The sequence below is a fragment of the Pseudomonas sp. NPDC007930 genome, assembly GCF_042958985.1.
In the GTDB taxonomy this organism is placed as follows: domain Bacteria; phylum Pseudomonadota; class Gammaproteobacteria; order Pseudomonadales; family Pseudomonadaceae; genus Aquipseudomonas.
In genome coordinates this window covers 278,048-333,909 of sequence record NZ_JBIBKC010000006.1, presented here as the reverse complement: position 1 = coordinate 333,909, position 55,862 = coordinate 278,048, and the positions used below count along the sequence as shown (strand labels likewise).

52 protein-coding genes and 1 tRNA gene (2 of these 53 running past the window's edge) are annotated in these 55,862 nt (G+C 65.2%); 23 read left to right on the top strand and 30 right to left on the bottom strand.

Features of this window, described 5'->3' with window-relative positions; translation table 11 throughout:
* Both ACFZCE_RS15835 and ACFZCE_RS15830 read right to left on the bottom strand, forming a co-directional pair.
* Positions 1–542, bottom strand: partial view of an enolase C-terminal domain-like protein gene (locus ACFZCE_RS15835; RefSeq protein WP_390940645.1) — the 5' end (the start) only. The gene continues 598 nt to the left of window position 1, outside the view; the window shows 542 of its 1,140 coding nt (coding positions 1–542); its start codon is at positions 540–542; its stop codon lies beyond the left edge, outside the window.
* 55 nt (positions 543–597) lie between these two features.
* On the bottom strand, positions 598–1,968 hold the full coding sequence (locus ACFZCE_RS15830; protein WP_390940578.1) for a D-galactonate transporter: 1,371 nt from the start codon (positions 1,966–1,968) through the stop codon (positions 598–600).
* Between the two features lie 218 nt (positions 1,969–2,186).
* Between ACFZCE_RS15830 and ACFZCE_RS15825 the strand changes: the two genes are divergently transcribed.
* A complete protein-coding gene (locus ACFZCE_RS15825) occupies positions 2,187–3,209 on the top strand; it encodes a substrate-binding domain-containing protein (protein ID WP_390940575.1) in 1,023 nt (340 codons plus the stop codon).
* A 122-nt stretch (positions 3,210–3,331) separates the two neighbouring features.
* Here the strand turns inward: ACFZCE_RS15825 and ACFZCE_RS15820 are convergent.
* The 9 genes from ACFZCE_RS15820 to thrS form a co-directional block, all read right to left on the bottom strand.
* Positions 3,332–3,408 (bottom strand) — tRNA-Pro (locus ACFZCE_RS15820).
* Positions 3,409–3,540: 132 nt separating this feature from the next.
* The gene (locus ACFZCE_RS15815; protein WP_190424294.1) at positions 3,541–3,897 is read right to left on the bottom strand and encodes a MerR family transcriptional regulator; all 357 of its coding nucleotides are present in this window, start codon (positions 3,895–3,897) and stop codon (positions 3,541–3,543) included.
* Complete coding sequence (gene ihfA, locus ACFZCE_RS15810; protein WP_002553164.1) at positions 3,878–4,180, bottom strand: integration host factor subunit alpha; 303 nt, start codon at positions 4,178–4,180, stop codon at positions 3,878–3,880. The genes ACFZCE_RS15815 and ihfA overlap by 20 nt, the downstream gene beginning before the upstream one ends.
* Before the next feature lie 3 nt (positions 4,181–4,183).
* Positions 4,184–6,562 (bottom strand): phenylalanine--tRNA ligase subunit beta, encoded by a 2,379-nt coding sequence (gene pheT, locus ACFZCE_RS15805; RefSeq protein WP_390940572.1) that lies wholly within the window; start codon positions 6,560–6,562, stop codon positions 4,184–4,186.
* A 19-nt stretch (positions 6,563–6,581) separates the two neighbouring features.
* Entirely contained in the window at positions 6,582–7,598 is a 1,017-nt protein-coding gene (pheS, locus tag ACFZCE_RS15800; RefSeq protein ID WP_390940570.1) for a phenylalanine--tRNA ligase subunit alpha, read from the bottom strand.
* A gap of 109 nt (positions 7,599–7,707) precedes the next feature.
* Positions 7,708–8,064 (bottom strand): 50S ribosomal protein L20, encoded by a 357-nt coding sequence (gene rplT, locus ACFZCE_RS15795; protein ID WP_097083861.1) that lies wholly within the window; start codon positions 8,062–8,064, stop codon positions 7,708–7,710.
* Between the two features lie 30 nt (positions 8,065–8,094).
* Positions 8,095–8,289: a 50S ribosomal protein L35 gene (gene rpmI / locus ACFZCE_RS15790; protein ID WP_390940567.1), complete on the bottom strand. Its 195-nt coding sequence runs from the start codon at positions 8,287–8,289 to the stop codon at positions 8,095–8,097.
* Positions 8,290–8,349: 60 nt separating this feature from the next.
* Positions 8,350–8,901, bottom strand: coding sequence for a translation initiation factor IF-3 (infC, locus tag ACFZCE_RS15785; protein ID WP_390940644.1), 552 nt, complete (start codon positions 8,899–8,901; stop codon positions 8,350–8,352).
* On the bottom strand, positions 8,901–10,823 hold the full coding sequence (gene thrS, locus ACFZCE_RS15780; RefSeq protein WP_390940562.1) for a threonine--tRNA ligase: 1,923 nt from the start codon (positions 10,821–10,823) through the stop codon (positions 8,901–8,903). The genes infC and thrS overlap by 1 nt, the downstream gene beginning before the upstream one ends.
* A gap of 264 nt (positions 10,824–11,087) precedes the next feature.
* Between thrS and ACFZCE_RS15775 the strand changes: the two genes are divergently transcribed.
* Together ACFZCE_RS15775 and ACFZCE_RS15770 are read left to right on the top strand one after the other, a co-directional pair.
* Entirely contained in the window at positions 11,088–11,378 is a 291-nt protein-coding gene (locus ACFZCE_RS15775; RefSeq protein ID WP_390940560.1) for a hypothetical protein, read from the top strand.
* Between the two features lie 139 nt (positions 11,379–11,517).
* Entirely contained in the window at positions 11,518–11,730 is a 213-nt protein-coding gene (locus ACFZCE_RS15770; RefSeq protein WP_390940558.1) for a cold shock domain-containing protein, read from the top strand.
* A gap of 89 nt (positions 11,731–11,819) precedes the next feature.
* Here ACFZCE_RS15770 and ACFZCE_RS15765 read toward each other — a convergent pair whose 3' ends face one another.
* Both ACFZCE_RS15765 and ACFZCE_RS15760 read right to left on the bottom strand, forming a co-directional pair.
* Complete coding sequence (locus ACFZCE_RS15765) at positions 11,820–13,427, bottom strand: FAD-dependent protein (RefSeq protein WP_390940556.1); 1,608 nt, start codon at positions 13,425–13,427, stop codon at positions 11,820–11,822.
* A 62-nt stretch (positions 13,428–13,489) separates the two neighbouring features.
* Positions 13,490–14,167: a hypothetical protein gene (locus ACFZCE_RS15760; protein WP_390940554.1), complete on the bottom strand. Its 678-nt coding sequence runs from the start codon at positions 14,165–14,167 to the stop codon at positions 13,490–13,492.
* A 155-nt stretch (positions 14,168–14,322) separates the two neighbouring features.
* Between ACFZCE_RS15760 and ACFZCE_RS15755 the strand changes: the two genes are divergently transcribed.
* The gene (locus tag ACFZCE_RS15755; RefSeq protein WP_390940552.1) at positions 14,323–15,756 is read left to right on the top strand and encodes a diguanylate cyclase domain-containing protein; all 1,434 of its coding nucleotides are present in this window, start codon (positions 14,323–14,325) and stop codon (positions 15,754–15,756) included.
* 1 nt (position 15,757) lies between these two features.
* Here ACFZCE_RS15755 and ACFZCE_RS15750 read toward each other — a convergent pair whose 3' ends face one another.
* The gene (locus ACFZCE_RS15750) at positions 15,758–16,057 is read right to left on the bottom strand and encodes a DUF2288 family protein (protein WP_390940550.1); all 300 of its coding nucleotides are present in this window, start codon (positions 16,055–16,057) and stop codon (positions 15,758–15,760) included.
* 362 nt (positions 16,058–16,419) lie between these two features.
* Here ACFZCE_RS15750 and ACFZCE_RS15745 point away from each other — a divergent pair, with 362 nt between their 5' ends.
* From ACFZCE_RS15745 to ACFZCE_RS15725, 5 genes are all read left to right on the top strand, one after another.
* Positions 16,420–17,538, top strand: coding sequence for a high-affinity branched-chain amino acid ABC transporter substrate-binding protein (locus ACFZCE_RS15745; RefSeq protein WP_390940548.1), 1,119 nt, complete (start codon positions 16,420–16,422; stop codon positions 17,536–17,538).
* Positions 17,539–17,728: 190 nt separating this feature from the next.
* On the top strand, positions 17,729–18,652 hold the full coding sequence (gene livH / locus ACFZCE_RS15740; RefSeq protein WP_390940546.1) for a high-affinity branched-chain amino acid ABC transporter permease LivH: 924 nt from the start codon (positions 17,729–17,731) through the stop codon (positions 18,650–18,652).
* Positions 18,649–19,902 carry a high-affinity branched-chain amino acid ABC transporter permease LivM gene (locus ACFZCE_RS15735; RefSeq protein ID WP_390940544.1) on the top strand — a complete coding sequence of 418 codons (1,254 nt, stop codon included), beginning with the start codon at positions 18,649–18,651 and terminating at the stop codon, positions 19,900–19,902. The genes livH and ACFZCE_RS15735 overlap by 4 nt, the downstream gene beginning before the upstream one ends.
* Positions 19,899–20,669 carry a high-affinity branched-chain amino acid ABC transporter ATP-binding protein LivG gene (gene livG, locus ACFZCE_RS15730; protein WP_390940542.1) on the top strand — a complete coding sequence of 257 codons (771 nt, stop codon included), beginning with the start codon at positions 19,899–19,901 and terminating at the stop codon, positions 20,667–20,669. The genes ACFZCE_RS15735 and livG overlap by 4 nt, the downstream gene beginning before the upstream one ends.
* A complete protein-coding gene (locus tag ACFZCE_RS15725) occupies positions 20,669–21,370 on the top strand; it encodes an ATP-binding cassette domain-containing protein (RefSeq protein ID WP_390940540.1) in 702 nt (233 codons plus the stop codon). Before livG ends, ACFZCE_RS15725 begins: the two co-directional genes overlap by 1 nt.
* Before the next feature lie 136 nt (positions 21,371–21,506).
* On the opposite strand, the gene mtnA is transcribed toward ACFZCE_RS15725, so the two are convergent.
* On the bottom strand, positions 21,507–22,568 hold the full coding sequence (mtnA, locus tag ACFZCE_RS15720; RefSeq protein ID WP_390940538.1) for an S-methyl-5-thioribose-1-phosphate isomerase: 1,062 nt from the start codon (positions 22,566–22,568) through the stop codon (positions 21,507–21,509).
* 98 nt (positions 22,569–22,666) lie between these two features.
* Between mtnA and ACFZCE_RS15715 the strand changes: the two genes are divergently transcribed.
* Genes ACFZCE_RS15715 through ACFZCE_RS15700 form a run of 4 tightly spaced genes read left to right on the top strand, consistent with a single transcriptional unit; the run spans position 22,667 to position 26,161 of the window.
* Positions 22,667–23,995 carry a TRZ/ATZ family hydrolase gene (locus ACFZCE_RS15715; protein ID WP_390940536.1) on the top strand — a complete coding sequence of 443 codons (1,329 nt, stop codon included), beginning with the start codon at positions 22,667–22,669 and terminating at the stop codon, positions 23,993–23,995.
* Positions 23,996–24,054: 59 nt separating this feature from the next.
* Entirely contained in the window at positions 24,055–24,753 is a 699-nt protein-coding gene (gene ubiG, locus ACFZCE_RS15710; protein WP_390940534.1) for a bifunctional 2-polyprenyl-6-hydroxyphenol methylase/3-demethylubiquinol 3-O-methyltransferase UbiG, read from the top strand.
* 2 nt (positions 24,754–24,755) lie between these two features.
* On the top strand, positions 24,756–25,427 hold the full coding sequence (gene mupP, locus ACFZCE_RS15705; protein WP_390940532.1) for an N-acetylmuramic acid 6-phosphate phosphatase MupP: 672 nt from the start codon (positions 24,756–24,758) through the stop codon (positions 25,425–25,427).
* Between the two features lie 2 nt (positions 25,428–25,429).
* Positions 25,430–26,161: a YciK family oxidoreductase gene (locus ACFZCE_RS15700; protein ID WP_390940530.1), complete on the top strand. Its 732-nt coding sequence runs from the start codon at positions 25,430–25,432 to the stop codon at positions 26,159–26,161.
* Positions 26,162–26,164: 3 nt separating this feature from the next.
* Here ACFZCE_RS15700 and ACFZCE_RS15695 read toward each other — a convergent pair whose 3' ends face one another.
* The 6 genes from ACFZCE_RS15695 to ACFZCE_RS15670 all read right to left on the bottom strand — a co-directional run bounded on the left by ACFZCE_RS15695 (position 26,165) and on the right by ACFZCE_RS15670 (position 32,470).
* Positions 26,165–26,959, bottom strand: coding sequence for an iron-containing redox enzyme family protein (locus ACFZCE_RS15695; protein WP_390940528.1), 795 nt, complete (start codon positions 26,957–26,959; stop codon positions 26,165–26,167).
* Between the two features lie 52 nt (positions 26,960–27,011).
* A complete protein-coding gene (locus tag ACFZCE_RS15690; RefSeq protein ID WP_390940526.1) occupies positions 27,012–29,483 on the bottom strand; it encodes an EAL domain-containing protein in 2,472 nt (823 codons plus the stop codon).
* 397 nt (positions 29,484–29,880) lie between these two features.
* Complete coding sequence (locus ACFZCE_RS15685) at positions 29,881–30,504, bottom strand: DsbA family protein (RefSeq protein ID WP_390940524.1); 624 nt, start codon at positions 30,502–30,504, stop codon at positions 29,881–29,883.
* Positions 30,505–30,507: 3 nt separating this feature from the next.
* Entirely contained in the window at positions 30,508–31,443 is a 936-nt protein-coding gene (locus tag ACFZCE_RS15680) for a rhodanese-related sulfurtransferase (protein ID WP_390940522.1), read from the bottom strand.
* A gap of 170 nt (positions 31,444–31,613) precedes the next feature.
* Positions 31,614–31,910, bottom strand: a complete 297-nt coding sequence (locus ACFZCE_RS15675; RefSeq protein ID WP_390940520.1) for a BolA/IbaG family iron-sulfur metabolism protein — start codon at positions 31,908–31,910, stop codon at positions 31,614–31,616.
* 20 nt (positions 31,911–31,930) lie between these two features.
* On the bottom strand, positions 31,931–32,470 hold the full coding sequence (locus tag ACFZCE_RS15670; RefSeq protein WP_390940519.1) for a DUF2059 domain-containing protein: 540 nt from the start codon (positions 32,468–32,470) through the stop codon (positions 31,931–31,933).
* Positions 32,471–32,640: 170 nt separating this feature from the next.
* Between ACFZCE_RS15670 and ACFZCE_RS15665 the strand changes: the two genes are divergently transcribed.
* Together ACFZCE_RS15665 and ACFZCE_RS15660 are read left to right on the top strand one after the other, a co-directional pair.
* The gene (locus ACFZCE_RS15665; RefSeq protein WP_390940517.1) at positions 32,641–34,035 is read left to right on the top strand and encodes a class II fumarate hydratase; all 1,395 of its coding nucleotides are present in this window, start codon (positions 32,641–32,643) and stop codon (positions 34,033–34,035) included.
* 40 nt (positions 34,036–34,075) lie between these two features.
* A complete protein-coding gene (locus tag ACFZCE_RS15660) occupies positions 34,076–34,258 on the top strand; it encodes a DUF6316 family protein (RefSeq protein WP_390940515.1) in 183 nt (60 codons plus the stop codon).
* Here the strand turns inward: ACFZCE_RS15660 and ACFZCE_RS15655 are convergent.
* Both ACFZCE_RS15655 and pap read right to left on the bottom strand, forming a co-directional pair.
* On the bottom strand, positions 34,255–35,223 hold the full coding sequence (locus ACFZCE_RS15655; protein WP_390940513.1) for an MBL fold metallo-hydrolase: 969 nt from the start codon (positions 35,221–35,223) through the stop codon (positions 34,255–34,257). The two genes, ACFZCE_RS15660 and ACFZCE_RS15655, sit on opposite strands and share 4 nt — an antisense overlap.
* A 141-nt stretch (positions 35,224–35,364) precedes the next feature.
* Positions 35,365–36,852, bottom strand: coding sequence for a polyphosphate:AMP phosphotransferase (gene pap / locus ACFZCE_RS15650; RefSeq protein WP_390940511.1), 1,488 nt, complete (start codon positions 36,850–36,852; stop codon positions 35,365–35,367).
* An 82-nt stretch (positions 36,853–36,934) separates the two neighbouring features.
* Between pap and mnmC the strand changes: the two genes are divergently transcribed.
* The gene (mnmC, locus tag ACFZCE_RS15645; RefSeq protein ID WP_390940509.1) at positions 36,935–38,872 is read left to right on the top strand and encodes a bifunctional tRNA (5-methylaminomethyl-2-thiouridine)(34)-methyltransferase MnmD/FAD-dependent 5-carboxymethylaminomethyl-2-thiouridine(34) oxidoreductase MnmC; all 1,938 of its coding nucleotides are present in this window, start codon (positions 36,935–36,937) and stop codon (positions 38,870–38,872) included.
* Here the strand turns inward: mnmC and ACFZCE_RS15640 are convergent.
* A complete protein-coding gene (locus ACFZCE_RS15640) occupies positions 38,845–39,474 on the bottom strand; it encodes a LuxR C-terminal-related transcriptional regulator (protein ID WP_390940507.1) in 630 nt (209 codons plus the stop codon). The two genes, mnmC and ACFZCE_RS15640, sit on opposite strands and share 28 nt — an antisense overlap.
* A 370-nt stretch (positions 39,475–39,844) precedes the next feature.
* Between ACFZCE_RS15640 and ACFZCE_RS15635 the strand changes: the two genes are divergently transcribed.
* From ACFZCE_RS15635 to ACFZCE_RS15625, 3 genes are read left to right on the top strand one after another with little or no spacing between them, the layout of a single operon-like run.
* On the top strand, positions 39,845–41,617 hold the full coding sequence (locus ACFZCE_RS15635) for an N-acetylglutaminylglutamine amidotransferase (RefSeq protein WP_390940505.1): 1,773 nt from the start codon (positions 39,845–39,847) through the stop codon (positions 41,615–41,617).
* A gap of 4 nt (positions 41,618–41,621) precedes the next feature.
* Positions 41,622–43,367: an N-acetylglutaminylglutamine synthetase gene (gene ngg, locus ACFZCE_RS15630; RefSeq protein WP_390940503.1), complete on the top strand. Its 1,746-nt coding sequence runs from the start codon at positions 41,622–41,624 to the stop codon at positions 43,365–43,367.
* A gap of 28 nt (positions 43,368–43,395) precedes the next feature.
* Entirely contained in the window at positions 43,396–44,574 is a 1,179-nt protein-coding gene (locus tag ACFZCE_RS15625; protein ID WP_390940501.1) for an osmoprotectant NAGGN system M42 family peptidase, read from the top strand.
* Positions 44,575–44,694: 120 nt separating this feature from the next.
* Here the strand turns inward: ACFZCE_RS15625 and ACFZCE_RS15620 are convergent, their stop codons facing one another.
* Positions 44,695–45,366, bottom strand: a complete 672-nt coding sequence (locus ACFZCE_RS15620) for a polysaccharide lyase family 7 protein (RefSeq protein WP_390940499.1) — start codon at positions 45,364–45,366, stop codon at positions 44,695–44,697.
* A 356-nt stretch (positions 45,367–45,722) separates the two neighbouring features.
* On the opposite strand from ACFZCE_RS15620, the gene ACFZCE_RS15615 reads away from it, so the two are divergent.
* The gene (locus ACFZCE_RS15615; RefSeq protein ID WP_390940497.1) at positions 45,723–46,628 is read left to right on the top strand and encodes an AEC family transporter; all 906 of its coding nucleotides are present in this window, start codon (positions 45,723–45,725) and stop codon (positions 46,626–46,628) included.
* 4 nt (positions 46,629–46,632) lie between these two features.
* Here ACFZCE_RS15615 and ACFZCE_RS15610 read toward each other — a convergent pair whose 3' ends face one another.
* From ACFZCE_RS15610 to ACFZCE_RS15590, 5 genes are read right to left on the bottom strand one after another with little or no spacing between them, the layout of a single operon-like run.
* A complete protein-coding gene (locus ACFZCE_RS15610; protein WP_390940495.1) occupies positions 46,633–47,010 on the bottom strand; it encodes a response regulator in 378 nt (125 codons plus the stop codon).
* 51 nt (positions 47,011–47,061) lie between these two features.
* Positions 47,062–48,255 carry an ATP-binding protein gene (locus tag ACFZCE_RS15605; protein ID WP_390940493.1) on the bottom strand — a complete coding sequence of 398 codons (1,194 nt, stop codon included), beginning with the start codon at positions 48,253–48,255 and terminating at the stop codon, positions 47,062–47,064.
* 5 nt (positions 48,256–48,260) lie between these two features.
* Positions 48,261–48,824, bottom strand: coding sequence for a chemotaxis protein CheB (locus ACFZCE_RS15600; RefSeq protein WP_390940491.1), 564 nt, complete (start codon positions 48,822–48,824; stop codon positions 48,261–48,263).
* Entirely contained in the window at positions 48,821–49,642 is an 822-nt protein-coding gene (locus tag ACFZCE_RS15595) for a CheR family methyltransferase (RefSeq protein ID WP_390940642.1), read from the bottom strand. The genes ACFZCE_RS15600 and ACFZCE_RS15595 overlap by 4 nt, the downstream gene beginning before the upstream one ends.
* Before the next feature lie 35 nt (positions 49,643–49,677).
* Complete coding sequence (locus tag ACFZCE_RS15590; protein WP_390940489.1) at positions 49,678–53,190, bottom strand: response regulator; 3,513 nt, start codon at positions 53,188–53,190, stop codon at positions 49,678–49,680.
* 268 nt (positions 53,191–53,458) lie between these two features.
* On the opposite strand from ACFZCE_RS15590, the gene ACFZCE_RS15585 reads away from it, so the two are divergent.
* The 3 genes from ACFZCE_RS15585 to ACFZCE_RS15575 all read left to right on the top strand — a co-directional run.
* On the top strand, positions 53,459–53,824 hold the full coding sequence (locus ACFZCE_RS15585; RefSeq protein WP_390940487.1) for a response regulator: 366 nt from the start codon (positions 53,459–53,461) through the stop codon (positions 53,822–53,824).
* A complete protein-coding gene (locus ACFZCE_RS15580) occupies positions 53,821–55,095 on the top strand; it encodes a glycosyltransferase (protein WP_390940640.1) in 1,275 nt (424 codons plus the stop codon). The genes ACFZCE_RS15585 and ACFZCE_RS15580 overlap by 4 nt, the downstream gene beginning before the upstream one ends.
* A 99-nt stretch (positions 55,096–55,194) precedes the next feature.
* On the top strand, positions 55,195–55,862 hold the 5' portion of the coding sequence (locus tag ACFZCE_RS15575) for an SIS domain-containing protein (protein ID WP_390940485.1). The gene runs 229 nt beyond the window's last position; 668 of the gene's 897 nt are visible here — the first part of the coding sequence; its start codon is at positions 55,195–55,197; the stop codon falls past the right edge of the window.

Sequence of the window (55,862 nt, the reverse complement as noted above, 5' to 3'; positions counted from 1 at the left end):
ACCTTGATCTTGATCCCGCCGATGCCGCGCTCGCGGGATATATCAACGTTCTCCAGCACCTTCTCGATGGGCGTCGAGAGGTAGCCACCGGAGGTGTTGTAGCACTGCACCGAATCGCGTTGGGCGCCGAGCAGCTTGGCCAGCGGCAGGTTGGCGCGCTTGGCCTTGAGGTCCCACAAGGCGATGTCGAACGGCGCGATGGCTTGGGTGGTCAGGCCGCTGCGGCCCATGGAGGCACCGGCCCACAGCAGCTTGTTGAAGATCCGGGCGATGTCGTTGGGGTCTTCACCCAGCAGCACCGGGGCGATTTCCTTGGCGTGGGCGTACATGCCGGGGCCACCGGCGCGCTTGGAGTAACCGAAACCGATCCCGCGGTGGCCCTCGCGGCTTTGGATTTCAGCAAAGACAAAGGCGATTTCAGTCAGGGGTTTCTGCCGGCCAGTAAGCACCTTGGCATCGCTGATCGGCGCGCCAAGGGGCAGCACGGTGTAAGACACCTTGACCCACTCGATGCTGTCGCGCGAGGCCTCACCCCGTTGCATGGCGGCAATTTTCGGGTCGATGTACACGTTACTTTCGATCATGGCAGTACCCTTCTCATGGTGTGGAAACATACGCCAGGCGCTGAATGCGGCCGACGATGAACAGGTAGGAAAACGCAGCGATCAAGCCGTGGGCGCCCACATACAGCAGCGCGGTCTCGAACGAACCACTGGTGCTGAGCAGGTAGCCAATGACCACCGGGGTGACGATCCCGGCGGTGTTGCCCAGGGCGTTGAACACCCCGCCGGTGAGGCCGATCATCGAGCGTGGCGCGGTGTCGGCGACCACGCTGAACCCCAGGTTGCCAAAGCCCTTGCCGAAGAACGCCAGGCTCATCACGGCGATCACCAGCACCTGGCTGTCCACGTAGTTGCAGGCCATCATGGTCGAGCTGAGCAACACCCCGGTGATGATCGGGGTTTTGCGCGCCACGCTCAGCGAGCCGCTTTTTCTCAGCAGCCAGTCGGAGAAGAACCCGGAGGCGATCGCGCCAATCAGCCCGCACACGGCAGGGATTGAGGCCACCAACCCGGCCTGGAGAATGTCGAAACCGCGCTGCTTGACCAGGTAAATGGGGAACCAGGTCACGTAGAACCAGGTAATGGCACTCACGCAGTACTGGCTGAGGAACATGCCCAAGAGCATCCGCGAGCGAAACAGAAAGCCCAGGCTGGCGAGGGTCGAAGGCGCGTGCGGGTCGCGTGCCTTGTTCAGCGCTTCGAGGTCGACCAGCCCTTCGCCACGGCGGATATAGTCGAGCTCTTCGGGATTGACTTTCGGGTGGCGGATGGGCAGGTAGTAGTTTTTCCACCATACCGTGGCAATCACGAAGCCCAGCAGCCCCATGCTGATGAACACCCACTGCCAGCCAAAGGTGAAGCACAACCACCCCATGAACGGGGTGAACAGCGCCAGCGACACATACTGGGCGCTGTTGAAGATCGCCCCGGCCATACCGCGCTCCGAACTCGGAAACCACGACGCAATCACCCGGGTGGCGCCAGGCCCCACCGGTGTTTCGGTCATGCCAAGGAGGAACCTCAGGCCCAACAGCAGCGGGACCACCATGGCGACGAAATGCACCAAGCCCATGCACAGGGTGAAAAACGACCAGGTGGCGATTGCCAGGGTCATCATGGGTTTGGAGCCGAAGCGGTCAGTCAACCAGCCGGAGGGGATGAGAAAGCACACATAGGCCCAGCTGAAAATCGAGAACAGGTAGCCCATCTCGATGGCGCTGATACCCAGCTCCTTGCCCATGTCGGAACCGGCCACCGAGAGTGCCGCGCGGTCGCCGGAGCTCAGGGCCAACACCAGGGTGATCAAGGCCAGCATCCCGTAGCGATAACGGGTGGCCTTCAAGGCGGATGCGACGGGCGCGGCCTGCCCCATCACCGCCGGCGTGGAAACCGTGGGATCGTTCATTCTGATGCCTCTTTTGTAATTGTAGGCCCCGGTTACAGGGGGCTTTCGGCGGATGACAACGCTGTCAAATGCTAGCGCTGTCAAATAGACTAAGAGGGCCTGATCGCTCAGGGCAAGCGCTGCCCCGCGGGCCAATCCCACAGAGTGGGAAACGGCCGCCGGAGGCTTCGGAAGGCGCCGCCAAGGTGCTGTATCGTCTGGTTTTTCGGAGAGCCTCAATGACCACCCTGGTACCGCCCCACGCCGCGCCCGCCCGCGGCGTTACCCTCGATGACGTTGCCCGCCTGGCGAAGGTGTCGCCGATTACGGTGTCGCGGGTGCTCAATTACCCCGACAAGGTGTCGGCCAAGACCGCCAAGCGCGTGCGCACCGCCATTGCCAAGACCGGCTATGTGCCGAACCTGCTGGCGGGCAGCCTGGTGTCTCGGCGTAGCCGCCTGGTGGTGGTGGTCATCCCTAGCCTGGCCAACCGCGCATTCGTCGAAACCGTCAGGCAACTGGCCTTGGTGTTGGGCGAGGCGGGCTACCAGTTGATGATGTGCCAGATCGAAGGCGGCGCGAAAACCGAAGCGCAACTGCTCGACGGCATCCTCGCCCGCCGCCCCGACGGCTTGGTGCTGACCACCGCCCTGCGCACCGACGCTGCTCGGCAGCGCCTGCTAGGGCTGAGCCTGCCGGTGGTGGAAACCTGGGAACTGCCCGCCGAACCGATCGACTGCGTGGTCGGGCTCTCCCACTTCGATGCCGGCGCGGCCATGGCCGGCTACCTGCTGGGCAAAGGCCACCGGCGTTTTGCGCTGTTGTGCTCCAGCGATGCGCGGGCGGCGCAACGGGTGCTGGGCTGCGAGCAGGCGGTGCAACGCTGCGGCGGTGAGATCGTGGCGCGGTTTCAAGCGGCTTCGCCGGTCAGCGTCGCCGATGGCCGCAATGCACTGGCCGGGCTGCTGGCCTGTGGCAAGCCGTTCGACGCGGTGATCTGTACCATCGACCTGCTCGCCCAAGGGGCCCTGTACGAAGCGCAAGCCCGTGGCCTGCGGGTGCCTGGCGACTTCGCGCTGCTGGGCTTCGGCGACCTGGACTTTGCCGCGCAGATGTATCCCGCGCTTTCAAGCGTGAGCGTCGACGCTGGCAAGATCGGCCAACTGGCGGCCACCATCCTGCTGCAGCGCTTCGAAGGGGCGGCGCGCGGCAGTTGCATTGAGGATGTGGGGTACACGATTGTCGGCAGGGCGAGTGCTTGAGGGTATGAACCGCTGGCGCCGTGGAGGCGTTGGCGTTGCTAGGCCCTGCTGTGAATAAACGCGGGCACAAAAAAGCCGATCGTCTCGATCGGCTTAACTGTCTGAGTGGCCTCAGTAAAATATGGTCGGGACGGAGTGATTCGAACACTCGACCCCTTGCACCCCATGCAAGTGCGCTACCGGGCTGCGCTACGCCCCGACTAGGCGTTTACCACCTGTTCCCGTTAGCAGCGGGAACGGGGTGTAATCTACCCTAACCTTTTGAAATTTGGAAGCTTTCTTTCGGTTTTTTCCCGCAATAAAAAAAGCGCCGCAATTGCGGCGCTTTTTTTCACTTCTTCAGCACGACCAGTACGTCTTCCAGTTCGCTGATCATCTGGCGGATGAGCTGGCGGTACTGGGTGGTGTCGTCTTTGGCCTCATCGCCGGACAAACGCAAGCGCGCGCCGCCGATGGTGAAGCCCTGGTCGTACAGCAGCGCGCGGATCTGGCGGATCATCAGCACGTCTTGCCGCTGATAATAACGCCGGTTCCCGCGCCGCTTGACGGGGTTGAGCTGTGGGAATTCCTGTTCCCAATAGCGCAGCACGTGGGGCTTGACTGCGCACAAGTCGCTGACTTCACCAATGGTGAAGTAGCGCTTGCCAGGTATGGGCGGAAGCTCGTCGTTATGACTTGGTTCCAGCATAGGCTTCTACTCGTGCCTTCAGTTTTTGCCCTGGACGAAACGTGACGACCCGGCGGGCGGTAATCGGGATTTCTTCACCCGTTTTCGGGTTCCGGCCTGGCCGCTGCCGTTTGTCACGCAGGTCGAAATTGCCGAAACCCGACAATTTGACCTGCTCGTTGTCCTCGAGTGCGTGCCTGATCTCTTCAAAGAAGAGCTCGACCAATTCCTTGGCCTCGCGCTTGTTCAGGCCCAGCTCCTCGTAGAGACGTTCTGCCATTTCAGCTTTCGTCAGAGCCCCCATACGTCACTTCCTTAGCGTGGCGTTCAACCTGTGTTCAAGCGAGGTGAGGATGCCTTGGGTGGTACTGTTCACCTCATCGTCATTAAGAGTGCGCGAAGGATGCTGCCAGGTCAAGCCAACGGCGAGGCTTTTTCTATGCGGATCAATGCCTTTACCCTGGTAAACATCAAACAGCTTCAGGTCTGTGAGCCATTCACCGGCATTTTCGCGAATCACCTGCAGTACCGCCTCGGCCGAGGTGGCCTCGTCGCACACCAGGGCGTAGTCGCGGCGCACTTCGGGGAAGCGCGACAATTCGCTGAACACCGGCAGCTTGCCAGGCACCACTTCGCCGAGCAGCAGCTCGAACACGTACACCTGGCGGTCCAGGCCGAGGGCCTTGGTCAGCTCGGGGTGCAGCGCGCCGAGGTAGCCCACCTCGATGCCGTCGCGCTCGATCAGGGCGGTCTGGCCAGGGTGCAGCGCGGGGTGGCTGCCGGGCTTGAAGCTGAACGCGGCGAGCGCGCCAGCGTGGCCCAGTACAGCCTCCACATCGGCTTTGACGTCGAAGAAGTCGAGCTTGTCGCTGCCGTTGGCCCAGGCTTCCGGCAGGCGGCTGCCGCAGGCGACGCCGGCGAGCATCGGCTGTTGCTTGAGCTCATCGAGCTGGCCGACGAAGCGCAGGCCGCTTTCGAACAGGCGCACGCGGGTTTGCTGGCGGTTGAGGTTGTGCTGCAGCGCGCTGACCAGCCCTGGCCACAGCGAGACGCGCATGGCGGCCATGTCCGAGGAGATCGGGTTGGCCAGCAGCAGCGGCTTCACGCCGGGGTTGAATTGCTCGAACAGCTTCGGGTCGATGAAGCTGTAGGTGATCGCTTCCTGATAGCCGCGGGCCACCAGCAGGCGCCGCAACGCCGGCAGTTCGGCTTTGGCCTCGGTGCGCAGCTGTGGCGCCAGGCGCGCTTGCGGGTAACGCACCGGCAGGCGGTTGTAGCCGTACAGGCGCGCCAGCTCTTCGATCAGGTCGACTTCCAGGCTGATGTCGAAGCGGTGGCTTGGCACCTGCACGGTCCACTGCCCTGCCCCGCTGGCGGTCACGCCCAGGCCCAGGCCGGTGAGCAGTTGCTCCACGTCGGCGGCGGGCATCTGCAGGCCGAGCATCTGGTCGATGCGTTCGGCACGCAGGGTGACCGGCTCGACCTTCGGCAGGTGCTCGGCGCTCAGCGCTTCGGTGACCGGGCCGGCTTGGCCGCCGGTGATCTCCAGCAGCAGCGCGGTGGCGCGTTCGATGGCCTCACGGGCGAGGTTGAAGTCGACGCCGCGCTCGAAACGGTGCGAGGCATCGGTGTGCAGGCCATAGGAGCGGGCCTTGCCGGCCACGGACACCGGCTCGAAGAAGGCGCTTTCAAGGAACAGGTCGCGAGTGCCCGCAGCCACGCCGCTGTGCTCGCCGCCCATCACCCCGGCGATGGCCAGCGGCCGCTCGTGGTCGGCGATCACCAGCACGTCGGGGCGCAGGGTGACTTCCTGGCCGTCGAGCAGCACCAGCTTCTCGCCGGCTTCGGCCATGCGTACGCGCACGCCGCCGCGGATTTCACCGAGGTCGAAGGCGTGCATCGGCTGGCCGAGTTCGAGCATCACGTAGTTGGTGATGTCGACCGCGGCGTCGATGCTGCGGATGTCGCTGCGGCGCAGGCGCTCGACCATCCACAACGGGGTGGGGCGCGACAGGTCGACGCCCTTGACCACGCGGCCCAGGTAACGCGGGCAGGCCGCTGGGGCCAGCAACTCGACCGGGCGGGTGTCTTCGAGGGTCGGGGCGACCGGCAGCACTTCGGGGCGGGTCACCGGCACGTTGTACAGCGCGCCCACTTCACGGGCCAAACCAGCCAGCGACAGGCAGTCGCCGCGGTTCGGGGTCAGGCCCAGCTCGATACTGGCGTCGTCGAGGCTCAGGTACTCACGGATGCTCTGGCCCACCGGCGCGTCGGCCGGCAGTTCCATCAGGCCGTCGTTCTCTTCGCTGATCTGCAGCTCGGCGGCCGAGCAGAGCATGCCGTTGGATTCAACGCCGCGCAGCTTGGCCTTCTTGATCTTGAAGTCGCCCGGCAGCTCGGCGCCGATCATCGCGAAGGGGATTTTCAGCCCTGGGCGCACGTTCGGCGCGCCGCACACCACTTGCAGGGTTTCGCTGCCGTTGCTCACCTGGCACACGCGCAGCTTGTCGGCGTCGGGGTGCTGTTCGGTGGCCAGGACTTCGCCCACCACCACGCCGGAGAAGGCGCCAGCGGCCGGGATCACCGCGTCGACTTCCAGGCCGGCCATGGACAGGCGCGCCACCAGTTCTTCGCGGTTCGCTTGCGGGCTTACCCAGCCGCGCAGCCAGTGTTCACTGAATTTCATGCTGTTCTCCTAAAACCTGTTAGCGAAATTGCGCGAGGAAGCGCAAGTCGTTGTCGAAGAACAGGCGTAAGTCGTTCACGCCATAACGCAGCATGGCCAGGCGCTCGGCGCCCATGCCAAAGGCGAAGCCAGAGAATTTCTCCGGGTCGATGCCGCTCATGCGCAGCACGTTCGGGTGCACCATGCCGCAGCCCATCACTTCCAGCCAGCCGGTTTGCTTGCACACGCGGCAGCCCTTGGCGTTGCAGATCACGCAACCGATGTCGACTTCAGCCGACGGCTCGGTGAATGGGAAGAACGATGGGCGGAAGCGCACCGCGAGCTCTTTCTCGAAGAACACCCGCAGGAATTCTTCGATCGTGCCCTTCAGGTCGGCGAAGTTGATGCCTTCGTCGATCAACAGGCCTTCGACCTGGTGGAACATCGGCGAGTGGGTGATATCGGAGTCGCAACGGTACACGCGGCCCGGGCAGACGATACGGATCGGCGGCTGGGTGGTTTCCATGGTGCGCGCCTGCACCGGCGAGGTGTGGGTGCGCAGCAGCATGTTGGCGTTGAAGTAGAAGGTGTCGTGCATCGCCCGCGCCGGGTGGTGGCCGGGGATGTTGAGCGCTTCGAAGTTGTGGTAGTCGTCTTCCACCTCGGGGCCTTCGGCGATGCCGTAGCCGATGTGGGTGAAGAACGATTCGATGCGTTCGAGGGTTCGGGTGATCGGGTGCAGGCCGCCAGTGGTCTGGCCACGGCCCGGCAGGGTCACGTCAATGCGCTCGGCCGCGAGCCGGGCGTTCAGCTCGGCCTGCTCGAAAGCGGTCTTACGAGCGTTGAGGGCGTCTGTGACACGCTCCTTGGCGGCATTGACCAGCGCGCCAACTTTCGGGCGTTCCTCGGCGGGAATGTCGCCCAGGGTTTTCATGACCGAAGTCAGTTCGCCTTTCTTGCCCAGGAATTGAACCCGGATTTGCTCCAGGGTGGCGATGTCTTCAGCACGTTGCACGGCCTCCAAAGCTTGGGAGGCGAGCGCATCCAGGTTTTCCATGTACAGACTCCAGATACGAAAAGGGGAAGAGCTTGAAGGCCCTTCCCCTATTCCAGACGTTCATCAACTGGCACCACCGGTATTGGTGATGCCAGTGATTGCCGGGGACTCAAGCCAGAGCGGCTTTCGCTTTCTCGACAATCGCAGCAAACGCCGCTTTTTCGGTCACTGCCAGGTCGGCCAGAACCTTGCGGTCGATTTCGATGGACGCTTTTTTCAGGCCAGCGATCAGACGGCTGTAAGACAGGCCGTTGGTACGAGCACCAGCGTTGATACGAGCGATCCACAGGGCGCGGAACTGACGCTTCTTCTGGCGACGGTCGCGGTAGGCGTATTGGCCTGCCTTGATGACCGCTTGCTTGGCAACACGGAACACACGCGAACGCGCGCCGTAGTAGCCTTTAGCCAGCTTCAGGATTTTCTTGTGACGCTTACGGGCAATGACGCCACGCTTAACACGAGCCATGAGTTATTTCCTCTATCTTTGACCGAAGGTTCAACGAACGCGCAGCATGCGCTCTACTTTTGCGACGTCAGATGGGTTCATCAGGCTGGACCCACGCAGTTGACGCTTACGCTTGGTAGACATCTTGGTCAGGATGTGGCTCTTGAAAGCGTGCTTGTGCTTGAAGCCGGAAGCGGTTTTCAGGAAACGCTTCGCGGCCCCACTTTTGGTTTTCATCTTTGGCATGTTCGGAACTCCGCATTCATATGGATAAATATAACCGCAAGGCCTGCCGTGCCCTGGAGGTTATTTCTTGCGTTTGGGTGCGATGACCATCAACAGTTGACGCCCTTCCATTTTGGGCTGCTGTTCGACGGAGCCGTATTCGGCGAGGTCGGCTTCGACCCGCTTCAACAGCTCCATGCCCAGCTCCTGGTGAGCCATTTCGCGGCCACGGAACCTCAGAGAGATCTTGGCCTTGTCCCCGCTACTCAGGAAACGTACCAGGTTGCGCAGTTTTACCTGGTAATCCCCTTCTTCCGTCCCTGGACGAAACTTGATTTCTTTGATTTCGATCTGTTTCTGGTTCTTCTTCGCGGCGTTCTGCTGCTTCTTCTTCTCGAAGAGGTGCTTGCCGTAGTCCATCACCCGGCACACGGGCGGGACCGCTTCCGCGGAGATCTCTACCAGGTCCAGCTTCGCTTCTTCAGCGATACGAAGCGCTTCATCAATAGAGACGATGCCAATCTGCTCGCCGTCAGCGCCAATTAACCGAACCTCACGGGCCGAGATATTCTCGTTGATCGGGGCCTTCGGGGCAGTTCGTTTATCCTGTCTCATTTCACGCTTAATAATGATTACTCCAACTCTTGGCGACCACGCCGGGAAACCGCCTGTGCCAGCAGCTCGTGGAATTGCGCGACCGGCAGGGTGCCCAGGTCTTTGCCTTCACGGGTGCGCACGGCGACCGTTTTCGTCTCAACCTCCCGATCCCCTATCACCAGCAGGTACGGAACCTTGAGCAAAGTATGCTCGCGGATTTTAAAGCCAATTTTCTCGTTTCTCAAGTCAGACTTGGCACGGAAGCCGCTTGCGTTCAACGAAGCCTCGACTTCACGGGCAAAATCGGCCTGCGCGTCGGTGATGTTCATCACCACCGCCTGGGTCGGCGCCAGCCACGCCGGGAATGCGCCCTCGTAGTGCTCGATGAGGATCCCGATAAAACGCTCGAACGACCCGAGGATGGCGCGGTGCAGCATCACCGGGTGGCGGCGGTCGTTGTCTTCAGACACATATTCAGCGCCCAGGCGGACCGGGAGGTTGAAGTCGAGCTGGAAGGTACCGCACTGCCACACGCGGCCGAGGCAGTCTTTCAACGAGAATTCGATCTTCGGCCCGTAGAACGCGCCTTCGCCGGGTTGCAGGTCATACGCCAGGCCCGCGGCCTCCAGCGAGGCGGCCAGCGCGGCCTCGGCACGGTCCCACAGTTCGTCGGCGCCGACGCGTTTTTCCGGACGAGTGGACAGCTTCATCTGCACTTCGTCGAAGCCGAAGTCACGGTACACGTCGAGGGTGAGCTTGATGAAGGCCTCAGCCTCGGCCTGCATCTGCTCTTCGGTGCAGAAGATATGGCCGTCGTCTTGCACGAAGCCGCGCACGCGCATGATGCCGTGCAGCGCGCCGGACGGCTCGTTGCGGTGGCAGGCGCCGAATTCGGCCAGGCGCAGCGGCAGCTCGCGGTAGCTCTTCAGGCCCTGGTTGAACACCTGCACGTGGCACGGGCAGTTCATCGGCTTGATGGCGTAGTCGCGGCTTTCGGACTCGGTGGTGAACATGTTGTCGGCGTAGTTGGCCCAGTGGCCAGACTTTTCCCACAGGCTGCGGTCGACGATCTGCGGGGTTTTCACCTCTTGATAGCCGTTCTCGCGCTGCAGTTTACGCATGTACTGCTCGAGCACCTGGTACACCGTCCAGCCGTTGGGGTGCCAGAACACCATGCCCGGGGCTTCTTCCTGGGTGTGGAACAGGCCCAGGCGCTTGCCCAGCTTGCGGTGGTCGCGTTTTTCGGCTTCTTCGATGCGCTGGATGTAGGCAGCCAGCTGCTTTTTATCCGCCCAGGCGGTGCCGTAGACCCGCTGCAGCTGCTCGTTCTTCGAGTCGCCGCGCCAGTAGGCGCCGGACAGCTTGGTCAGCTTGAAGGCCTTGAGAAAGCGCGTGTTCGGCACGTGCGGGCCGCGGCACATGTCTACGTATTCTTCGTGGAAGTACAGGCCCATGGCGGTTTCATCGGGCATGTCTTCGACCAGGCGCAGCTTGTAGTCTTCGCCGCGGCGGCTGAACAGGTCGATGACCTCGGCGCGCGGGGTGACCTTCTTGATGACGTCGTAGTCTTTGTCGATCAGCTCGCGCATGCGCGCTTCGATCGCGGCCATGTCGTCTGGGGTGAAGGGGCGCTCGTAGGCGATGTCGTAATAAAAGCCTTCGTCGATCACCGGGCCGATGACCATCTTCGCCGTGGGGTACAGCTGCTTGACCGCGTGGCCGACCAGGTGCGCGCACGAGTGGCGGATGATCTCTACGCCTTCGGCATCCTTGGGGGTGATGATCTGCAGGCTGGCGTCCTGGGCAATGACGTCGCAGGCGTCGACCAGGTGGCCGTCTACCTTGCCGGCCACGGTGGCCTTGGCCAGGCCCGCGCCGATGCTGGCGGCGACCTCCGCCACGCTGACAGGATGATCGAACGAACGGACGCTGCCGTCCGGAAGGGTAATGTTGGGCATGGCGCTTCCTCTGCCTAGTGGTGACCCCTACCAAAGGTCACGTGGGTTGGGATGAGCCAGTACGCGATCCGGGGGTCGCCCGCCTCACAGTGGCGGGGGCCGCTAGGCCAACCCAGGCCGAACCGATGAACTGGAACAAAAATAAAAGCCCCGGTAACCGCCGGGGCCGAAGATGCTAGCACAGTTATCCGCCAGTGGCCTGTGAACTTGAGCGCCCGCCGCCTTTCGAATGAAGCGAGCCCGCCACCCATCAAGGAGAACACCATGCGCCTGCTCACCCTCGCGGCCGCGTCACTGGCCCTGCTCGTTCCACTGGCCGCCCAGGCGGCCTGGCCACCCAGGGCCAAGGCCCAGTACATGAGCGATTGCGTGGCCACCGCCAAGCAGGACGTCGACTCGACCAAGGCGACCAAGCACTGCACCTGTGGCGCCGACGTGATCGAGAAACAGTTCAGCACCGCTGAGATCCAACAACTGATGAGCACCACCCCGCCACCGACGGTGGAGCTGCGCGACCGCCTCACGGCCGCGGTGCAGGTGTGCAAAGCGTCGTAAACAGATAATTTACGCCCCTGAACATGCTTTTTTCCGCCCAGGCGGTTCCCAAGCACCGTTTTACGTCTATGATGGCCTAGCGCGCTCAGCGGAGCTGAGGCGGCACCACCGAATTTCATGTTTTCTGGAGATACACCCCATGTCCAATCGCCAACAAGGCACCGTTAAATGGTTCAACGATGAGAAGGGCTACGGCTTCATCACCCCGCAAGGCGGCGGCGATGATCTGTTCGTGCACTTCAAGGCGATCGAATCCGACGGTTTCAAAAGCCTGAAAGAAGGCCAGACTGTTTCTTTCGTGGCTGAGAAAGGCCAGAAAGGCATGCAAGCCGCCCAGGTTCGCCCTGAGTAAGGTCTAAAAGCCTTACAAAAAACCCCGCTTCGGCGGGGTTTTTTGTGGGTGGTGGTTGCGTGGCCATATAAAAGGAAAGGCCCTGGCGGTCACACCCCCAGCATCGAGCGCCCCACCGCCTCGGCCACGCGAATGCCATCGACCCCGGCGGAGAGAATCCCCCCGGCATAGCCCGCGCCCTCGCCCGCCGGGTACAACCCCTTCAGGTTCAGGCTTTGCAGGGTTTCATCGCGGGTGATGCGCACCGGCGAGGAGGTACGGGTTTCGATCCCGGTCAGCACTGCGTCGTGCATCGAGTAGCCGCGCAACTGCCGCTCGAACGCCGGCAGCGCCTCGCGGATCGCGTCGATGGCGAAGGCCGGCAGCGAGACCGCCAGGTCAATCAGCTTGACCCCCGGCTTGTAGGACGGCTGCACACTGCCCAGTTCGCTCGACGCCTTGCCGGCGAGGAAGTCGCCCACCAACTGCGCCGGCGCTTCGTAGTTGCTGCCGCCAAGCACGTAGGCGGCCGATTCCAGCTGCTCCTGAAACTCGATACCCGCCAGCGGGTGGCCGGGGTAGTCGCGCTCCGGGTCGATGCCGACCACCAGGCCCGAGTTGGCATTGCGCTCGTTGCGCGAATACTGGCTCATGCCGTTGGTGACCACCCGGTTCGGCTCGCTGGTGGCCGCTACCACGGTGCCGCCGGGGCACATGCAGAAGCTGTAGACCGAACGGCCGTTGCTGGCGTGGTAGACCAGTTTGTAGTCCGCCGCGCCGAGTTTCGGGTGGCCGGCGTACTTGCCCAGGCGGGCCTTGTCGATCACCGTTTGCGGGTGTTCGATACGGAAGCCCACCGAGAACGGCTTGGCCTCCATGAACACGCCGCGGCCGTGGAGCATGCGGAAGGTGTCGCGGGCGCTGTGCCCCAGGGCCAGCACCACGTGGCGCGAACGCAGCTGCTCGCCGTTCTCCAGCACCACGCCTTCGAGTTGCTCGCCTTCGGTCAGCAGGTCGGTGACCTTGTGCTGAAAGCGAATCTCGCCGCCCAGGGCGATGATGTCGGCGCGCATGTGCTCGACCATGCTGGTCAGGCGGAAGGTGCCGATGTGCGGCTTGTTGACGTAGAGGATTTCGTCCGGCGCGCCGGCCTTGACGAACTCTTCGAGAACCTTGCGCCCGTGGTGGTGCGGGTCTTTGATCTGGCTGTAGAGCTTGCCGTCGGAAAAGGTGCCCGCGCCGCCCTCGCCGAACTGCACGTTCGATTCGGGGTTGAGCACGCTTTTGCGCCACAGGCCCCAGGTGTCCTGGGTGCGCTGGCGCACTTCCTTGCCGCGCTCGAGCACGATCGGGCGCAGGCCCATTTGCGCCAGCACCAGCGCGGCGAAAATACCGCAAGGGCCAAAGCCCACCACCAACGGCCGTTCGGCCAGGGGCTGGGCGGCATGGCCGACGAACCTGTAGGTTACATCCGGCGCCGGGCCGACTTTTGCGTCGTCGCCCAGGCGCGCCAGCAACGCGGCTTCGTCGCGCACGGAAAAATCCAGCGTGTAGATGAACAGCATCTCGCTGTTCTTCTTGCGCGCGTCGTAGCTGCGCTTGAACACGGTGAAACCGGTGAGCTCACTGTCGGCCAGCCCCAGGCGCGCCAGCAGCGCGCCGCGCAGGGCGGCTTCGGGGTGATCCAGGGGCAGTTTGAGTTCGGTGATTCGTAGCATGAAAACGTCCAGGGGCCGCCGCGCGGCGAAAGCGAGGGCGCGATTATACGCGCCCGCGCCGGTTACTGCTCGCGCGCGCCGCCCGGGTAACCACAACCGCGCAGTACCTGGTCGCCAATGCGCAGTTCGGCGGAGAGGAAGCTCACCCGCGGCCCGCTCTCGCAGCGCTGTGGCGCCAGCCACAGCTGGATGTGCTGGTGGTTGGCATCACTGGCCAGGCTGACGCCGCCGCCGGGCGCTTGCTCTTCGACATAGGGCACCGCCAGCGGCGGCTGGCCTTCGCGCTCGATCAGCAAGCCCTGGGCATTGGCCCGGGCCACCCAATTCGGGCCGTGGCCATCGGCGTAGAACTGCATCAGCTTGTAGTTTTTGTTCTGGCATTCCTGGCTGGCGCTCTCTACCCGGTTAAGCCCCTGCAGGGCCAACTGGCCGGGCTGGCCCTCCACGCTGTTGCCGTCGAAGCGCCCACGCACGTCGGCGTACAGCGGCTTGCCCAGGCTGGCCAGGGTGGTGGCTTCCTGCAACACGCCAGTGCCGCCCGCGTCGGTAACGATAAACGTGCGCGGCGATTCGCACGGGGTGAACAGCAGGTGCCCGCCCTCAGCGGTGAGGCTGCCTTGCATGCGGCTTTGCCCGCTCAGCGCCTGCGGCGCGGCATCGCCATGGGAAACATCAAGCCATTGGCAACCGCCAAACAACGGCAGCACAGCCGCCAGCAACAGGGGGCGAACGAGGGTCATGCAGCGGCCTCCAGGGAAAAGTGGCGGCCACGGTAGCACAGCGCAAGGTTGTGAACACCCTCACAGCCCACTCGTCAGAATTGGCTCCAATGTGCCATCACGAGGGATATATTCAGGGCTGTTACATCTTCGAATCTTGTCGTATCGAGGTCGCTATGGCTATGGACTGGCTTGGCATTCAATGGGGCGCGGCCCTCCCCGCGCCGGGCTTTGTGTTTCTCGACGCCCAGCACCAACCGGCGCTGGTGGCGTTGGCGTACCTGGTGGCCTGCGCCGGCAGTTACGCCACCCTGGACATCAACGAACGCCTGCACCAGGCCGAGCGCCGCCGTTCGCGCCGGCAGTGGAGCGCCTTGGGCGCCGGGTGCCTGGGCGGCGGCATCTGGGCGATGCACTTCATCAGCATGCTGGCGTTCGAACCGGCGATGGGCGCCCATTACGACCTCGGCATTACCCTGGTGTCGCTGCTGATCGCCGCCATCGCCGGCAGCGCGCTGATGGCCGCGCTGGCGCGCCCGCAATTATCCGCCCTGGCCTACGCCCTGTGCGCGCTGGGCATCGGTGGCGCCATCGCGGCCATGCATTACGTGGGCATGGCCGCGATGCACGCCCACGCCCAGCAACATTACCGGCTTGGGCCGTTCGCCCTGAGCCTGGCCCTGGCGGTGGCCGCCAGCCTGGCCGCGCTGCTGCTGGGCCGCGGCCTGCGCCAGGAGCACGGCCGCTATGGCCGCTGGCTGAAACTGGGCGCCGGCCTGGCGATGGGCGCCGGCATCGTTGGCACCCACTTCACCGGCATGTGGGCGCTGCAACTGGTGGCCCCGGCCCATGCCAGCAGCCAGGCGCACCCCAACGGCAACAGCCTGCAACTGGCCCTGACGGTGGCCTGCATCACCTTGTTGCTATTTATTTGCTGCCTGACCGCCACCCTCTCGGCCAAGCAACTGCAACGCAAAGAGCGCGACCTGCGGAAAATGAACGCCCTGGTCGATGAACTGAACCAGGCCCGCGCCGCGCTGGAATACGCCGCCAGCCACGACACCCTGACCGACCTGCTCAACCGCCGCGGCTTCAACCAGGCCTTCGAGGCAAAACTGGCGCAGCGCAACGGCAAGCACAAGCTGGCGCTGATGTGCCTGGACATCGACCACTTCAAGGCGGTCAACGACCAGCACGGCCATGATGCCGGCGACGCCGCCCTGCGCGCGCTGGCCGATGCCTTGCGCGCCGTGGTGCGCCAGCCAGGCGACCTCGCCGCGCGCCTGGGCGGCGATGAATTCTGCGTGGTGCTGGAGCTGTACACCCGCGAAGAAGCCCTGGCGGTGGCCGAGCGGATCCGCCGCTGCCTGGCCGCGCCACTGGCGCTGGCCGGGTGCACCCTGCAAGTGACCACCAGCATCGGTATCTGCCTGTGCCCAGACCAAGGCAGCACGGCCAGCGAACTGCTCAAACGCGCCGATGTAGCGCTGTACCGCTGCAAAGCCCTGGGGCGGGACACCGCGGTGGTCTATGACGCCACCCCGCCGGCCGCGGCGGTGGCACCGGTGAGCTTTTTGCGGCCAACGCACCAGAACGATGCAAGGCGCTAGCTCACGCCCGGTCCTGGACCAACACCCACGGCGACACCACCACCGCCCACAGTGCCGGCGCGGCTTCGACAAAGCCTTGGGCCCGCGCGCTTGACAGCTTCTCGACGGTGCCGGCGGCCAACCAGGCGGCGACCTTGTCGCGCTGGTCTTCGGCCACCGCCACGGCCACCTCGATCAGATCGAGGCTGGGCGCGACCCACAACAGTGCGCCACGGGCGAAGAACGGTTGCAATGCCTCCCACTCGATGCGCGCGGTTTCGCCGAGCAATTTGGCATAGAGGGTGCTTGTCTGTTCGGTCATCGTGTTCACCGGGCATGAAAAAGGCGCCGATCATACCGGTTGGCGGGCCCCGGAAAAACCCGGTAGCAAAAACCCAAGGGCAGATGGAAACACTGAAAATCCGGGCCCAGGCGCCGGATGAAAGGGCCTGACTGGCACCATTCTATAAGTAACTTTCATCCAGGCGACACCGCTACACCCCTGGCAAGGCACCCTGCTTTCAAGGTAGCAACGCGCACTCTACACTGCGCGATACTCCGAGGGGGTGCCGGGTTTGGTTCGATGGGTAACGCCATCCCCACAAGGGCTGGTGAGGCCCTGTTACCCGGTCCAGCGGCCACCGCCGCACGGACTATAAAAAAATACAACGAGAGTGGAGCACTATGCATAACGCAACCAGGATGACCAAGCTGTTCGCCGCCATGGTACTGGCCGGCGCCGCGAGCTATTCGTTCGCCGCCGACACCATCAAGATCGGCATCGCCGGCCCGAAAACCGGCCCGGTCGCCGAATACGGCACCATGCAGTTCAACGGCGCGAAAATGGCCATCGAGCAGATCAACGCCAAGGGCGGCGTTGCCGGCAAGAAGCTGGAAGCCGTCGAGTACGACGACGCCTGCGACCCGAAACAGGCCGTCGCCGTGGCGAACAAGGTCGTCAATGACGGCGTCAAGTTCGTGGTCGGCCACCTGTGCTCCAGCTCCACCCAGCCTGCGTCCGACGTGTACGAAGACGAAGGCATCATCATGGTCACCCCGGCGGCCACCAGCCCCGACATCACCACCCGTGGCTACAAGCTGGTGTTCCGCACCATCGGCCTGGACAGCGCCCAGGGCCCGGTCGCCGGCAACTGGATCGCCGACCACATCAAGCCCAAGGTCGTGGCGGTGATCCACGACAAACAGCAATACGGCGAAGGCATCGCCACCTCGGTGAAGAAAACCCTCGACGCCAAGGGCGTGAAGGTTGCCGTGTTCGAAGGCATCAACGCCGGCGACAAGGACTTCTCCTCGCTGATCGCCAAGCTCAAGCAGAACAACGTCGACTTCGTCTACTACGGTGGCTACCACCCGGAGCTGGGGCAAATCCTGCGCCAGTCGAAGGAAAAAGGCCTGAACGCCAAGTTCATGGGCCCTGAGGGCGTGGGCAACGACTCGATCTCGCAGATCGCCGGCGAAGCCTCCGAAGGCCTGCTGGTCACCCTGCCGAAGTCGTTTGACTCGGACCCGAAAAACCAGGCCCTGACCGCCGCCTTCAAGGACAAGAAACAAGACCCGAGCGGCCCGTTCGTGTTCCCGTCCTACTCGGCCGTGCAGGTCATCGCCGACGGCATCACCGCGGCCAAGAGCGAAGACACCGCCAAGGTGGCCGATGCCATCCGCGCCGGCAGCTTCGACACCCCGATCGGCAAGCTGGCCTACGACGACAAGGGCGACCTGAAAGACTTCCAGTTCGTCGTTTACGAATGGCACTACGGTAAACCGAAGACCGAGGCGAAGTAATTCGCCGCCAGCCGCCTCCTTGTGGGGCGGCCCACCGTGGGAGGGCAGCGGCGCTGCTCTCCCACGGCTTTTTATAATTACCTGAAAATCTCAAAAAAACCGTTACCCGCGGTTCGCTGGTGGCGTCTACCCGTGGCAACGCGCCAGGGAGGCCGCTAAAGAACGCCCCCGGTTTTTAGGAGCGCGGCACATGCCCGACTTGTTTCACTACCTACAACAGCTGATCAACGGCCTGACCGTTGGCAGCACCTATGCGCTGATCGCCATCGGCTACACGATGGTGTACGGCATTATCGGCATGATCAACTTCGCCCACGGCGAGGTGTACATGATCGGCTCCTACGTGGCCTTCATCGTCCTCGCGGGCCTGGCCATGATGGGCATCCACAGCCTGCCGGTGCTGATGATCGCCGGCTTCGCTGGCGCCATCATCGTCACCAGCGCCTACGGCTACAGCATCGAGCGGGTGGCCTACCGCCCGCTGCGCGGCAGCAACCGGTTGATCCCACTGATCTCGGCGATCGGCATGTCGATCTTCCTGCAGAACGCCGTGCAGTTGTCCCAGGGCTCGGGTAACTGGGCGATCCCCAACCTGCTGCCCGGCAACTTCAGCTTCGGCCCCGGCGGCAACCAGGAAGTACTGGTGTCTTACATGCAGGTGCTGGTGTTCCTGGTCACCCTGGCAACCATGTTCGGCCTGACCCTGTTCATCTCCCGCTCGCGCATGGGCCGCGCCTGCCGCGCCTGCGCCGAAGACATGAAAATGGCCAACCTGCTGGGCATCAACACCAACAGCGTGATCGCCCTGACCTTCGTGATCGGCGCGGCGCTGGCGGCGGTAGCGGCCATGCTGCTGTCGATGCAATACGGCGTGATCAACCCCTATGCGGGGTTCTTGGTGGGCCTGAAGGCCTTTACCTCGGCAGTGCTCGGCGGCATCGGCAGCATCCCCGGCGCCATGCTCGGTGGCCTGGTGCTGGGCGTGGCCGAAGCCTTCGGCGCCGACGTGTTCGGCGACCAGTACAAAGACGTGGTCGCCTTTGGCCTGCTGGTGTTGGTGCTGCTGTTCCGCCCCACCGGCATCCTCGGCCGCCCGGAGGTTGAAAAAGTATGAGCAAGCTGTTTAAACAGGCACTGTTCAGTGCCGCGCTGGTCTGGGCCGTGGCCTACCCGGTGTTTGGCCTGAAGCTGGCCTTCGAAGGCGTGACCCTGCAGGTGCAGGGCGCCGATGCCTCTACCCTGTGGCTGATCGCCGGCTGCTCGCTGCTGCTGTTCCTGCGCGTGCTGTTCGCCGAGCCCATCGCCCGCCTGCGCAAGGGTTCGGGCAAGCCGCTGGTGCCCGCCCAGGTGAGCAACTACCTGACCCTCCCCAGCACCCAGCGCTGGGGCCTGGCGGCGTTGATCGTGGTGGCGTTCATCTGGCCGTTCTTCGGCTCGCGCGGGGCGGTCGACACCGCCACGCTGATCCTCATCTACGTGATGCTCGGCCTGGGCCTGAACATCGTGGTCGGCCTGGCCGGCCTGCTCGACCTCGGCTATGTGGGCTTCTACGCGGTGGGCGCCTACGGTTACGCGCTGCTGTCGCATTACTTCGGCCTGAGCTTCTGGGAGTGCCTGCCGCTGGCCGGCCTGCTCGCCGCGCTGTTCGGCTTCGTGCTGGGCTTCCCGGTGCTACGTTTGCGCGGGGATTACCTGGCCATCGTGACCCTCGGCTTCGGTGAGATCATCCGCATCTTCCTGCGTAACCTTACCGGCATCACCGGCGGCCCCAACGGCATCAGCAACATCGAGAAACCGACCTTCTTCGGCCTCACCCTGGAACGCCGCGCGCCGGATGGCGGGCAAACCTTCCACCAGTTCTTCAACCTCGACTACAACTCCGCCGACAAGGTGGTGTACCTGTACCTGATCGCCCTGCTGCTGGCGCTGGTCGCGCTGTTCGTGATCAACCGCCTGCTGCGCATGCCGATCGGCCGCGCCTGGGAAGCGCTGCGCGAGGATGAAATCGCCTGCCGCGCGCTGGGCCTGAACCCCACCGTGATCAAACTTTCGGCCTTTACTCTGGGCGCCGCCTTCGCCGGTTTCGCCGGCAGCTTCTTCGCCGCCCGCCAGGGGCTGATCACCCCCGAGTCGTTCACCTTCATCGAGTCGGCGATCATCCTCGCCATCGTGGTGCTCGGCGGCATGGGCTCGCAGTTGGGCGTGATCCTGGCGGCGATCGTGATGATCCTGCTGCCCGAGCTGATGCGTGAATTCAGCGACTACCGCATGTTGATGTTCGGCGCCCTGATGGTGCTGATGATGGTCTGGCGCCCACAAGGCTTCTTGCCGATGCAGCGCCCTCACCTGGAGCTGCGCCGATGAGCCAGAAGAATATTCTTGAAGTTTCTGGCCTGGCGATGCGCTTTGGCGGCCTGCTGGCCGTGAACGGCGTGGGGATGGTGGTCAAGGAAAAACAGGTGGTGTCGATGATCGGCCCCAACGGCGCCGGCAAGACCACCGTGTTCAACTGCCTGACCGGCTTCTACCGCCCCACCGCCGGCACCATCGTGCTCGACGGCGAGCAGATCCAGGGCCTGCCCGGCCACGCCATCGCCCGCAAGGGCGTGGTGCGCACCTTCCAGAACGTGCGGCTGTTCAAAGACATGACCGCGGTGGAAAACCTGCTGATCGCCCAGCACCGGCACCTGAACACCAACTTCTTCTCGGGCCTGTTCAAAACCCCGGGCTTTCGCCGCAGCGAGCGCGAGGCGATGGAGTACGCCGAGCATTGGCTGGAGCGGGTTGACCTGAAAGACATGGCCAACCGCCCCGCCGGCACCCTGGCCTATGGCCAGCAGCGCCGGCTGGAAATCGCCCGCTGCATGATGACCCGCCCACGCATCCTGATGCTCGACGAACCCGCCGCCGGCCTCAACCCACGGGAAACCGACGACCTCAAGGCGTTGATCGGCGTGCTGCGCGAGGAATACAACGCCACGGTGTTGTTGATCGAGCACGACATGAAGCTGGTGATGAGCATTTCCGACCACATCGTGGTGATCAACCAGGGCATGCCCCTGGCCGACGGTACGCCCGAACAGGTGCGCGACAACCCCGACGTGATCAAAGCCTACCTGGGGGAAGCCTGATGCTTCAGTTTGAAAATGTTTCCACCTTCTACGGCAAGATCCAGGCGCTGCACAGCGTTAACGTCGAGATCAACCAAGGCGAAATCGTCACCCTGATCGGCGCCAACGGCGCCGGCAAGTCGACCCTGCTGATGACCCTCTGCGGCGCCCCGCGCGCCCATGCCGGCAGCATCCGCTACCTCGGCGAAGAGCTGGTGGGCCAGGAATCGGCGCAGATCATGCGCAAGAGCATCGCCGTGGTGCCCGAAGGCCGCCGGGTGTTCGCCCGCCTGACGGTCGAGGAAAACCTCGCCATGGGTGGGTTCTTCACCGCCAAGGGCGATTACCAGGAGCAGATGGACAAGGTGCTGGCGCTGTTCCCGCGGCTGAAGGAGCGCTTCAACCAGCGTGGCGGCACCATGTCGGGCGGCGAGCAGCAGATGCTCGCCATCGGCCGCGCGCTGATGAGCAAACCCAAGCTACTGCTGCTCGACGAGCCCTCGCTGGGGCTGGCGCCGATCATCATCCAGCAGATCTTCGACATCATCGAGCAACTGCGCCGCGACGGCGTGACGGTGTTCCTGGTCGAGCAGAACGCCAACCAGGCGCTGAAAGTCGCCGACCGCGCCTATGTGCTGGAGAACGGCCGGGTGGTGATGCAAGGGACGGGCGAAGCCTTGCTGACCGACCCCGCGGTGCGGGAGGCATACTTGGGGGGGTGATTCCCCCCCCAGGGCAAGTTTGAAGTGGCAAGCTGCAAGTAAAAGCAACAGCAAAAGCAAAAGCAAAAGCACCAAACGCTCTTGCTCTTGCCTTAACTTGCAGCTTGCAGCTGCCCCCTTGCCCCTGGAAACGGCTTCAATGAAGCCGTTTCCTACACATCAAAGCCGACATCTTCGCCGCATTCGGCCGCTCGACCACGCCTTTCTCGGTCACGATCACGTCGATCAGGTCCGCTGGGGTCACGTCGAACACCGGGTTGAACGCCGCCACCGGCGCGCCCTCCCCCACCAGCTCAGCGCCGTCGCGCGCTTCGAGGACGATGTCTTCGCCGTTTTCGAGGCTCATGTCCAGCGTTGAACTAGGCGCCACCACCATGAAGCGCACGTCGTGGTGCATGGCATTGACCGCCAGCCCGTAGGTGCCAATCTTGTTGGCGACATCACCATTGGCGGCGATGCGGTCGGCGCCGACGATCACCCAGGTCACGCCCTTGGTGCGCATGATGTGCGCCGCCGCCGAGTCGGCGTTGACGGTCACCGGGATGCCGTCTTCGGCCAGTTCCCAGGCGGTCAGCCGCGAGCCCTGCAGCCAGGGCCGGGTTTCATCGGCGTACACCTGTTCCACCAACCCCTCGAGCCAGGCGCCGCGGATCACCCCCAGCGCCGTGCCGAAGCCACCGGTGGCCAGCGCCCCGGCGTTGCAATGGGTGAGCAGCACCTGCGGGTGGCCCTGGCGCTTGCGGATCAAGTCGACCCCCAGTTGGGCCATGGTCAGGTTGGCTTCGCGGTCGCTTTCGTGGATCAACTGCGCTTCGGCGTCGAGCGCGGCGATCACGCCGGCATCGTCGGCCAGGCGTTCGAGGCGCTCGCGCATGCGGTTCAGCGCCCAGAACAGGTTGACCGCGGTGGGCCGGGCAGCGGCGAGCAGGGCGATGTCGGCCGCCACCCCGGCGCGCCACTGGCCGCCAGCGGCCAGCCGCTCACGGGCGGCCAGGGCCACGCCGTAACCGGCGGCAATGCCAATGGCCGGGGCACCGCGGACTACCATGGTGCGGATCGCTTCGGCCACGGCCGCGGCAGAGTCGTAACGCAGCCAGGTTTGCACCTTTGGCAACACGCGCTGATCGAGCAGGAACAACGCGCCGTCGCGCCAATCGATGGCCTTTATCTTTTCGGCAGCCAATAAACGATCGCGCATGCCACACTCCCCGGATACGTACTTCAAAAGCGCCCGATTATACCTGACGCTCGGGTATACTGCGCCCTTGCCCTATTGACTGTAGACGGAAGCACCCCATGCCCGCCCGCCCCGCCCCCCTGGACCTGCTCCTGCTGCCGACCTGGTTGGTGCCGGTGGAGCCTGCCGGGGTGGTGCTGCGGGGCCACGGGCTGGGCGTGAGCGAGGGCCGCATCGCCTGGCTTGGCCCACGCGAGCAAGCGCCCGCGGCCGTCGAGGTGCGTGAGCTGCCTGGCTGCCTGCTCACCCCCGGGCTGGTCAACGCCCACGGCCACGCGGCGATGACCCTGTTCCGCGGCCTGGCCGACGACCTGCCACTGATGACCTGGCTCGAACAGCACATCTGGCCGGCCGAGGCGCGCTGGGTCGACGAAGCGTTCGTTCGCGATGGCACTGACCTGGCCATCGCCGAGCAGCTCAAGGGCGGCATCAGCTGCTTCTCCGACATGTACTTCTACCCCCAGGCCGCCTGCGAGCGCATTCATGCCAGCGGCATTCGCGCCCAGGTGGCGGCGCCGATCATCGACTTCCCGATCCCTGGCGCGGCCACCGCGGACCACGCCCTGAGCCAGGCGGTGGAGCTGTTCGACGCCTACCGCGAGCACCCGCGGCTGAGCATCGCCTTTGGCCCCCACGCGCCTTATACGGTGGGCGACGAAAGCCTCGAAAAGGTCTGCATGCTGGCCAACCAGCTCGACGCCCCGGTGCAGATGCACGTGCACGAAACCGCCGTGGAGGTGCAGCAGGCCCTCGCCGAGCACCAGGAGCGCCCGCTCGCCCGGCTGGCCCGCCTTGGCCTGCTGGGCCCGCGCCTGCAGGCGGTGCACATGACCCAGATCAACGACGACGACCTCGCCCTGTTGGTCGAATACAACGCCAGCGTGGTGCACTGCCCGGAGTCCAACCTCAAGCTCGCCAGTGGCTTTTGCCCGGTCGAGCGGCTATGGCAGGCCGGGGTGAACGTGGCCGTGGGCACCGACGGCGCCGCCAGCAACAACGACCTCGACCTGCTCGGCGAAACCCGTACCGCGGCGCTGCTGGCCAAGGCCGTGGCAGGCTCGGCCACCGCGCTGAATGCCCACCAGGCATTGCGCATGGCCACCTTGAACGGCGCCCGCGCGCTGGGCCTGGCCGAGCACATTGGCTCGCTGGAAGTGGGCAAGGCGGCCGACATCACCGCCTTCGACCTCTCCGGGCTGGCCCAGCAGCCGCTGTACTGCCCGGTGTCGCAACTGATCTACGCCAGCAGCCGCGACTGCGTGCGCCATGTGTGGGTCGAGGGCCGCGCGCTGCTCGAAGAGCGCCAACTGCGCACCCTCGATGAGCCCGCCCTGCTTGCCCGCGCCCAGGCCTGGGACGAGCGTATCGGCGGCGCCGGAAGCCTCTAGTACCACCCGGGCCGAGCCGGGGTGGCTTTACCGTTTTTCACGTTTTTTGAGGAGTTTCAATGAGCAACGTCGACCACGCGGAAATCGCCAAATTCGAAGCCCTGGCCCATCGCTGGTGGGACCGTGAAAGCGAATTCAAGCCGCTGCACGAAATCAACCCGCTGCGGGTCAACTGGATCGACGAGCGCGCCAGCCTGGCCGGCAAACGCGTACTCGACGTAGGCTGCGGCGGCGGCATCCTCAGCGAGGCAATGGCCCAGCGCGGTGCCGAAGTGATGGGCATCGACATGGGCGAAGCACCACTGGCGGTGGCCCAGCTGCACCAGTTGGAGTCCGGCGTGCAGGTGACCTACCGGCAGGTGACCGCCGAAGCCCTGGCCGAAGAAATGCCCGGCCAGTTCGACGTGGTCACCTGCCTCGAAATGCTCGAGCACGTGCCAGACCCTGCCTCGGTGATCCGCGCCTGCTACACGATGGTCAAGCCCGGCGGCCAGGTGTTTTTTTCCACCATCAACCGCAACCCCAAGGCCTACCTGTTCGCCATCATCGGCGCCGAGTACGTGCTGAAGATGCTCCCGCGCGGTACCCATGACTTCAAGAAATTCATCCGCCCTTCCGAGCTGGGCAACTGGAGCCGCGGCGCCGGGCTGGCGGTGAAAGACATGATCGGCCTGACCTACAACCCGCTGACCAAGCACTACAAGCTGGCCAACGACGTCGACGTGAACTACATGATCCAGACCGTGCGCGAGGCCTGACCATGAAACTGCGCGCCGTGCTGTTCGACATGGATGGGACGCTGCTCGACACCGCCCCGGACTTCATCGCCATCTGCCAGGCCATGCTGCAAGCCCGGCAACTGCCAGCGGTTGACCCACAGTGGGTGCGCGATGTGATTTCCGGCGGCGCCCGGGCGATGGTCAGCGCCACCTTTGCGCTGTCACCGGAAGCCGAGGAATTCGAGGCGCTGCGCCTGGAGTTTCTCGAGCGTTACCTCGAAGGCTGCGCGGTGCACACCCGGCCCTTCGACGGCATGGAGCAACTGCTGGCCGACCTCGACCACGCGCGCCTGCCCTGGGGCGTGGTGACCAACAAACCGCTGCGCTTCGCCGAGCCGATCATGCAGCGCCTGGGCCTGGCCGAGCGCTCGAAGGTACTGGTGTGCCCCGACCACGTGGCGCGGGCCAAGCCTGACCCGGAAATGCTCGAACTGGCCTGCCGCCAGCTCGGCCTGCCGCCGGAAAGCGTGCTGTTCGTGGGCGACGACCTGCGCGACATCGAAGCCGGCCTGGCGGCGGGCACCCGCACTGCGGCGGTCAGCTTTGGCTACATTCACCCCCACGACAACCCCAGCCACTGGGGCGCCGACGTGGTGGTGAGCAGCCCCCACGAGCTGCGCCGGGTGCTCGACCACGCCTTGTGCGGGTGCTGAGCATGTTCGCCTACCACGCCCCACCCGGCCTGCTTCAGGGCCGGCGCATTCTGGTCACCGGCGCCAGCCGCGGGATTGGCGCGGCAGCCGCGCTGGCCTACGCCGCCCACGGCGCCCAATTGGTGCTGCTCGGCCGCGACCGCGAAAGCCTGGCGCACACCGCCCAGGCCCTCGCCGCGGCCGGGCATGCCCCGGCCCAGTTGGTCGCGCTGGACCTCGAGCACGCGGAGGCGGCCGACTACACCGCGCTGGCCGCGGAGCTGGGCGGCCACCTCGACGGCCTGCTGCACAACGCCTCCCTGCTCGGCCCGCGGGCGGCGGTAGAACACACCCCGGCCAGTGAATTCGCCCGGGTGATGCAAGTCAATGTGAATGCCACCTTCGCCCTCACCCGCGCGCTGTTGCCCTTGCTGCGCAAAGCGCCCGGCGATGCCTCGGTGGTGTTCACCTCCAGCAGCGTCGGGCGTAAGGGGCGGGCCCACTGGGGGGCCTACGCGGTGTCGAAGTTCGCCACCGAAGGCTTGATGCAAACCCTGGCCGACGAACTGGCCGGCACCCCGCTGCGGGCGAACAGCATCAACCCGGGCGGTACCCGCACGGCGATGCGCGCCGCGGCGTACCCGGATGAAGACCCACAACGGGTGCCGGCACCGGCGCAGATCATGCCGGTGTACTTGTACTTGATGGGGCCCGACAGCGCCGCGGTGAACGGCCAGGCCTTGAACGCGCAGTAACCCTCAGGCCGTGACCGCCTCGGCGCGCGCGCCGGCGGTTTTGTGCTCGAGCTCCATGCAGCGTTCGAGGAACAGGTACATGTAGTCGTAGCTCTTGCAGATCGCCCGCCGCAGCTCAGCCTGCAGGCTGCGCGAGGGCTGCAGGCCAGCCAGGGTGCAGATGATTTCCAACGCTTCCCAGGGGTGCGCGTCGTCGTATTCGGCGTGCAGCGCCAGCCAGCGCATCGCGCGCTTGCGGCCCTCGGCCGGGAAGGCCTCGGCGTAGGTGTCTTGCGAACACACGATGTGCGCCCATTCACCGGTGGCGCCTTCGATGGCGTAGTTGGTGGCGGCCATGCCGATGATCAGGCTGTCTGAGGCGCTGGTGTGCCAGCACCAGTGGCTCAGGGCCATAAGCTCGGGCGCGACCTTCTGCGCTTGCAGGTCTTCGAGGGTTACGCCGTGGGCCTGGGCCCAGTGCACCCAGTAGTCGGCGTGGTTCAGCTCCACGCGGATGTTGCGCATCAGCCAGCGCCGCGCCATGTCTTCGCCTGGGCTGCGGGCGTAGCGGGTTTTGGTGAGGTTCTGCGCCATGTACAGGGAGAATTGCTCCACCACTGGCCAGCCACCGATCAGGTACTGGCGCATGGTGCTGGCACTGAGCGCGTTGTCGCGCAGCTTCTGGTAGAACTCATGGTTGACCACCCGCTGCTTGGCGATACTGCAGTCGCGCACCAGTTGCTGGGCCCATTGTGGGTAGCTGGCGGCTTCCATCAGCGGGCCGGTACGGGTGAAAACGGCTTCGGTTGCTTCGTTCATGGACAACTTCCTTTTGCGTCGTGGGTAAAACCGATCGCGCCAGGGCGGGGGCTCAGCCGAAGGTCCCCGGAACGTGAAGCAACTCGGGCCGGCTACGGGCATCAGCCCTGCGCAGGCTGTCGCAGGTGAACGGTTGGGGGCGTTCGATGAGGTAGCCCTGGGCGTAATCGACTCCGATCTCGACCAGAGCCTGCTCTATCAGGGATGTTTCGACGAATTCGGCGATGGTGCGCTTGCCCATCACGTGGCCAATGTGGTTGATCACCTCCACCATCGCCCGGTTGACCGGGTCGTCGAGCATGTCTTTGACGAAACTGCCGTCGATCTTCAGGAAGTCCACCGGCAGGTGCTTGAGGTACGCGAACGACGACATGCCGGCGCAGAAGTCGTCGAGGGAAAACAGGCAGCCGAGGTCCTTGAGCTCGTTGATGAAGCGGATCGCGCTGCTGAGGTTGGCAATGGCGCTGGTTTCGGTGATTTCAAAGCAGATCAACTGCGGCGGTATCTGGTGATGGGCCAACTGCTCGCGGATGTCGTCGAGCAGGTCGTCGTCGCCAATGCTCGCGCCCGAGAGGTTGATCGCGCACATCGCCAGCGGTTGGGTACCGCCTTCGTCGAGGCATTCGCGCACCACCTTGAACACGTTGTGCACCACCCAGCGGTCGAGCACCGGCATCAGGCCATAGCGCTCGGCGGCGGGGATGAACTGGTTGGGGAGGATCAACCGGCCGTGCTCGTCGCGCAGGCGCAGTAGAATTTCCACGTGCCCACCCTGCCCCGCCGGGCTGGGCAAGCGCGCCAGGCTGGCGATTTCCTGGGCGTACAGGCAGAAGCGGTTTTCTTCCAGGGCGTGGCGCAAGCGCTGCACCCAGGCCATTTCGCCGAAGCGCACGCTCAGTTCGGTGTCGTCTTCGTGGTACACCTGCACCCGGTTGCGGCCCTTCTCCTTGGCCATGTAGCAGGCCAGGTCGGCCGCGCGCAGGGCTCCTTCCAGGGTAGTCGGGGCCTGGGCCAAGTGCACCAGGCCCACGCTCAGGGTGGTCATGAACGGCCGGCCCTTCCAGACGAAGTGCAGGTCTTGCACGGTTTCCCGCAGTTTTTCCGCGATGGCCTCGGCCGCTTGCGGCGCGCAGCGCTCGAGCAGCACGCCGAACTCATCGCCGCCCAGCCGCGCCAGGGTGTCGCCCTCGCGCAGCCCGGCCTGCAACAGCGCGCAGATGTGCCGCAGCAGTTCGTCGCCGGCGGCATGGCCGCAGGTGTCGTTGACCAGCTTGAACTGGTCGAGGTCGAGAAACAGCAAGGTGTGGCGGGTGCTGCCGTCGTTCAGGCCGTTGAGCGCCTGCTCCAGGCGGAACTCGAACTCACGGCGGTTGGCCAGCCCGGTGAGGGCATCATGGGTCGCCTGCCAGGCCAGGTTGGCGATGTACTGGCGCTCTTGGGTCATGTCGTGGAGCACCAGCACCGTGCCACTGACGCGGCCGTCGTGAACGATGGGCGCGCCGCTCAGCGCCACCGACACGGTACTGCCGTCGAGGCGCTGGATGGTCCGGCCGTGGTCACGGCCACCGGTGAGCTGGCCGTTGCGGATGCGCTCGATCAAGGTGTTGGCATCGCGCCCGGCGTTTTCGTCGATCAGGTTGAACAGCGAGGCCAGCGGCAAACCCGTGGCCTGCTCGGCCTTCCAGTGGGTCAGGTGCTCGGCGGCCGGGTTCATGTAGGCGATGCCGCCGTCGACGTCGGTGGCGATCACCCCATCGCCGATCGAGGCCAGCGTGACCTGGGCGCGGTGTTTCTCTTCCTGCAGGGCCTCGGCAAATGCGTGCCGCTGGGCCAGCAGCTTGCGGGTGATCCACAGCGCCAGGCCGATCAACGTCAACGCGGTGAACAGGTTCACGCCGATCAGCAGGCGCAGCAAAAACCGCGAGCCCTCGCCCAGCGCATCGCTGAAGGCCTTGGCCGCGGGGGTAACATCCTCGTTGATCTGCTGGATCTGCGCTTGCCAGCGGGCTACGTCCTGGTCCGTGGCGCTGCCATCGCGCACGCTGCGGTGCATGGTCACGGCCAAGGCATCGAGGCGGGTCAGGTAGCTGTCGCCCACCGTCCACAGGTCGATCGCCTTGGCAAAATAGGAAAAATGCCGGAAGTTCAGGAAGAACCAGATGATGCCGCTGAAATCGTCGGGATGGTTACCACCCTGGCGCAGCCCGTGGCGGGCTTTGTCCAGATCGGGGACCGGTTGGTCCAGTGCCAGGCGCAGGTCGTGGCTGCCCATGGGCACCGCGAAGGCTTGCTGGTACTTGCTGTAAACGCTTTCGTCGCGGCTGCTGGCGTACAGGTTGAGGTAATAGATGGCGTCTTTCTGGCCTTTGGACCAGAGGCTTTCGCCGGCCACATACCCCCGTACCGCCGATAGCGCGTACAGGCTGAACATACCGAGCAACGCCAATAGAAGTACCACGGCGATGAACGGCCAGGCAATAGCAATGAGCCTGGGGCCCTCAAGCGTGCGGTTGAGCTGCTTCATGAAATCCCTTGCACCTAGCGGCTGAACAACGGGCTCGCCCACTTCCCGATGGCGCGCAACGGCGCCATCCACAGGTCACTCGGCCGTATTCGGCAAGTTTCAAAACGAGACTAGCAGAGTGCAATCACTCTGCACGACTATTTTAGAGAGGGGGGCCGGCTGTGGCATAATGCTGTTCACTTAAGCCATTTCACGGCTTCATGGAGCGGAGGAGTCTGTGAGCCCTGCTGATTCCGTGCATGAGCTTCAGGGCCTATCGCCCGGCACAGCCGGCCTCCCACGGGCTCTGTGTTTCCTTGTAGATCAAGTACTTAACCATCCCGTGGGAGGCCGGCTGTGCCGGGCGAGGGGCCGGTAAGCCCAGCGAGAACCTTGAACATCCCCGCCAGCAGCGGCGTCAGGCGTTACGCGCCAACCACGCCTGCAACAGCGGCGCCAAGGCCTCCAGCGGCTGGTAGCCGTTGGTCAACAAGGCCAGTTGGCTGCCGTTCTGCGCCAGCATCGTCGGGAAGCCGGCAATACCAAGGTCGCGCGCCCAGGCGATGTCGGCCTGGGTGGTGGCGGCTTGCGCCGGGTGGTCGAAGGCGTCGGCGAACTCGATGCGCGGGATGCCGCAGGCTTCGGCCAGTTCCGCCAGCACCGCGGCGGCGGTGGTGTCGCGGCCTTCGGCGTAGAAGGCCTGCTGGATGCGCCGCGCCAGCGGCCAGGCGAGGTCTTCGGCCAGGCCGCGGGCGGTGACCACTGCCCGGCAGGCCGGCTCGGTGTCGTAGACAAAACCATCGCCCAGGGCACCTTCGAAGCGGAACGGCTGGCCGCTGGCCTGCTCCACCGCCCGCCAATGCTCGAGGATGTACTGCCGGGTGGTGCTGTCGAGCGCCGCGCCGCCGCTGCGCAGGCCGCCCATCACCAGGTGCCCGCTCACGCCGGCGGCGGCGGCCTGCTCGAACAGCGCCGCGGCCACCGGGGCAAAGCCCCAGCACCAGGAGCACATCGGGTCCATCACATAGAGCAGGCGGCGCATGGCTCAGCCCTCGGCGTTGCGGTAGTTGTAGCCGATAGGATGGGGCTGGTTGCGCGCCTTGGCCAGCTCGATCTGCTTCTGCCGCTCGGTGGCGGCGTGGCGGGTTTTTTCCGGCAGGCTGCCCCAGCAATGCGGGCAACTGATGCCGGGGGTGTAGTGCTCACTGGCGCGGTCTTCGGCGCTGACCGGCGCGCGGCAGGCGTGGCACTGGTCGTAGTCGCCCTCGGTGAGGTCGTGGCGTACGGTCACGCGGTTGTCGAACACGAAGCAGTCGCCCTGCCATTTCGACTCGGCCTGGGGCACTTGCTCAAGGTATTTGAGGATGCCGCCCTTGAGGTGGTACACCTCTTCGAACCCTTCGCCGAGCATGTAGCTGGAGGCTTTTTCGCAGCGGATGCCGCCGGTGCAGAACATCGCCACCTTCTTGTGCCGGCTGGGGTCGAAGTGGGCCTTGATGTACTCGGGGAACTCCCGAAACGTGGTGGTTTTCGGGTCGATCGCGCCCTCGAAGGTGCCAATCGCCACTTCGTAGTCGTTGCGGGTGTCGATCAACAGCACTTCCGGGTCGCTGATCAGCGCGTTCCAGTCTTGTGGCTCAACGTAGGTGCCGACGTTGTGGTTCGGGTCTACCCCGGGCACGCCAAGGGTGACGATTTCTTTCTTCAGCTTGACCTTGGTGCGGTAGAACGGCTGTTCGTCGCAGTAGCTTTCCTTGTGGTCGACATCCGCCAGGCGCGGGTCGAGCTTGAGCCAAGCGAGCAGGCCGTCGATGCCTTCGCGGGTAGCCGACACGGTGCCGTTGATGCCTTCTTCGGCGAGCAGCAGGGTGCCCTTCACGTTGTTGGCGAGCATGGCGTCGAGCAGGGGCTGGCGCAGCGCGGTGTAGTCTTCGAGGGTGACGAACTTGTACATCGCCGCCACAACGATCGGTGCAGGCATGAAGCTTCTCCAGTGGTCACCCGCGCAAGGGGTGGACCGGGTTGAACGTTGAACAGGGTTGGGCGCCTGGGCGCCACAACGCAACACGGCGGCGGATTTTAGCAAACCGCCGCCGTGCTGTATTGCGCCAGGTCAAAGGTTATCGGCGTGATGGCAAAAAACCATAGCCCTCAGGAATGGCCGCCCGCGCACACCGGCGAGGCCGGCGCGCTGCCCACCTGCGCCCACTCCTGGGGGGTGTAGGTGTGCAGCGCCAGGGCGTGGAATTCGCCCATCATTTCGCCGAGGGTGCCGTACACCAACTGGTGGCGCTTGACGCTGGAAAGCCCTTCGAAGCGCTGGCTGACCACCACCGCCTTGTAGTGGGTTTGCTGCCCGCGGCTGTGCATGTGGCTTTCGTCGAACACCTGCAGGTGCTCAGGTTGCAACAGCGCCAGGGTGTGTTCGATGCGGGTCTGCATGGTCATGGTCAGGGCCTTGCGTCAGGTTATTTCTTGGCCGGGGCAGCCGGAGCAGCCGGGGCGGCGGCCGGGGCTGGCGGGGCGATCTCGTTGGTCATGTCTTCGAGCAGCTTGTTCACCACCGGTACCGCCGGCTCGAGCTTCTGCTGGGTCAGCATGGCCGACTGCTGGGTGACTTGCGGCATTTGCTGCAGGACCTTCTGGCCCAGCGGCGACTTGTAGAACTTGACCAGGTCTTTGAGCTCGGCCTCGGTGAAGTTCTCGGTGTACAGCTTGACCAGGTCAGGCTTGACCTTGTTCCAGCCGATGGCCGATTCCAGCGCGGCGTTGGCCTTGGCCTGGTAGCTTTCGAGCAGCGCCTGCTTGGACGCCGGCGCCTTGGCCTGGGCGAAGCGCTGGGCGAACATCTGCTGCACCTGCATGTAGATCGGCGTGCCGAGTTTGTCAGCGTGCACCGTGGTCAGGAAGGCTTCGGCACTGGCGTTGTGGCTGGCCTGGTCGGCGAAAACGGTACCGCTGGCGCATACCAGAACGGCTGCAGTGCAGAGAGCGCGAAGACGAGACATCGGGATTCCTTAGTAGCAGGTAGGGGCAGGGCCCCAGGGGAATGGCATTCTGCGCCTGAAGGCGCGGCCGGCTCAACCCCGCGCGGAGGATTGTCATTTTCGCGGTTGAACCAAGCGGGCGGCGGCGCGGCCTAAGCAGGCTGACACTTCATCACGCGAGGGACAGCCGCATGAGCCGCATCGAAACCGACAGCCTGGGCCAGGTCGAAGTTCCTGAGCACGCCTATTGGGGCGCGCAAACCCAGCGTTCGCTGATCAACTTCGCCATCGGCGAGCAACGCATGCCGCTGCCGGTGGTGCACGCCCTGGCGCTGATCAAAAAAGCCGCGGCGCGGGTCAACGACCGCAACGGCGACCTGCCGGCCGACATCGCCCGGCTGATCGAACAGGCCGCCGACGAGGTGCTCGGCGGCGAGCACGACGAGCAGTTCCCGCTGGTGGTGTGGCAAACCGGCAGCGGCACCCAGAGCAACATGAACGTCAACGAGGTGATCGCCGGCCGCGCCAACGAGCTGGCCGGCCAGGGCCGCGGCGGCAAAAGCCCGGTGCACCCGAACGACCACGTGAACCGCTCGCAAAGCTCGAACGATTGCTTCCCCACCGCGATGCACATCGCTGCCGTGCAGGCGGTGCAAAGCGACCTGCTGCCGGCCATCGCCGAGCTGTCTTCGGGCCTGGCCGAGCTGGCCGCGCGCCACGGCAACCTGGTGAAAACCGGCCGCACGCACATGATGGACGCCACCCCAGTGACCTTCGGCCAGGAAGTCTCGGCCTATGTGGCGCAGCTCGATTACGCCCAGCGCGCCCTGCGCGCGGCCTTGCCGGCGGTGTGCGAACTGGCCCAGGGCGGTACCGCGGTGGGCACCGGGCTGAACGCCCCGCAGGGCTTTGCCGAGGCGGTGGCGGCGGAACTGGCGGCGCTGTCGGGCCTGCCGTTCGTCACCGCGCCGAACAAGTTCGCCGCGCTGGCCGGGCATGAGCCGCTGACCACCCTCGCCGGCGCCTTGAAAACCCTCGCCGTGGCGCTGATGAAGCTGGCCAACGACCTGCGCCTGCTCGGCTCCGGCCCGCGCGCCGGGTTTGCCGAGGTGAAGCTGCCGGCCAACGAGCCGGGCAGCTCGATCATGCCGGGCAAGGTCAACCCCACCCAGTGCGAAGCGCTGTCGATGCTTGCCTGCCAGGTGCTGGGCAACGACGTGGCGATCGGCATGGCCGCCAGCCAGGGCCACTTGCAATTGAACGTGTACAAGCCGGTGATTATCTACAACGTATTGCAGTCTACCCGGCTGCTCGCCGACGGCTGCCGCAACTTCCAGGCCCATTGCATCGCCGGGCTCGAGCCCGACGCCGGGCAGATGGCCGCGCACCTGGAACGCGGGTTGATGCTGGTGACCGCGCTGAACCCGCACATCGGCTACGACAAAGCCGCGCAGATCGCCAAGAAGGCCTATGCCGAAGGGCAAACGCTGCGCGAGGCAGCGCTGGAACTGGGCTTTTTGACCGATGAACAGTTCGACCAGTGGGTGCGCCCGGAAAACATGCTCGAGCCTGGCGCCAAAGGCTGAACCGGCTACTGTTGAAAGCGACTCGACCACAGGAGGCAACATGTTCGGTAAACGTGCACAAGACCCCGCCGAGGCTACGCGTTTTCGGGCGGACCGGATTTCACTGGTCAATGGGCAATTCTTCTTTACCACCCGCGAGCACACCCTCGAAGGGCCCTTCCCCAGCCGCGAAGACGCCGAGCGCGAAAGCCGCGACTACGTGGCGCGGGCGGCCAAGCGCTAGGCCTGAGGGGCGCGGCGCAGCAACCGCCCATCGCGGCCCAGGTGGTAATGGGCGAGGTCTTGCGCCAAATGCAACTGGCCGGAGTAAACACTGGCCGCCTCGGCGGCGATCTCATCGATCGCCGGCCCGCGCCCCGGCTGGGCCTGAAAGCGCGGGCTGAAGTGGGTCAGCACCAGGTTCGGCAGGCCTGCCTCGGCGGCGAAACGCGCCACCTGCAGCGCGCTGCTATGGCCATAGGCCTGCTTGCCGGCGGTCAGCACCGCTTGGGTGTAGGTGGCTTCATGCACCAGCACCTGGGCGCTGAGGCAGGCCTGGGCGAGCAACTCAGGGCGGTCGTTATCGCCGCAGATCACCACCCGCTGGGCCGCGCGCCCGGCCTGCCAGTAATCGGCGGCGCGCAGCGCGCGGCCTTGCCACAGCACCTCGCGGCCATGGGCCAACTCGCCCCACAGCGGCCCGCGGGGGATGCCCTCTTCGGCCAGGCGTTCAAGGTTCAGCCGCGGCTCAGGGTGGCGCTCGGTGAACACATAGGCCCAACTCGGCACCCGGTGCGACAGCTCGGCGGTGCTCACTTGCCATTCGCCAACGGCGCAGGCGCTCAAGCCCTCCACGGCCTCGAACTCAAGCGCGAATGGCAGCCAACTGTGGCTCATTTCGAGCGTCAAGCGCAGCCACGGCCCCAGCGCCGCCGGGCCAACCAACCGCAGCGGGCGTGTGCGCCCGGCCATTCCGGCGCTGCCGAGCAGCCCCGGCAGGCCAAAGCAGTGGTCGCCGTGCACGTGGGTGATGAAGATCGCGTCGAGGTCGCTGAGTGACAGCGGCGAACGCAGCACCTGCTGCTGGGTGCCCTCGCCGCAGTCGACCAGGCACCAGTGCTTGCCCTGGGCGGCCAGCAGCGCGGTGGCCGACACATTGCGGGCGCGGGTGGGGGTGCCGGCACTGGTGCCGAGGAAGATCAGGTCCACTGGGGTTCCTTGGTTTGATGTTGGGGGCCCTTCGTCCGGCACAGCCGGCCTCCCACCAGATTTGTGTAAGCCATTGATTTTGGGCGTAACACAGAACCCGTGGGAGGCCGGCTGTGCCGGGCGATAGGCCCTGCAGCCGGGCTATTTGTCCCGCTTGAACGCCGCTTCGATGGCGTCGTTGAGGGTACGCAACACCTTAACCCGTGCCCAGTGCTTGTCGTTGGCCTCGATCAGCGTCCAGGGGGCGATCTCGGTGCTGGTGCGGTCGACCATGTCGCCCACCGCTTCGCGATAGGCCGGCCATTTTTCGCGGTTGCGCCAGTCGTCTTCGGTGATCTTGTAGCGCTTGAACGGGGTTTTCTCGCGGGCCTTGAAGCGCTCCAGTTGGGTGTGCTGGTCGATGGCCAGCCAGAACTTCACCACGATCACCCCGGCGTCGGTGAGCTGTTCTTCGAAATCGTTGATCTCGCCATACGCGCGCATCCAGTCGCTCTGGCTGCAAAAACCCTCGACCCGCTCCACCAGCACGCGGCCGTACCAGGTGCGGTCGAAGATGGTGAACTGCCCCCGCGGCGGAATCTGCCGCCAGAAGCGCCACAGGTAGGGCTGCACGCGCTCGTCTTCGCTGGGCGCGGCGATCGGCACGATGTGGTACTGGCGTGGGTCGAGCGCGGCGCACACGCGGCGGATGGCGCCGCCCTTGCCGGCCGCGTCGTTGCCTTCGAAGGCCGCGACCAGGGCGTGGCGGCGCATGCGTTTGTCGCGCAGCAGGGTGGCCAGGCGCGCTTGCTCCTCGACCAGCCGCTGCTTGTAGTCGTCTTTGTCCAGGGCGAGGCTGAGGTCCAGGGCGTCGAGCAGGTTGCGTTTATCCAGGCTGGCGCCCAGCGGGGCCATCGCCTGGTGCACGGTTTGCGCCGGCTGCGCCAGGGCGGCGCGCAGCCCTTCGAGGAGGATGTTGCCCACCGCCAGGCTGCGGTAGTTGGCGTCCACGCCCTCGATCACGTGCCAGGGCGCGTAGTCGCGGCTGGTGCGGCGCAGCACGCGCTCGCCGAAGCGCACGAAGCGGTTGTAGGTTTTCGACTGTTGCCAGTCCAGCGGGCTGATGCGCCAGCTGTGCAGGGGGTCGTCTTCAAGCGCCTTGAGGCGTTTTTTCATCTGTTTGCGCGACAGGTGAAACCAGAACTTGAAGATCAACGCGCCTTCGTCGCAAAGCATCTGTTCCAGCCGCTCGGCGTCGTTGATCGCCTGGTCGAGGGCGGCGTCCTTGATCTTGCCGTGCACGCGGTTCTGGATCATCTGGCTGTACCAGTTACCGAAGAACACCCCCATTCGGCCCTTCGCCGGCAGTTGCCGCCAATAGCGCCAGGCCGGCGGGTGGGCGAGCTCTTCGTCGCTGGGGCGGTCGAAGGTGCGCACCTCGATCAGCCGTGGGTCCATCCATTCGTTGAGCAGCTTGACCGTTTCGCCCTTGCCGGCGCCTTCGATGCCGTTGATCAACACGATCACCTGAAAGCGCTGCTGTTGCTTGAGCTCGTACTGCACATCGAGCAGCGCCTCGCGCAGCGCCGGTACTTGCTTGTCGTATTCCCGATCGTCAATCGCGTGGCCGATCTCGGCGGACTCGAACATAAGGCACTCCCTTTCAAACCTGCTTATCTGGACCCCAGCCTGTGGCAAAATACTGCGTTTGCCTGCCGCCGAGCCCACGCCCGTGACCCACCCTACCCCAGCCCACGCCCAGATTCACTGGGATGCCAACGGCCAGCCGGTGTCTGCCGAGTTCGGCGACGTGTATTTCTCGAACCACTCGGGGCTGGACGAAACCCAGCACAATTTCATCCTGCAAAACCAGCTGTGCGAGCGCTGGCAGGTGCTGGCCGACGGCGCCAGCTTCGTGATCGGCGAAACCGGCTTTGGCACCGGGCTGAACTTCCTCTGCGCCTGGCAGCAGTTCGAGGCGCATGCCCCGGCCAGCGCGCGGCTGCACTTCGTCAGCGTTGAAAAGCACCCGCTGAGCGCCGCCGACCTGGCCCAGGCCACGGCCCTGTGGCCTAGCCTGGCGCCCCAGGCGCAGGCCTTGCTGGCCCAGTACCGGGTGCTGCAGCCAGGCTACCAGCGGCTGTGCTTTGCCGGCGGGCGGGTCACCCTGACGCTGTTGATCGGCGATGCGCTGGAGCAGTTCGGCCAGCTCGACGCGGTGGTCGATGCGTGGTTTCTCGACGGCTTCGCGCCGTTGAAAAACCCGGCCATGTGGGCCCCGGAGCTGTTCGCGCAACTGGCGCGGTTGTCGGGCCCGGGCACCACGATCGGCACCTTCTGCTCGGCCGGCGAGGTGCGCCGCGCGCTCAACGGCGCCGGCTTCAAGATGCGCCGGGTGCCGGGCTACGGGCACAAATGGGAGGCCATGCGTGGGGCGTTCATCGGCGTGCCGGCCAGCGCGGCCAGCGGCTGGTACGCGCGCCCGCCGGCGGCGCCGCAACGCCACGCGCTGGTGGTGGGCGCCGGCCTGGCCGGTTGCGCCAGCGCCGCCAGCCTGGCCGCGCGCGGCTGGCGGGTGACCTTGCTCGACCGCGCCGCGGCGCTGGCCCAGGGCGCTTCGGGCAACCCGCAAGGGGTGCTGTACCTGAAGCTCTCAGCCCATGGCACGGCGCTGTCGCGGTTGATCGTCAGCGGCTTTGGTTACACCCGCCGGCTGCTCGAGCAGTTGCAGCCAGGCGAGCACTGGAGCGCCTGCGGGGTGTTGCAGTTGGCCTACGACGAGCCTGAACGCCAGCGCCAGGCCAAGCTGGCCGAGGCCTTCAGCACAGACCTGCTGCAAGCGCTGGGGCGCGAGCAGGCCGAGGCGCGGGCCGGGGTGGCGCTGCCCAGTGGCGGGCTGTACTACCCCGACGCCGGCTGGGTGCACCCGCCGGCGCTGTGCCAATGGCTGGCCGAGCACCCGCTGATCACCTTCGCGCCGCTGCGCGAGGTACTGCGCCTGGAGCACAGCGAGGGCCAGTGGCAGGCGTTCGACGGCGAACGCTGTGTGGGCCAGGCGCCGGTGGTGGTGCTGGCCAACGCCGAAGACGCCGCGCGCCTGGCCGGCCTGCCGCTCAAGCCGATCCGCGGGCAGATCACTCGGCTGCCGGCCAACCCCGCCAGCCAGGCCCTGCGCAGCGTGGTCTGCGCCGACGGCTACGTGGCCCCGCCGCGCTGCGGCGAGCACACCCTGGGCGCCAGTTTTGCCTTCAACACCACCAGCCTGGCGCCGAGCGCCGCCGAGCACGCCGAGAACCTCGAGCGCCTGGCGCAGATCAGCCCGGAGCTGGCCGCCAGCCTGGCCGCGCCCGCCGAAAGCCTGCAGGGCCGGGTGGCGATGCGCTGCACCACGCCGGACTACCTGCCAGTGGTGGGCCCGCTGGCCGAGGCCGACGAGCACGGCCAACCGCGCTGGCGCGAAGGTTTGTACGTGAACAGCGGCCACGGCTCGCGCGGGTTGATCACCGCGCCACTGGCCGGCGAGCTGCTGGCCGCCTGGCTGTGCGCTGAGCCATTACCGCTGCCGTTGGCCGTGGCCCAGGCCTGCCACCCCAACCGTTTCGCCGCCCGCGCCGCGCAGCGCGCGGCCAAGGCCCGCGGCCCTCAGAGCAAGCCCAAGCGGCCAACCTGAAACGCCGCGGCGGTGATGTTGGTGGCACCCAGCCGGCGCATCACCGCTTCCTGATGAAAGCGCACCGTACGCCGGCTGAGGTTAAGCTGCTCAGCGATCTGCTGCGCGGTCAGGCCTTCGACCACCAGGCCCATCACCTCGCGCTGGCGCAAGGTCAGTGGTTCCACGCCTTCATCCACTATCGGCCTGAGCACATGGCCGTGCAGCAACCCGCCGAGCCAGGCCAACTGGCCGGCCATGCCGTGGAGGTCGTGCAGTGGCAGCGCGCGCTCGAAACGCATCACGGTGAACACGCTGAACAGGCTGTCGTCCTCACTGAGGATCAGGCTCACCCCGTCGATGCTCGCCGGGATCACTTCCAACGCTGGCAGTTGCACGCAGCGTTCGAGCTGGGCACGGTCCCAGCGAATGGGCGTATAGGCCACGTGGCTCAAACGCCGCAACGGGCCGAAGATGCCACCCAGGTTGCTTCGCGCCCATTGGTGCCACAGGGGCGGCAGGTTGCTCTGGTAGCGCACGGGCAAGGCCTCGCTGCGCGCGGCGGTATAGAACGACCAATACTCAAACCCCAGGCGCTGGCAATACTCGCCTATAAAGGGCACTGGTAACGGCTCAATCGGTGTTTCGCTATTCAACTGGCCACTCCCCGTCCCTGCCAAATAGCCCGGCGCACCCGTACGGCTGTGCAGGTTCGATAAACCGCGAGCTTACCTCAGCGCCAGCGCGCCGAGCACAGGCGTAAGCAATTTTTCAGCGCGTTACAAAGAAGAAAAATCATCAAATACAAACTGTTACTAAATTTATTTTCATATTGATACATAGTCGTATAGCCACTGCTGTGCGATTTCCACCCCGCCCGGCCCACCGCACATGAACCGGCCTTGCGGCTCTTTTATAACTTTTCGATATAAAACGATCAGTTGTACACCCGGTCCATTCCATGATCCCCAACGGAAAGACCGGTAAGGAAATATGTGCGGAATCAGTGGCGAAATCGCCTTTAATGAAAAGCCCGCGAACCTCGCGGCAATCGAACGTATCACCCACCACATGGCACCCCGTGGCCCCGACGCCTGGGGCTTCCACAGCCAAGGGCCGGTAGCCCTGGGCCATCGGCGGCTGAAAATCATGGACCTGTCCGACGGTTCGGCGCAGCCCATGGTCGACGGCCAGCTCGGGCTGTCGCTGGCCTTCAACGGGGCGATCTACAACTTCCCCGAGCTGCGTGCCGAACTCGAAGCGCTGGGCTATGCGTTTTATTCGGGTGGCGACACCGAGATTCTGCTCAAGGGCTACCACGCCTGGGGTGAAAACCTGCTGCCCAAGCTCAACGGCATGTTCGCCTTCGCCGTGTGGGAGCGCGACCGCAAGCGGCTGTTTCTGGCCCGCGACCGCCTTGGCGTGAAGCCGCTGTACATCAGCCGCAACGCCGAGCGCCTGCGTTTTGCCTCGAGCCTGCCGGCGCTGCTCAAGGGCGGAGACATCGACCCGATGCTCGACCCGGTGGCGCTGAACCACTACTTGAACTTCCACGCCGTGGTGCCGGCCCCGCGCACGCTGTTGGCCAACGTGCAAAAACTGCCGCCGGCCACCTGGATGCGAATCGACGCCGACGGCACCAGCGAACAACACACCTGGTGGACCCTGCCCTACGGGCCGAATGCCGATGAGCAAAACCTCGGCCTGGAAGACTGGGTCGACCGCGTGCTGCAAAGCACCCGCGAGGCGGTGCAGATTCGCCAGCGGGCGGCGGTCGACGTGGGCGTGCTGCTCTCCGGCGGGGTGGACTCCAGCCTACTGGTGGGCCTGCTGCGCGAGGCCGGCGAAGAAAACCTCTCGACCTTCTCCATCGGCTTTGAAGACGCCGGCGGCGAACGTGGCGATGAGTTCCAGTACTCAGACCTGATCGCCCAGCACTACGGCACCCGCCACCACCAACTGCGGATTGCCGAGCACGAAGTGCTGGAGCAACTGCCCGCGGCGTTCCGGGCGATGAGCGAGCCGATGGTCAGCCATGACTGCATTGCCTTTTACTTGCTGTCGCGCGAGGTGAGCAAACACTGCAAGGTGGTGCAAAGCGGCCAGGGCGCCGATGAACTGTTCGCCGGCTACCACTGGTACCCGCAGGTGGATGGCGCCGCCGATGCCTTCGCGGCTTACCGCAGCGCGTTCTTCGACCGTGACTACGCCGACTACGCCGCCACCGTGCAGGCCAACTGGCGCGTGGACCACGACGCCGCCGGCGACTTCGTGCGCAAGCACTTCGCCCAGCCCGGCGCCGAGGCCGCGGTGGACAAAGCCCTGCGCCTGGACAGCACGGTGATGCTGGTCGACGACCCGGTCAAACGGGTCGACAACATGACCATGGCCTGGGGCCTGGAGGCGCGCACGCCGTTCCTCGATTACCGCCTGGTGGAGCTGTCGGCGCGGGTGCCCGCGCGCTTCAAGCTGCCCGACGGCGGCAAGCAGGTGCTCAAGGAAGCGGCGCGGCGGGTGATCCCCAGCGAGGTGATCGACCGCAAGAAAGGCTACTTCCCGGTACCGGGCCTGAAACACCTCGAAGGCGCCACCCTCGGCTGGGTGCGCGACCTGTTGCTCGACCGCAGCCAAGACCGCGGCCTGTTCGATGCGAGCATGCTCGACCGCCTGCTGAGCAACCCGCAAGGCCAACTCACCCCGCTGCGCGGCTCGAAGCTGTGGCAATTGGCGGCACTGAACCTGTGGCTCAGCGAACAAGGACTGTAAGCCCATGAAAGCCCAAGCCAATGCCTTCAACCAGCGCCTGTTGCGCGGCCAGGCCCCCTCTTACGAGCGCCTGCAGGCGCGCCTGGCCGGCGACGGCAGCGACGCCAGCGGCAACCCACGGCCGCTGCATTGCGGCTGGGGCCGCTTGTTGATCGGCCACACTTACGCCGCGCCGCAGGCGCTGGCCCAGGAACTGCTGGCCGAGCAACCCGGCGAGCGCGACATCGCGCTGTACGTGGCGGCGCCCCAACAGGTGCTGGCGCAAGCCCCGCAGCAGTTGTTCCTCGACCCCTCAGACACCCTGCGCCTGTGGTTTTCCGATTACCGCCCGGCGCAGCGGGTGTTTCGCGGCTTCCGCATTCGCCGCGCCTGCACCGAGGGCGACTGGGAGGCGATCAACCGCCTGTACCTCAAGCGCCGCATGCTGGCCGTCGACCCTACCCGGCTAACCCCGCGCCACCAGGGCGGGCCGGTGTATTGGCTGGCTGAGGACGAAGACAGCGGCAGCGTGATCGGCAGCGTGATGGGCCTGAACCACAGCAAGGCCTTTGACGACCCGGACCACGGCAGCAGCCTCTGGTGCCTGGCGGTAGACCCACGCTGCACCCGCCCCGGCGTGGGTGAAGTGCTGGTGCGCCATCTGGTGGAGCACTTCATGAGCCGCGGCCTGGCGTTCATGGACCTCTCGGTGATGCACGACAACCGCCTGGCCAAGAACCTCTACGCCAAGCTGGGGTTTCGCAACCTGCCGACCTTCGCGGTCAAGTGCAAGAACGGCATCAACCAGAAGCTGTTCATGGGCCCCGGCCCCACCGGCGATTACAACCCCTATGCGCGGATCATCATCGATGAAGCCTACCGGCGCGGCATCGAAGTACAGGAAATCGACGCCGAGGCCGGCTTGTTCTCGCTCAACCACGGCGGGCGCCGGGTGCGCTGCCGTGAGTCGCTGAGCGACCTGACCAGCGCCATCAGCGTTGCCCTGTGCCAAGACAAAAGCCTCACCCACAAGGTGCTCGCCGCCGAAGGCGTGCGCTTGCCGGCCCAGCAGTTGGCGGCCAGCGCCGATGACAACGCGGACTTTCTCGAAGAACACGGGCGCATCGTGGTCAAGCCGCTCGACGGTGAACAGGGCCAGGGCGTGGCGGTGGACTTGCGCACCCTCGAAGACGTGCAGCACGCGGTGGAGCAAGCACGGCGCTTCGACAGCCGGGTGCTGCTCGAAAGCTTTCACGAAGGCCATGACCTGCGCATCGTGGTGATCGGCTTCGAGGTGGTCGCCGCGGCGATTCGCCGGCCGGCCCAGGTGGTCGGCGATGGCCAGCGCACCGTGGGTGAGCTGATCGAACTGCAAAGCCGCCGGCGCCAAGCCGCCACCGGCGGTGAAAGCCGCATCCCGCTGGACCGCGAAACCGAACGCACGGTGCAGGCCGCGGGCCTGGAGTACGACACCGTGCTGCCGCGCGGCCAGGTGCTGGCGGTCCGTAAAACCGCCAACCTGCACACCGGCGGTACCCTGGAAGATGTGACCGGTATTCTCCACCCGGTCTTGGCCGATGCCGCCGTGCGCGCTGCCCGCGCGCTGGACATCCCGGTGGTCGGCCTCGACCTGCTGGTGCCGGCCGCCGACCAGCCCGAGTACGTGTTCATCGAAGCCAACGAACGCGTCGGGCTGGCCAACCACGAGCCGCAGCCCACTGCGGAAAAATTCATCGATCTGCTGTTCCCGCACATTCAGCCGGCGCGCTGATGGGCGGGTGCTGTTTCAGGAGGCCTTGATGAGCAAGCCCCTTCCCCAACCCGACATTCATTACCTGCAGCGGGTGCTGCTGGAGATGCTCGCCATCCCCAGCCCCACCGGCTTTACCGACACCATCGTGCGCTACGTGGCCGAGCGCCTCGAAGAATTGGGCATCCCCTACGAGCTGACCCGCCGTGGGACCATCCGCGCCACCGTGAAGGGCCGCAAAAGCTCGCCCGACCGCGCCGTGGCGGTGCACCTGGACACCATCGGCGCCAGCGTGCGGGCGCTGCAGGACAACGGCCGGCTGAGCCTGGCGCCGGTGGGGCATTGGTCCAGCCGCTTCGCCGAGGGCAGCCGGGTCAGTGTGTTCACCGACAACGGCGTGATCCGCGGCAGCGTGCTGCCGTTGATGGCCTCCGGGCACGCCTTCAACACCGCGGTCGACCAACTGCCGGTGAGCTGGGACCACGTTGAGCTGCGCCTCGACGCCTACTGCGCGACCCGCGCCGATTGCGAAAGCCTGGGCATCAACGTGGGTGATTTCGTCGCCTTCGACCCGCTGCCTGAGTTCACCGAAAGCGGCCACATCAGTGCCCGCCACCTCGACGACAAGGCCGGCGTGGCCGCGCTGCTGGCGGCCTTGAAGGCGTTGGTGGATTCCGGCCAAGAGCCGGTGATCGACTGCCACCCGCTGTTCACCATCACCGAAGAAACCGGCTCTGGCGCCGCCGGCGCGCTGCCCTGGGACGTGAGTGAGTTCGTGGGCATCGACATCGCCCCGGTCGCCCCCGGCCAGCATTCCAACGAGCATGCGGTGAGCGTGGCCATGCAGGACTCCAGCGGGCCGTACGACTACCACCTGTCGCGGCACCTGTTGAAGCTCGGCCAGCAGAATGAGCTGCCGGTGCGCCGTGACCTGTTCCGCTATTACTTCAGCGACGCCCACTCGGCGGTCACCGCCGGGCACGACATCCGCACCGCGCTGGTGGCGTTCGGTTGCGACGCCACCCATGGCTACGAGCGCACCCATATCGACAGCCTCACGGCGCTGTCGAAGATGCTCACCGCCTACCTGCTCAGCCCGCCGGTGTTCGCCAGCGATGCCGAGCCGGCCAATGCGTCGCTGAAAAACTTCAGCAAGCAGATCGAGCATGATGCGCAGATGGAGAGCGACACCCGGGTGCCGGCGGTGGACACGTTGCTGGGGCGGTGAGTTTACCGGCCCATCGCCCGGCATAGCCGGCCTCCCACCAGGTCCGTGTTGTCCTTGATTTTCGGGACACTACACAACGGGTGGGAGGCCGGCTGTGCCGGGCGAGAGGCCCTCAACCCCCTACGCCCCCTTGGCGGTATGCTCCACGGCCAGCTTGTAGAAGGTCGCCGCACCGCCCTCGGTGGCATACCCGGTGTTGTCCTGGGTATACACCCCCGCCTTGAAGTACAGCGACTTCGGCGCCCAGCTCGAGTCGACCTTCACGCTCCACTGCATGTTGTAGGCATTGACGATCAGGTTGCCGGCGGGGGTGAGGTGGATGGTGTAGGTGAAGCGGGTGTTCATCGGCACCAGTTGCGCCACGGTGATCACCGTGGGCTCGGCGTCCGGGGTGGTGCGGTATTTCACCACCAGGTTGCCCAGGCGCTTGGCATCTTTGTACTGGTACTCCAGCTTGAGCATCGGCTCGGTGCTGCCGTAGGTGTGGATTTGCCCGATCACGATCTTGCCGGTAGACGGCACCTGGTTCACCGCCACGGCAGCGCGGAGCATGTTGTCGGCGTCGGCGTAACGCCAGTTGTTCACGCTGCCGTCGGCCTTGGTTTCGCGCAGTTCAGTGCGTGGGTACTTGGCGTTGTCGGTGGTGCTGCCGGTCACTGGCGCCCAGAAGAACAGCGTGTCGCCGGATTTGAAATAGCCATCGGCGTAGCCCCGGGCCAGCGCGGGGGTGGCGATGGTGGTGGCGGGTACGCCAACGGGGATGCTCAGGTTCCAGGTGTCGAGTGCGATCATGGCGGGGGCTCCGAGAGTGTTGGCCGCGGGCTTCGCGGCGAGGACACTGTTGTTATCGGATAAGGTCGTACAACCTTGACAACAGTTTGGCGCCAGATAACCGTCAACTCGCTATACTGGCCATAACTTGGCCACTATTGCGCCAACCTGCTGCGGGGCTCCCTCCTCACGCCCAAGCCAGAGCCTTCGCCCGTTCCGCCATCGCAGCGCCTGCCGGCTTTTTGGCAGCAACCCGGCCAAGCGCTGAAAAAAACCTGAAGGCCGCGGCGTTTTAGCCGACCAACGGCAGCGCCGCGAGACATCCTTCGCGCGCGCAGCCCATAATGGCCACCCCAGAGCCCTCGAGGACCCCGCCCGTGACCGTTGCGGTAGCCATCTTGCCGATCTTCCTGTTGATCCTGCTGGGTTACGGCCTGGGCCGCCGCGGGGTATTGCACCCGGCAGCGAACAAGGCGCTGGCGTTCATCGCCTTCAACCTGTTCATGCCGATGGTGCTGTTCACCGGCATGGCCAGCGCGCCCCTGCGCGGCGGCCTTGACCTCAAGGTGCTGGCGGCGTTTTTCATCCCGGCGCTGTTGATTTTCGCCGGGGTCAACCTGGTGGCCCACCGCGCCGCCGGGCACCCTACCCCGTTCGGCCTGACCGCCGCCTTCGGCAATAACGCCCTGCTCGGCATCCCGCTGGTGGCCGGGGTGTTCGGCCCGCCCGGGCTAGTGCTGTTGTTCACCGTACTGGCGGTGCACAGCCTGCTGCTGTTCACCTTCCAAAGCCTGTACAACAGCCTGGCCGGCAGCGAGCCGTTCCGCCCGCAAACCCTGGTGAAAAGCCTGGCCAACCCGATGATCATCGGGCTGCTTTGCGGGGTGCTGCTGAACCTCTCCGGGCTGCACCTGCCCGGCCCGCTCGAGCACCTCGCGCAGTGGCTGGCCCAGGCCGCGCTGCCGTGCGCGCTGCTGGTGCTGGGGGCGAACCTGGCGGGCTTTACCCTCAGCCCCAGCCGCGAGGCCCTGGGCATCACCTTCGCCAAGCTGCTGGTGATGCCGGCGCTGGTGCTGCTGGCGTGCAAACTGCTGGGGCTGGCAGGCCTGGCGACAGGCGTGCTGGTGCTGATGGGGGCCAACCCGTGCGGGGTGAATACCCTGGGGTTTTCGCGCACGGTGCAAGACACACAGAAGGCCAGTTCGGCGATTTGCCTGACCACGGTGTTGTCGGCGGCGACCTTGCCGGGGTGGATGGCGCTGGTGCAGTGGTGTGTGGGCTGAGGCCTCAGGCCAACTGCTGGCGAATCACCTTTTGCAGCTCGTCGAGGTCGAACGGCTTGGCCAGGATCGGCGCGCGGTGGGCGATCGGGTGGGCGCTGTCGCGGATCTCGGCGGGGTAGCCGCTGATGAAGATCACTTTCAGGTCTGGGCGCAGCTTGACCGCCGGCTCGGCGATGTCGACGCCGGAAATCCCGCCGGGCAGGCGAAAATCGGTGACCATCAGGTCCAGGTGCGGTTTGGTCGCGAGGATCTCGAAAGCCTGGGTGCCGTTTTCGGCTTGCAGTACGTGGTACCCCTCGCTGAACAGGTAGTCGGTCAGAACCCGCAGGATTACCGGTTCGTCCTCGACCACCAGGACCACGTCTTGTGCATCTCCACTCATGGTGTTGCCTATGTGCTGTCTATCGGGCTGCCCATGTGACCATGGGCAGTGTCAGAGGTTGCGCGCCAGTGGCAGGAGCACACTGAACAGCGCGCCCTCGCCGGGCTCGCTGTGCACCTCGATGCGGCCGCCGTGGGCACTGACGATCTGCTCGGAGATGTACAAACCCAGGCCTAGCCCGGCCGCGCTGCTGCGCGATGATACCCGTTCGAACTGGCCAAAGATGCGTTTCTGGTCGTCTTTTCCGATGCCGATGCCGTAATCGCGCACATCGATGCGGGCACAGCCCTCGTCCAGCCGCGCGGCCACCTCGATCGGGCTCTTGCCGCCGTAGCGCAAGGCGTTGGTGAGCAGGTTGGCGACCACCTGCTCGATGCGGAACTCATCCCACTCGCCCACCAGCGGCTGGCTGCATTCATAGCGGATCTGCGCCCCGGCATCCTGCACCTGAGGGGTAAAGCGCTCGACCGCGTTGCCCACCAGTTGGCCAAGGTCGACCGTGGTCGGGCGGATCGACAACTTGCCGGTGCGGATCCGCGACACGTCGAGCATGTCTTCGATCAGGCGGATCAGGCTCTGGATCTGCCGTTCGTCGCGGCCGACCATGGCTTGCATCTTGTCGAGGGTAAAGGCCTCGGCGTTGCCCTTGGCCAGGTGCAGCTTGCGCAGTTGGGTTTCGAGGATCAGCCCGTTGAGTGGGGTGCGCACTTCGTGCGACACGATCGACATGAAGTCGTCGCGCATGCGCACCGCGTGCTCAAGCTCGGCCTGCGCCACCTGCAGCCGGCGCACGAGAACTTCCTGCTCATGGCGGCTGCGCTCCAGCGCTTCAAGCTGTTCCTTGAGGGTTTTGCGCTGGCGGTAGAGGTCAACGAACACATTGACCTTGCTCTTCACCGCGAGGGTATCCAGCGGCTTTTGCAGGAAGTCCACCGCGCCGCTTTCGTAGCCGTGGAAGGCGTAGTTCATCTCGCGCCCGGCGGCGCTGACGAACACGATCGGGATGTGCTTGGTTTTTTCCGTGCTGCGCATCAGCTCGGCCAGCTCGAAGCCGTTCATGCCGGGCATCTGCACATCGAGGATGGCCAGGGCGAACTCATGCTGCAGCAGCAGCGACAGCGCTTCGTCGGCCGAGCGCGCCTGGTACACCGCGCGGTCGTCCTGGCGGATCAACGCCGCCAGGGCGAGCAGGTTTTCCGGCAGGTCGTCGACGATCAACAGCTTGGCGTGAAGGGGGCTTAGCATCGTGGTCATTCCAGTGTGGCCAAAACAGCGGCCAGGCCCTCAAGGGGCAAAAGGTGGTCCGGTTGCATCAGTGCCAGGGCGGCTTCGGGCATCACCGCGATGCGCGCCTGGGTGGGGTCTTGTACGAGGGTGAGGCCGCCGCATTGCTGGATGCGCGCCAGGCCAAGGGCGCCGTCTTCGTTGGCGCCGGTCAGGAGCATGCCGACCAACGCCGGGCCATAGGCATCGGCGGCGGATTCGAACAGCACATCGATCGACGGCCGGGAAAAATGCACGCGGTCTTCCTGGCTCAACGAGAAGGTGTGGTCGCTTTCCACCGACAGGTGGTAGCGCGGCCCGGCCACGTAGATCATGCCGCGCTCGATCGGGGCTTTGTCCTGGCCTTCGCGCACCGGCCGGCGCAGGCGCCGCTCGAACACTTCAGCGAGGTGGCTGTGGCGGTCGTCAGGCAGGTGCAGCACAGTGATGATCGGCACGCTGAAGGCCGCCGGCAAGGCGCCAAACAGCGTGAGCAGCGCTTCGACGCCGCCGGCCGAGGCACCGACCACCACCGCCTGGTAGCCGCTCATAGCTTGCGGTAGATCCGCTCAGGCTTGGCGAGGGTCTCGAAGGCCCCGCTGTAGGCGGAGAAATCAAGGGTTTCCTTGCTGCCGAGCATCAGGAAGCCGCGGTGCGACAGCGACTCGTGAAACAAGCCGAAAGCGCGATCCTGCAGGGCTTTGTTGAAGTAGATGAGCACGTTGCGGCACGACACCAGTTGGGTCTCGGAAAACACACTGTCGGTGGCCAGGCTGTGGTCGGCGAAGGTCACGTTGCGGCGCAGGCGGCTGTCCATGATCGCGTGGTCATAGCCGGCGGTGTAGTAGTCACTGAAGGCGCGCGCACCGCCGGCGCGTTGGTAGTTGAGGGTATAGGCGCGCATGTTGTCCAAAGAATAGATGCCCTGGCGGGCGCGTTCCAGCGACTGCGGGTTGATGTCGGTGGCGTAGATCATGGTGCGTTCGAGCAGGCCCTCCTCCAGCAGCAGGATGGCCATCGAGTACACCTCTTCGCCAGTGCTGCAGCCGGCGATCCACACTTTCAGCGAGGGGTAGGTCTTGAGCAGCGGCACCACTTCGCGGCGCAGCACCAGAAAATGCTCCGGGTCGCGAAACATCTCGCTGACCGGGATCGTCAGGTACTGCAGCAGCTCCATAAACTGCGCCGGCTCGTGCAGCACCCGCTCTTGCAAGGCCGATACCGTGCGGCAACCGAACTGGCGCAGCGCATGCTGGATGCGGCGCTTGACCGACGCCCCGGAATAATTGCGGAAGTCGTAACTGTACTTGAGGTAGATAGCCTCGATCAGCAAGCGGATCTCGATCTCGCTGGTGTGTTCGGCCGGCAGCGGTACGGCGCTGCCTTCCGGGCGTTCCAATGGGCTCAAATGCGCTCCAACTGTGGCAACCACACGCGTATCAGGGAAAACAACCGGTCCAGTTCGATCGGCTTGGCCAGGTAATCGTTGGCACCGGCATTCAGGCAGCGTTCCTGGTCATCCTTCATGGCCTTGGCGGTCACGGCGATGATCGGCAGCTTGCGCCAGCGCGGCTCCTTGCGGATCTCGCGGGTGGCCTCGAAACCGTCCATCTCCGGCATCATCACGTCCATCAGCACCAGGTCGATCTCTTCGACCGCGCGCAGGCGTTCAATGGCCTCCAGGCCGTTGCGGGCGATCTCCACCACCGCGCCCTTGTGTTCCAGGGCGCTGGTCAGGGCGAAGATATTGCGCACGTCGTCGTCGACCACGAGGATCTTGCGCCCTTCGAACACCTTGTCACGGCTGCGCGCCGTCTTGAGCATCTTCTGCCGTTCATGAGACAGCTGCGCTTCGACTTTGTGCAGAAACAACGTGACTTCATCGAGCAGCCGCTCTGGCGAGCGCGCCCCCTTGATGATGATCGAGCGCGAGTACTTGAGCAGCTCGGCTTCTTCTTCACGGGTGAGGTTGCGGCCGGTGTAGACGATCACCGGCGGGAAGGCGCGGATGTCTTCGGTGCTCATGCGCTTGAGCAGCTCGCCGCCGAGCATGTCGGGCAGCTTGAGGTCGATGATCATGCAGTCGTAAACGTTTTCACGAAGCAGGTCGAGCGCGGCTTGGGCGTAGCCCACGGCGGTGATTTCAATGTCATCGTCGCCGATCAGGCGGGCAATGGCGTCGCGCTGCAGGTCGTCGTCTTCGACCAGCAGGATGCGCTTGAGCTTTTGCGTGAGCTTCGCCTCGAGGCGGTTGAACACGTCTTTGAGTTCATCGCGGGTGGTCGGCTTGACCGCGTAGCCCACCGCGCCCATGTGCATGGCCGCCTCGACCCGGTCTTCCACGGAAATCACGTGCACCGGGATGTGCCGGGTGTCGGGGTTTTCCTTCAGGCGTTGCAGCACGGTGAGGCCGGAGTGGTCAGGCAGGCGCATGTCGAGCAGCACGGCATCCGGGCGCAGGCTGGCGGCGAGGTCGAAGCCTTCGTCGGCGGCGTGGGCCACCAGGCAGCGGTAGCCCAGTTCGTGGGCGAGGTCATAGAGGATGCGGGCGAAACTCGGCTCGTCTTCGATCACCAGGATGCAGCGGCGCTCGCCGGCCGGCAGTTCGCGGTCATCGGCAAAGCGCGGCACGGCCGGCACCACCTCAGCGCTGGCCAGCACATCGCCGCCCGGCGGCGGCGCCAGCACCGCCGGCGCGGCATGGGGCGCGGCGCTGTGGGCGTTGACCCGTACCGCGGCGCTGTTGGGCAGCACCTCGGCCACCTCGTCGGCCTGGTACTGCTCCGGCAGCACCAGGGTGAACACACTGCCCTGGCCCAGGGCGCTGCTGACGCTGATGTAGCCGCCCAGCAGCGCGGCGAGGTCACGCGAGATCGACAAGCCCAGGCCGGTGCCGCCGTAGCGGCGGCTGGTGGTGCCGTCGGCCTGGCGGAAGGCTTCGAAAATCACCTGTTGTTGTTCCGCGGCGATGCCGATGCCCGAGTCGCGCACGGCAAAGGCGATGCCCTCGCCTTCCTGCGGGCCGATCATCAGGCTGACGGCGCCGCTGTCGGTGAACTTGAAGGCGTTCGACAGCAGGTTTTTCAGCACTTGCTCCAGGCGCTGGCGGTCGCTGAACAGGTTGGCCGGGGTGCCCGGGTCGATGCGCACCTCGAAGCCGAGGTTTTTGTCCGCGGCGATCGGGCCGAAGGTCAAGCGCAGGCTTTCGGCCAGGCGCATTACCGAAAGGGTTTCGGGGCGCACTTCGAGTTTGCCGGCTTCGACCTTGGAAATGTCGAGAATGTCGTTGATCAGGTTGAGCAGGTCATTGCCAGCGGAGTAAATCGACTCGGCGTACTTGACCTGGTCCGCCGAGAGGTTGCCGTTGGCGTTTTCCGACAGCAGCTTGGCCAGGATCAACGAACTGTTCAGCGGCGTGCGCAGCTCGTGAGACATGTTCGCGAGGAATTCCGACTTGTAGCGGCTGGAACGCTGCAGCTCGTCGGCGCGGCTGGCCAGCTCCACCTGCGCGCCTTCCAGTTCGTCACGCTGGCGGGCCAGCAGGTCGGTGCGTTCGGCCAGTTGTTCGTTGGTCTGCTCAAGCTCTGCCTGCTGGGTTTCCAGGTGCGCCTGGGATTCCTTCAACACCCGCGACTGCTCTTCGAGCTCTTCGTTGGCGGTTTTCAGTTCTTCCTGCTGCACTTGCAGTTCTTCGTTGAGCTGCTGGGTTTCGGCCAGCACTTCTTGCAAGCGCTGGCGGTAGCGCGCGGCTTCCAGCGCGGTGCCGATGTTCTCGGCTACCCGCTCGAGGAATTCCACGTCGCGGTCGCCCAGCGGGCGCAGGAAGCCCAATTCGACCACGCCGTTGATCTGCCCGTCGTTGCGCGCCGGCAGCACCGCCACGCTGTGCGGCAAGCCTTCGCCCAGGCCCGAGGCCACCTTGGAGAAGTAATCGGCCGGCAGGTTGTCGAGGCGCTGCACCTGGCCCTGGGTCACCGCTTCGCCGACCACGCCTTCGCCGGCGCGCAGCACCTGTTCGCGGCGCGCCTGGTCGGCGGAGAAGCCCAGGGTGGCGACGCGGCGCAGGTTGCCTTGCTCGTCGCGCACATACACCGCGGCCACCGCCGCGCCCAGGTAGCGGGCAAAGAAGCGCAGCACATTTTCACCGAGGTTGGCCACGCTGAGCTGGCCGATGATCTCTTCGGCGATCTGGTTCTGGCCGTTGCGCAGCCAGGCCTGGTGTTCCAGGCGCTCGGCGCTGCGCTGGGCGGCGTCGAGGTTCTGCCCGTACTGGCGCGACAGGCTGAGCAGGTCGCGGCGGCCCAGGTAGGCCAGCATGCCGCTCAGGCCGATGATGAACACCAGATAGAGGATCACCGAGGCGTAGGTGGTGCGGGTGACCTCCTCGCTGCGGCTGACGCGCAACTGCTGCTCCATGGTGATCAGCGCGGTGAACTCGTCACGGATCGCGTCGGTCAGGCGCTTGCCGCGGCCCGTACTGATCGGCTTGACATAATCCTGCTGCTGGCGGCGCAGGTTGATGATGTCGTCGGCCACGCGCATCCACTCCTCCTCCACCGCGATGATGCGGGTGAGGCGGTCGACCTGCTCGGTGTTGTCGCTGACCATGCCCTGCATCTCTTTGAGCTGGGCGATGATCCGCGGCTTGGCCACGGCATAGGGGTCGAGGAAGCGTTCGTCGCCGGTGAGGAGGAAACCGCGCATGCCGGTTTCCATGTCGACCGACAGGCGCAGGCTTTCGTTGGCGTTGTTGATCACCCGGTCGGTGTGGTCCACCCAGCTGATCACGCTCATCAGGTAATTGAGGATCAGCCCGAACACGAGCACGCTCAAAACGCCTACGCCCAGCGGTAAACCGATGTTGCGCGACAGTAGCTTGCGAAAACTGTTTTCGTCGGTGGTGGGGGTTCGGGTCATGTCCATTGGCCTGGTGAAAGACGTGGGGTCGGATTCTGTCGCAAATCTGCCGTAAAGAGTGGAAATTTCCTACGTCAGATTGGGATTTTTCTTAGTCATCTTACTGATTTACCGTAGGATATAGCGGCCACGCTTGCCATTTCCTTGACCTGTAAAGGGTTGTTTTCTGCAAATTCTGTAGGAAAATGGGAACTTGTTCCGCGCCGCGTGCACAGATTATGCGCCGAGGGCAACGTGCCCTCCCGCTTGCCGACCAGGACCCACCCTCATGCCAGACGCCGTGCCCTCCATCCTGTTGGTTGAAGACGACCCCATCGTGCGCATGCTGATGGTCGACGTGCTCGAGGAGGCCGGCTACCACGTGCTCGAAGCCGAGAGCTGGGACGCCGCCATCGCCGTGCTGCAAGACCCGGCCCAGGCCCTGGCACTGCTGGTGACCGACGTCGGCCTGCGTGACAGCGCCGAGCGCGACGGCCTGGGCCTGGCCCGCGAAGCCCGGCAACTGCGTGGCGGCCTGCCGGTGCTGGTGGCCAGCGGCTTCGCCGGGCTGGACATCCCGCCCGGTACCGAGCTGATCACCAAGCCGTTTTCCATCGACGCCCTGCGCGACAAGGTCCAGGGCATGCTCGCCTGAGCATGGCCGCGCCGATGAACGTGCTGGTGATCGGCTACACCTGGCCGGAACCGGCCTCCACCGCCGCCGGCGGGCACATGCTGCAGTTGCTGCGGGCCTTCCAGGAACAAGGCTGGCCAGTGACCTTCGCCAGCCCGGCCCAGCCTGGGCAGCACCGCTTCGACCTGGCCAGCCTGGGCATCGAGCAGGTGCCGATCAGCCTCAACTGTGAAAGCTTCGACCACTTCATCACGGCGCTGCAGCCGGACTTGGTGCTGTTCGACCGCTTTTTGATCGAGGAGCAATTCGGCTGGCGCGTGCAGCAACACTGCCCCCACGCCCTGCGGGTGCTCGAGACCTCCGACCTGCACAGCCTGCGCGAAGCCCGCCAGCAACGGCTGAAAGCCCTGCTCAAGGCCAGCGCCGAGGCACCGGGGCTGTTTAGCCGTAGCCCCGCCGAGCTGTATGAAGACATGGCCGGGCTTGAGCTGACCCTGCGCGAGGTGGCGGCGATCCTGCGCTGCGACCTCTCGCTGATCATCTCCAGCTTTGAGCTTGAGCTGCTGCGCCAGGCTTTTAATGTGCCAGCGCCGTTGCTGCTGCATTGCCCGTTCATGGTTGACCCGCTGCCAGAGCCACCGCGCGGCTTTGAGCAGCGGCGCGACTTCATCAGCATTGGCAACTTCCGCCATGCGCCGAACTGGGACGCGGTGCTGTGGCTGAAGCAAGCGCTGTGGCCGGCGATCCGCCACCGGGTGCCGGGCGCGCGCTTGCAGGTGTATGGCGCCTACACCCCGGAAAAAGCCGCCGTGCTGCATAACCCTGCACAAGGTTTTCATATCAACGGGTGGGCGGAAAACGCTTTTCACGCCATCGGCCGGGCGCGGGTGCTGCTGGCGCCGTTGCGCTTTGGCGCCGGCATCAAAGGCAAGCTGCTCGAAGCCATGCAATGCGGCACCCCGAGCGTGACCACGCCGGTCGGCGCCGAGGGCATGGGCGGGCCTTGGCCAGGGGCCGTGGCGAGCACCGCCGAGGGCCTGGCCGATGCTGCCCAGGCCTTGTACGACGGGGCTTTGCCCTGGCACGCGGCGCAGCGGCAGGGCTTTGCGTTGCTGGCCCAGCATTACGCCTACCGCCCCCATGCCGATGCCCTGATCAGCCGCTTGCAGGCCCTGCGCGAAGGCCTCGAACACGAGCGCCTGCGCAACTTCACCGGGCGCCTGTTGCGCCACCATTCGCACCAGAGCACCCGCTACATGGCCCAGTGGATCGAGGCGAAAAACCGCAAATAGTAGCTCTTTGCCTTCTTGGAACCCGGTTCAGAAGAGTCCTACACTCGCCAGAACTTTCCTACACGCCAGATGTATGGACGCACCTGGCAGGAGGCTGCGATGAACGATTTGACCGGCAACCCATTGTTCGACACCCCAGTGATGCGCAAGCTCGCCGCGCTGCTCGAAACCCTCAAACCCTCGCAGCGCAAGGTCGGTGAGTTCATCCTGCGCAACCCCTTGCGCGCGGCGATGCTGAGCATCAGCGAGATCGGCCGCGAGAGCGAAACGTCGCCCGCCGCGGTGAACCGCTTGGGCAACCGCCTGGGCCTCAACGGTTTTACCGGGTTGCGCATGGCGTTGGTCAACCACTTGCTGGCGGTGGTGTCGCCGCACCTGCAACTGGCGGCAACCGAGATGAGCCCAGGCAACACCCTGCAGGGCCAGCTCAAGCAAAACCTCGCCGAAGCTCTGCAAGCCGGCCAGCACAATGGCGACCAGGTGTTCGAGGCCGCGGTGCAGGCGCTGTGCGAGGCCGAGCGGCTGTTCATTCTCGGCGGCAGCCGCTGCCACCCACTGGCGCAGGTGCTGGAGCAGCACCTGGTACCCTACCACCCCAGTTGCCTGGCCATCTGCCTGAGCGCCGGGCTCGACTCGATGGCCCAGCGCATTGCCTACGTGCAACCCGGCGACACCCTGGTGGTGATGAGCCTGCCGCCCTACAACCGCTATGCCATACACCTGGCGGAGATGGCCCTCGACCGTGGCGCGACGGTACTGGCGCTGAC

Coding starts and splice junctions, on each gene's coding strand:
- ACFZCE_RS15830 (WP_390940578.1), bottom strand. CDS start 1,968: ATGAACGATCCCACGGTTTCCACGCCGGCGGTGATGGGGCAGGCCGCG.
- ACFZCE_RS15825 (WP_390940575.1), top strand. CDS start 2,187: ATGACCACCCTGGTACCGCCCCACGCCGCGCCCGCCCGCGGCGTTACC.
- ACFZCE_RS15815 (WP_190424294.1), bottom strand. CDS start 3,897: ATGCTGGAACCAAGTCATAACGACGAGCTTCCGCCCATACCTGGCAAG.
- ihfA (WP_002553164.1), bottom strand. CDS start 4,180: ATGGGGGCTCTGACGAAAGCTGAAATGGCAGAACGTCTCTACGAGGAG.
- pheT (WP_390940572.1), bottom strand. CDS start 6,562: ATGAAATTCAGTGAACACTGGCTGCGCGGCTGGGTAAGCCCGCAAGCG.
- pheS (WP_390940570.1), bottom strand. CDS start 7,598: ATGGAAAACCTGGATGCGCTCGCCTCCCAAGCTTTGGAGGCCGTGCAA.
- rplT (WP_097083861.1), bottom strand. CDS start 8,064: ATGGCTCGTGTTAAGCGTGGCGTCATTGCCCGTAAGCGTCACAAGAAA.
- rpmI (WP_390940567.1), bottom strand. CDS start 8,289: ATGCCAAAGATGAAAACCAAAAGTGGGGCCGCGAAGCGTTTCCTGAAA.
- thrS (WP_390940562.1), bottom strand. CDS start 10,823: ATGCCCAACATTACCCTTCCGGACGGCAGCGTCCGTTCGTTCGATCAT.
- ACFZCE_RS15775 (WP_390940560.1), top strand. CDS start 11,088: ATGCGCCTGCTCACCCTCGCGGCCGCGTCACTGGCCCTGCTCGTTCCA.
- ACFZCE_RS15770 (WP_390940558.1), top strand. CDS start 11,518: ATGTCCAATCGCCAACAAGGCACCGTTAAATGGTTCAACGATGAGAAG.
- ACFZCE_RS15765 (WP_390940556.1), bottom strand. CDS start 13,427: ATGCTACGAATCACCGAACTCAAACTGCCCCTGGATCACCCCGAAGCC.
- ACFZCE_RS15760 (WP_390940554.1), bottom strand. CDS start 14,167: ATGACCCTCGTTCGCCCCCTGTTGCTGGCGGCTGTGCTGCCGTTGTTT.
- ACFZCE_RS15755 (WP_390940552.1), top strand. CDS start 14,323: ATGGCTATGGACTGGCTTGGCATTCAATGGGGCGCGGCCCTCCCCGCG.
- ACFZCE_RS15750 (WP_390940550.1), bottom strand. CDS start 16,057: ATGACCGAACAGACAAGCACCCTCTATGCCAAATTGCTCGGCGAAACC.
- ACFZCE_RS15745 (WP_390940548.1), top strand. CDS start 16,420: ATGCATAACGCAACCAGGATGACCAAGCTGTTCGCCGCCATGGTACTG.
- livH (WP_390940546.1), top strand. CDS start 17,729: ATGCCCGACTTGTTTCACTACCTACAACAGCTGATCAACGGCCTGACC.
- ACFZCE_RS15735 (WP_390940544.1), top strand. CDS start 18,649: ATGAGCAAGCTGTTTAAACAGGCACTGTTCAGTGCCGCGCTGGTCTGG.
- livG (WP_390940542.1), top strand. CDS start 19,899: ATGAGCCAGAAGAATATTCTTGAAGTTTCTGGCCTGGCGATGCGCTTT.
- ACFZCE_RS15725 (WP_390940540.1), top strand. CDS start 20,669: ATGCTTCAGTTTGAAAATGTTTCCACCTTCTACGGCAAGATCCAGGCG.
- mtnA (WP_390940538.1), bottom strand. CDS start 22,568: ATGCGCGATCGTTTATTGGCTGCCGAAAAGATAAAGGCCATCGATTGG.
- ACFZCE_RS15715 (WP_390940536.1), top strand. CDS start 22,667: ATGCCCGCCCGCCCCGCCCCCCTGGACCTGCTCCTGCTGCCGACCTGG.
- ubiG (WP_390940534.1), top strand. CDS start 24,055: ATGAGCAACGTCGACCACGCGGAAATCGCCAAATTCGAAGCCCTGGCC.
- mupP (WP_390940532.1), top strand. CDS start 24,756: ATGAAACTGCGCGCCGTGCTGTTCGACATGGATGGGACGCTGCTCGAC.
- ACFZCE_RS15700 (WP_390940530.1), top strand. CDS start 25,430: ATGTTCGCCTACCACGCCCCACCCGGCCTGCTTCAGGGCCGGCGCATT.
- ACFZCE_RS15695 (WP_390940528.1), bottom strand. CDS start 26,959: ATGAACGAAGCAACCGAAGCCGTTTTCACCCGTACCGGCCCGCTGATG.
- ACFZCE_RS15690 (WP_390940526.1), bottom strand. CDS start 29,483: ATGAAGCAGCTCAACCGCACGCTTGAGGGCCCCAGGCTCATTGCTATT.
- ACFZCE_RS15685 (WP_390940524.1), bottom strand. CDS start 30,504: ATGCGCCGCCTGCTCTATGTGATGGACCCGATGTGCTCCTGGTGCTGG.
- ACFZCE_RS15680 (WP_390940522.1), bottom strand. CDS start 31,443: ATGCCTGCACCGATCGTTGTGGCGGCGATGTACAAGTTCGTCACCCTC.
- ACFZCE_RS15675 (WP_390940520.1), bottom strand. CDS start 31,910: ATGACCATGCAGACCCGCATCGAACACACCCTGGCGCTGTTGCAACCT.
- ACFZCE_RS15670 (WP_390940519.1), bottom strand. CDS start 32,470: ATGTCTCGTCTTCGCGCTCTCTGCACTGCAGCCGTTCTGGTATGCGCC.
- ACFZCE_RS15665 (WP_390940517.1), top strand. CDS start 32,641: ATGAGCCGCATCGAAACCGACAGCCTGGGCCAGGTCGAAGTTCCTGAG.
- ACFZCE_RS15660 (WP_390940515.1), top strand. CDS start 34,076: ATGTTCGGTAAACGTGCACAAGACCCCGCCGAGGCTACGCGTTTTCGG.
- pap (WP_390940511.1), bottom strand. CDS start 36,852: ATGTTCGAGTCCGCCGAGATCGGCCACGCGATTGACGATCGGGAATAC.
- ACFZCE_RS15635 (WP_390940505.1), top strand. CDS start 39,845: ATGTGCGGAATCAGTGGCGAAATCGCCTTTAATGAAAAGCCCGCGAAC.
- ngg (WP_390940503.1), top strand. CDS start 41,622: ATGAAAGCCCAAGCCAATGCCTTCAACCAGCGCCTGTTGCGCGGCCAG.
- ACFZCE_RS15625 (WP_390940501.1), top strand. CDS start 43,396: ATGAGCAAGCCCCTTCCCCAACCCGACATTCATTACCTGCAGCGGGTG.
- ACFZCE_RS15620 (WP_390940499.1), bottom strand. CDS start 45,366: ATGATCGCACTCGACACCTGGAACCTGAGCATCCCCGTTGGCGTACCC.
- ACFZCE_RS15610 (WP_390940495.1), bottom strand. CDS start 47,010: ATGAGTGGAGATGCACAAGACGTGGTCCTGGTGGTCGAGGACGAACCG.
- ACFZCE_RS15605 (WP_390940493.1), bottom strand. CDS start 48,255: ATGCTAAGCCCCCTTCACGCCAAGCTGTTGATCGTCGACGACCTGCCG.
- ACFZCE_RS15600 (WP_390940491.1), bottom strand. CDS start 48,824: ATGAGCGGCTACCAGGCGGTGGTGGTCGGTGCCTCGGCCGGCGGCGTC.
- ACFZCE_RS15590 (WP_390940489.1), bottom strand. CDS start 53,190: ATGACCCGAACCCCCACCACCGACGAAAACAGTTTTCGCAAGCTACTG.
- ACFZCE_RS15585 (WP_390940487.1), top strand. CDS start 53,459: ATGCCAGACGCCGTGCCCTCCATCCTGTTGGTTGAAGACGACCCCATC.